Raw genomic sequence first — 57479 nt, forward strand, 5'->3', positions numbered from 1 at the left:
TTGATCGCGGCCTCCAGTTTCATCCTGCTCGTGGCCTGCGCAGAAAAGCCCACCGCAGCCGATGCCCTGCCGCTGGCGGCCCCCCCCCCCCCCCCCCCGGGGGGCCCCCCCCCCCCCCCCCCCCCCCCCCCCCCCCCGGGGGGGGGGGGGGGGGCCCGCGAAGGGCTGCAAAGCAGCCCCAGTCGTTTTTCAGCGAACGACGATCCCGCGCGAAGCCATGTAGGCCTTGGCCTCCGGCACCGTGTACTCGCCAAAGTGGAAGATACTGGCCGCCAGCACCGCACTGGCATGCCCTTCCAGAATGCCGTCAGCCAGGTGCTGCAGGTTACCCACACCCCCCGAGGCGATCACCGGAATACCCAGCGCATCACTGATCGCGCGGGTGACACCCAGGTCGAAGCCATTCTTCATGCCGTCCTGGTCCATGCTGGTCAGCAGAATCTCGCCAGCCCCCAGGCCTTCCATCTTCTTCGCCCATTCAACGGCATCCAGCCCGGTCGGCTTGCGCCCGCCGTGGGTGAAAATCTCCCAGCGCGGCGGCTCACCCGGCGCGGATACCTTCTTGGCATCGATGGCGACCACGATGCACTGCGAACCGAAACGGTCCGCCGCCTCGCCGACGAACTCCGGGTTGAACACCGCGGCGGTGTTGATCGAGACCTTGTCGGCACCGGCATTGAGCAGGTTGCGGATGTCCTGCACGGTGCGCACGCCACCGCCCACGGTCAGCGGGATGAACACCTGGCTGGCCATGCGCTCGACCGTATGCAGGGTGGTGTCGCGGCCATCGACGCTGGCGGTGATGTCGAGGAAGGTGATTTCGTCGGCGCCCTGCTCGTCGTAGCGACGGGCGATTTCCACCGGGTCGCCGGCATCACGGATGTTCTCGAACTTGACGCCCTTGACCACCCGGCCGTTGTCCACGTCCAGGCAAGGGATGATGCGCTTGGCCAGTGCCATGGTTCAGTCCTCAGCCTTGGTAGTTGTCGCAGAAGGCCTGGGCCTCGGCGACATCGAGGGTGCCTTCGTAGATGGCACGGCCGGTGATGGCGCCGATGATGCCCGGGGCCTTGGCGTCCAGCAGGGCCTTGATGTCACCCAGGTTGTGGATGCCGCCCGAGGCGATTACCGGGATCGACGTGGCTTCTGCCAGCGCCTTGGTGAACGGCACGTTGCAGCCTTGCATCATGCCGTCCTTGGCGATGTCGGTGTAGACGATCGCCGAGACGCCATCGGCCTCGAAACGCCTGGCCAGGTCGATGACCTGCACCGAGCTCACTTCCGCCCAACCGTCGGTGGCGACGAAGCCGTCTTTCGCGTCCAGGCCAACGATGACCTTGCCCGGGAACGCCTTGCACGCTTCGGCGACGAATTCGGGCTGCTTGACCGCCTTGGTGCCGATGATCACGTAGCTGACGCCGGCCTTGACGTAGTGCTCGATGGTTTCCAGCGAGCGGATGCCACCGCCGATCTGGATCGGCAGGGTCGGGTAGCGCCTGGCAATGGCGGTAACCACTTCACCGTTGACCGGCTGGCCTTCGAAGGCGCCGTTGAGGTCGACCAGGTGCAGGCGGCGGCAGCCACCCTCGACCCACTTGGCGGCCATGCTCACCGGGTCGTCGGAAAATACCGTGGAGTCTTCCATGCGGCCCTGGCGCAGGCGCACGCAGGCACCGTCCTTCAGATCGATAGCGGGGATAATCAGCATCTTGGGAACCTGTCTGTTCTTGGGTTTTCAGGGCTTCTCGAGCGCCCACAGATCGCTTTCGATGCTCTCGAACCGCTCCTTGAGGTGCAGCTGAACATCGGCGATCGCCCTGTTGTAGTAATGAGGTGCAATTTCTTTGCTGAACAGCTCAAGGACCTCGGCTACCTCGAATGAACCCAGCGCCAGCTCGAAACGGTCTTCGAGAAAACGCTTGAGTGTGTCGAGCGCCTCGCGCTCCTGCTCGGGGGCCAGGGTGATGACCGGGGCCTTGGTCTTCGACCTGCTCATTTACCAGCGCCCGTCCCAGGCGACGAAGTTCTGCAGCAGCTGCAGGCCATGGGTATGGCTCTTCTCCGGGTGGAACTGCACGGCAAAGCGCGAGCCGTCGGCCAGCGCAGCGGCAAAATCGACGCCGTAGTGGCCATGGCCGACCACCTGGGCCGGCTTGCCGGCATTGATGTAGTAGCTGTGCACGAAGTAGAACCGTGCTCGGTCGGGGATGTCGTGCCACAGCGGGTGATCGTTGGTCTGGCCAACTTCGTTCCAGCCCATGTGCGGCACCTTCAGGTGCTCGCCGTCTTCCTGCAGGTCTTTGCCGAAGAAGCGCACCTGGCCGGGGAACAGGCCGATGCAGTCGACCCCGTCGTTTTCTTCGCTGTGTTCGAGCAGTGCCTGCATGCCCACGCAGATACCGAGGAACGGCCGGTCCTGGCTGACCTCACGTACCAGGCTGTCGAAGCCCAGGCGGCGGATTTCGGCCATGCAGTCGCGAATCGCGCCCACGCCCGGGAACACCACCCGGTCGGCCTCGCGGATGACTGCGGCATCGCTGGTGACCAGCACCTTACCGGCACCTACGTGCTCGAGCGCCTTGGCCACCGAGTGCAGGTTGCCCATGCCATAGTCGATTACGGCTACCGTCTGCATTTACAGGCACCCTTTGGTGGAAGGCATCTGCCCGGCCATGCGCTCGTCGAGGGTGATGGCCATGCGCAGGGCGCGGCCGAACGCCTTGAACACGGTTTCGATCTGGTGGTGGGTGTTGTGGCCACGCAGGTTGTCGATGTGCAGGGTGACCAGGGCGTGGTTGACGAAGCCCTGGAAGAACTCCTGGAACAGGTCGACATCGAAGCCGCCGACACTGGCGCGGGTGTATGGCACGTGCATCTGCAGGCCCGGGCGGCCAGAGAAGTCGATGACCACGCGCGACAGCGCCTCGTCCAGCGGCACGTAGGCGTGGCCGTAGCGGAAGATGCCCTTCTTGTCACCGATGGCCTGGGCGAACGCCATGCCCAAAGTGATACCGACGTCTTCGACGGTATGGTGATCGTCGATATGCAGGTCACCCTTGCACTCGATATCCAGATCGATCAGCCCATGGCGGGCGATCTGGTCCAGCATGTGTTCAAGGAAAGGCACACCGATATCGAATCGGGCCTTGCCACTGCCATCGAGGTTGATCGAGCACTTGACCTGGGTTTCCAGGGTATTGCGCTCGACGGAAGCCTTACGTTCGACCATCACCAGCTCCGCAAAATCATTAGGCGAAAAGGGCATCATTATAGGCCTAGAACGCGCCGGCTTGAAACGCGGATGACATATGGCAAAGCGAGGAATTACGCAGGCCGGATACCGTTACAAGTCTATACAACCGGGTGGCCTGGGGCTGCTTTGCAGCCCATCGCGACACAAGGCCGCTCCCACAGAGGCATGCGGTCACCTGTGGGAGCGGCCTTGTGTCGCGAAAGGGGCACAAAGCGCCCCCCCAATCAATGGAACAGCACGGCCGTCTTCTGCAGGGTAATCCACACGCCCCAGGCCAGCGGCACGACCACCACAGCCCAGGCCAGCAGCACCAGTGGCAGGCTGGCCGGCGTCGCCTTCCATTCCAGCGACCGCGCGCCGTCGGCGCCTTTGTCGTGGCTCAAGGCCCGCTCGGCCGCCAGTTCGGCTTCGCTCATGAAGTGCTTGTCGGCCACCGGGCGTACCAGCATGTTGCAGACAAAGCCCAGCACCAGCAGGCCAGCCAGGATGTACAGGGTCATGTCATAAGCCGCTGCACGCTCCACCCCTGCCGCCAGCTGGTATTCGCGCAGGTAGGTGATCAGCACCGGCCCGAGCACCCCGGCCGCTGCCCAGGCAGTCAGCAGGCGGCCATGGATGGCGCCAACCATCTGCGTGCCGAACAGGTCGGCCAGGTAGGCCGGCACGGTAGAGAAGCCACCGCCGTACATCGACAGGATGATGCAGAACGCTGCCACGAACAGCGCCACGTTGCCCAGGTGCCCCATGTTCGGCACCAGGCTGTACAAGCCCACGCCCAGGGCGAAGAAGGCGAAGTAGGTGTTCTTGCGGCCGATGTAGTCAGAGAACGACGCCCAGAAGAACCGCCCGCCGATGTTGAACAGGCTCAGCAGGCCGGTGAAGCCGGCGGCGATCGCGGCAATTTGCGCCAGTTGGGTGCTGTTCAGCTCGCTGAAGCTCAGGTCGTTGCCCAGCAGCTTGCCGGCGAACACTTCCTGCAACAGCGGCGAAGCCATGCCGAGGATGCCGATACCGGCCGACACGTTCAGGCACAGCACCAGCCAGATCAAGGCGAACTGCGGGGTTTTCCAGGCCACGCTGACATGCACATGGCGGTCGGTGACCATGCCGTTGCCGGCCTTCTTCGCCGGGGCGCTCCAGCCTTCGGGTTTCCAGCCGGTCGGCGGCACGCGATACGCCAGCGCGCCAGCGGTCATGAACACGAAGTAGATCGCCGCCATGGCCACGAAGCTCTGCCACACACCCACTTCCTGCGCATTGCCGAAGTGGCCCATCAGCGCCGTGGCCAGCGGTGCGCCGACCATGGCCCCGCCGCCGAAGCCCATGATCGCCATGCCGGTGGCCATGCCGCGCTTGTCCGGGAACCACTTGATCAGGGTCGATACCGGCGAGATGTAGCCCAGGCCCAGGCCGATACCGCCGATGACCCCGGAACCCAGCCACATCAGCCACAGCTGGTGGGTTTTGACCCCGACGGCCGAGATCAGCATGCCGCCACACCAGCACACTGCTGACACCAGGCCGGCCTTGCGCGGGCCGGCGTGTTCCAGCCAGCCGCCCAGCACGGCCGCCGAGCAACCGAGGAAGACGAAGAACAGGGTGTAGATCCAGCTCAGCATGGAGATCGGCCAGTCGCATTCGGCGCTGAACAGACGGGCCATGAAGCCCATGTCTGCCGCACAGGCGACCGGGGCGGTGATGCCCAGGGCTTGCGACAACGGCAGCCAGAACACCGAGAAGCCATAGGCCATGCCGATGCACAGGTGAATGGCCAAAGCGGCTGGCGGGACCAGCCAGCGGTTGAAGCCCGGGCGGGCGATGATGCGCTCCTTGGACAGGAAGCCTGGCGCACTGGCCAGGCTACCCGCCGCGACGGTACTGCTCATGAATCTGATCCTTCTTATAGGTTGGGTGCAGGCAAAGCGGCGCAAGGTTAGCAGCAACAAGTGGCGTGAAGGCAATCTGATATTGCTTATTTCTGCTCGGCTGAAACGGTCATGTTGTCGGCACAGACCCGACATCTTTCTGTCGAAAGCCGTACCATCTGCATCAAGCGTAGGAAATACCCTGTATCGCCAGCCGAATAAGCAGGGACATCCACTGCGGCGCTATACTCTGCCGCTCGAATTTCAAATCGGACTACAAGGACTCGCCCATGAAAGCGTTCGGCAAAATCCTGGGACTTGGGCTTCTCGGGTTGCTGCTGATCATCGTGGCGCTGGGCTTCGCCCTGACCCACCTCTTCGATCCCAACGACTACAAAGACGAGATTCGCCAGCTGGCACGCGACAAGGCGCACGTCGAGCTGACGCTCAACGGCGACATCGGCTGGAGCCTGTTCCCGTGGCTGGGCCTGGAGCTGCACGAAGCGAGCATCGCCACCTTGAACAAACCCAAGGAACCGTTCGCCGACCTGCAAATGCTCGGCCTGTCGGTGCGCGTACTGCCGCTGCTGCGCCGCGAAGTGCAAATGAGCGATGTGCGCGTCGAGGGCCTGAACCTGGCCCTTGCCCGTGACGAGCAAGGCCACGGCAACTGGGAAGACATCGGCAAGCCACTGCCTGCGCAGAACGCCGCCGGCACCGATACCCAGGCCGGTAATGCGGCCCCGGCCTCTGCCGAACCGCCACCGGCGGCCAACGCCAGCAAGGACCGCGCGGTCAAGCTGGACATCGACAGCCTGACCGTGAACAACGCCCGCGTGCAGTACACCGACGCCAAGAGCGGCCAGAGCTACAGCGCCGAAAGCATCCAGCTGAGTACCGGCCCGGTCCACGAAGGGGCGAACATCCCGCTCAAAGCCAGCGCCTTCCTCAGCGCCAGCCAGCCGAACATCAAGGCCCGCACCGAGCTGGCCGGCGAGCTGCGCTTCGACCGCAAGCTGCAGCGCTACAACTTCGAAGACATGCGCCTGTCGGGCGAGACGTCCGGCGAGCCCACCGCCGGCAAGACCGTGACCTTCGCCGCGCAAGGCCAGCTGCTGGTCGACCTGGGCGCCAATGTCGCTTCGTGGAACGGCCTGAAAGTCTCGGCCAACCAGCTGCGCGCCCTGGGCGAGCTGAACCTGCGTGACCTGGACAAGGCGCCACAACTGAGCGGCGGCCTGTCCATCGCCCAGTTCGACCTGCGCACCTTCCTCGACAGCATCGGCCGCCCGCTGCCAGCTACCAATGACCCGGCGGCCTTCGCCAAGCTGGAGCTGGTCACCCGCCTGCAGGGCACGCCGAACAGCCTGGCCCTGGAAGACCTGGCCGTGAAGCTGGACGACAGCACCTTCACCGGCCGCATTGCCGTCGAAGACTTCGCCAGGCAGGCCCTGCGCCTGCAGCTCAAAGGCGATGCCTTCAATGCCGACCGCTACCTGCCGGCCAAGAGCGAAGAAGCCAAGGGCGCCACCGCCGCGCGCCAGGCCGAGGTCAAGCAGCAAGAGGCCAGCGCCGTGGCCGGGGCCGGCACCACGCCGCTGCCCAACGCCCCGACCCAGGTGGCCTGGAGCGACGACAAGCTGCTGCCGGTCGACCGCCTGCGCGCCCTCGACCTGCAGGCCGACCTGGCCTTCGGCTCGCTGACCCTGGACAAACTGCCGATCGAAGACGCCCAGCTCAAGGCCATCGGCCAGGGCGGCCTGCTGACCCTGCAAACCCTGCGCGGCGCGCTGTACGACGGCACCTTCGAGGCCAAAGGCACCGTCGATGTACGCCCTGCCGTGCCGCAACTGGGGGTCAACACGCGCATCCAGCGGGTGCCGGTAGAACACTTCATCAAGGCCGAAGGCAAGGAACAGACGCCACCGGTAAAAGGCCTGCTGACCCTGAGCAGCGACCTGACCGCCACCGGCAACAGCCAGAAGGCCCTGGTCGATACCCTCAACGGCAACGCCAGTTTCGTCATCAACGACGGCGTGCTGGTCGATGCCAACCTGGAACAGCAGCTGTGCCAGGCCATCGCCACGCTGAACCGCAAATCGCTCAACGGCGAGCCGCGCGGCAAGGACACCCCGTTCCAGGAACTGCGCGGCAGCCTGGTGCTGCGCAATGGCGTCGCCAGCAACCCGGACCTCAAGGCGCGCATCCCTGGCCTGACCGTCAACGGCCATGGCGATATCGACCTGCGTGTGCTGGGCATGGACTACAACGTCGGCGTGATCGTCGAAGGCGACCAGCGCGCCATGCCGGACCCGGCCTGCCAGGTCAACGAACGCTATACCGGGGTTGAAATCCCGCTGCGCTGCCGCGGCCCGCTGGAACTCGGCGCCAAGGCCTGCCGCCTGGACCAGGACGGCATGGGCAAAGTCGCCGCCAAGCTGGCCGGCAACCGCCTGCAAGACAAGATCGATGAAAAACTTGGAGACAAAGTGAGCCCGGAACTGAAAGACGCGCTCAAGGGGCTGTTCAAGCGATGAGCCCCGAGCAGTTCGCCAGCGCCGTGCTGGCCTGGTATGACCAACACGGTCGGCACGACCTGCCCTGGCAACAGGGCATCACCCCGTACCGGGTGTGGGTATCGGAAATCATGTTGCAGCAGACCCAGGTCAGCACCGTGCTCAACTACTTCGACCGCTTCATGCAGGCCCTGCCGACCGTGCAGGCCCTGGCCGAAGCGCCGGAGGACGAAGTGCTGCATCTATGGACTGGCCTGGGCTACTACACCCGGGCGCGCAACCTGCAAAAGGCCGCGAAGATCGTGGTCGAGCAGCATGGCGGCGAATTCCCGCGCAGTGTCGAGCAGCTCACCGAGCTGCCCGGCATCGGCCGCTCCACCGCCGGCGCCATCGCCAGTATCAGCATGGGCATCCGCGCGCCGATCCTCGACGGCAACGTCAAGCGCGTGCTGGCCCGCTACACCGCCCAGGCCGGCTACCCTGGCGAGCCGCGGGTGGCCAACCAGCTGTGGGCCACCGCCGAGCGCTTCACCCCGCAGCAACGCGCCAACCACTACACCCAGGCGATGATGGACATGGGCGCCACGCTGTGCACCCGCAGCAAGCCCAGCTGCCTGATCTGCCCGCTGCAGCGTGGCTGCGAAGCGCACCTGCACGGCGAAGAAACCCGCTACCCCGAGCCCAAACCGCGCAAGGCACTGCCGCAACGGCGCACGCTGATGCCGCTGCTGGCCAGCCAGGAAGGCGCCATTCTGCTTTACCGTCGCCCGTCCAGCGGCCTGTGGGGTGGCTTGTGGAGCCTGCCGGAGCTGGACGACATCGCCCAGCTCGATGACCTGGCCTATCAGCACGGCCTACGCCTGGCCGACAGCCGCGCCATGGATGGCCTGACCCACACCTTCAGCCACTTCCAGCTGGCGATCGAGCCCTGGCTGGTGCGCGTCGACCCGGTCGGCGAGCACGTGGCCGAGGCCGACTGGCTCTGGTATAACCTCGCCACCCCGCCGCGCCTGGGCCTTGCCGCCCCGGTAAAAAAACTGCTCAAACGCGCGGCCGACGAACTGAATGCAGGAGACGCCCGATGACCCGCACCGTGATGTGCCGCAAGTACAAAGAAGCATTGCCAGGCCTGGAGCGCCCGCCCTACCCCGGCGCCAAAGGCCAGGACATCTTCGAACACATCTCGCAGAAAGCCTGGGCCGACTGGCAGAAGCACCAGACCATGCTGATCAACGAAAAGCGCCTGAACATGATGAACGCCGAGGATCGCAAATTCCTCCAGGGCGAGATGGACAAGTTTTTCGCCGGCGAAGAGTACGCCCAGGCGGAAGGCTACGTTCCGCCCTCGGAATGACCCCATGGAACGTAAGCGACGGAATTAATTTAAAATTTTTTCAAAAAGTCGTTGACGAGCGGTCTGAAAGTCTATTTAATTCACCTCGTCGCCCAGATAGCTCAGTCGGTAGAGCAGAGGATTGAAAATCCTCGTGTCGGCGGTTCGACTCCGTCTCTGGGCACCACCTTCAAGCTTCTGGTGGTTGCAAAGTTACCCGAAGCGACAACAAGAAACCCGCCTAGTGCGGGTTTTTTGTTGTCTACGGTTTTTGCTGAAGGATTGGCAGCCTACCGGCCTTGCTACCCATCCCAAGCACGAACCTCATCCCGCTGCGCGCGGCAGCACCTCGGCATGAAGCCGTACCCCCAGCGCCGCCATCACTTTCATGATGGTCGCCAGACTCGGGTTACCTTCCGCAGACAACGCCTTGTACAGCCCTTCCCGTGTCAGGCCGGTGTCACGTGCCAACTGAGCCATACCTCGGGCACGGGCAATATCGCCCAAGGCAGCAGCAAGCAGTGCCGGGTCGTTGTCCTCCAAACACGCCTCAAGGTACAAGGCCATGTCTTCCTCTGTTTTCAAATGGTCCACAGCGTCCCATTTGCTCAGCTTGATATTTGTCATGGCGGCCTCCTAAAGGTCGCGTAGCAGCCATAGTGTGAACCGCAGTTAACACTACATCCAATTGCAGCTGTTTCAAACTGTTTATCGGCCCACTGTTGATCAGCATCAAAAGGCCATTAATCGCTGGGCCTAAAATGCCGGAGGCTACCCGACTCGACCCGCAAGGACCTCCATGAGCGAAGAATCCCCCCTGCTGCTCCCCGCCCCCAGCGAACCCACTGCCGCCCCAGTCCGCACCCGCCGGCCACGCCAGCGCAAGCCAGAGCCGACCATCACCCGCGTCAGCCAGCAACCCGCAGCGCTGGAAGTTGCCACCGCCCCCAAGGGCAGCAACGAAGACAGCACCTCGGCGCGCCTGCCAGCCAGCTACCCCTACCGCACCCGCCTGCGCCGCCAGGATTACGAGAAGGCCAAGCATGCGCTGCAGATCGAGCTGCTGAAGGTGCAGAGCTGGGTGAAGGAAACCGGCCAGCGCGTGGTGATCCTGTTCGAAGGGCGCGATGCTGCGGGCAAGGGCGGTACGATCAAGCGTTTCATGGAACACCTCAACCCGCGTGGCGCGCGCATCGTCGCCCTGGAGAAGCCTTCCGAGCAGGAAAAAGGCCAGTGGTACTTCCAGCGCTACATCCAGCACCTGCCCACGGCAGGCGAAATGGTGTTCTTCGACCGCTCCTGGTACAACCGCGCCGGGGTCGAAAAGGTGATGGATTTCTGCACGCCGCTGCAGTACCTGGAATTCATGCGCCAGGCGCCGGACCTTGAGCGCATGCTGTGCAACAGCGGCATCCTGCTGTTCAAGTACTGGTTCTCGGTGAACCGCGAAGAGCAGCTGCGCCGCTTCATCTCGCGCCGCGACGACCCACTCAAGCACTGGAAGCTGTCGCCCATCGACATCAAGTCGCTGGACAAATGGGAGGACTACACCGCGGCCAAGGAAGCGATGTTCTTCCATACCGACACGGCCGACGCACCATGGACGGTGATCAAGTCCGACGACAAGAAGCGCGCGCGGATCAACTGCATCCGGCATTTTCTGCATGCGCTGGACTACCCGGGCAAGGACCACAGCGTGGCCCATGCGCCGGACTTACAGCTGGTGGGGCGGGCATCGCGAGGGTTTGAGGAGGATGAGCCTACTCCGCTCGCCAGCTGAATCGCCGGGGCTGCTTTGCAGCCCATCGCCGGCAAGCCAGCTCCCACAGGGATCGCGCCAGCTTCAGAAATTGAGTAAGACAGTTGCTCCCACAGGATTTGCACCGACCTTGAGCTTGGCGCAGTAACTGTGGAAGCTGGCTTGCCGGCGATTGGGGCGCGCAGCGGCCCGCTTTGCGCAACACTTGGGTTTCCCGGGCAACTGCGCTTCAATACGCGCACTTTTCCGACACACCCCAAGGATTCCCATGGCCACCCCTACCAAACAACAGAAACGCGCCAAACGCGCCGCCAGCAAGGCCAAGCAGAACCGCATGGTGCGCAGTGGCCAGGCGGTCAAGGCCAGTGCCGGTGACAGCGCCAGCGTCGAGCAGGTGTACAACAAGGCCATGGAATCGGGCAGCTACGACGCCATGTTCAAGAAAATGAAGGAAGCCCAGGAAGGCGGCGGCCTGGTGCCGATGATTTCGGTGTTCCTGGTCGACCCGCTGCTGGCCTTGGTGCTCAAGGGGCACAAGGAAGAACACGCCACCGATTACATCGTGCTGGTGTTCAATGCCTACCGCAAATGGCTGGACGGGGCTGATGAAGAAGCCACCATGGCCTGGCTGGAGAGCGATGAGTTCCAGGCCGCCTATGTGGCGGCTTCGGAAGCGGTGGCCAAGCAGCAGCAACAGCAGAAGCAGTTTGGCTGATATGGCTGGGTAACCTGCACCGGCCTCTTCGCGGGCGCGCCCGCTCCCACAAGGGGCTCCACTGGTCTTGAGGCCTGTGGCGAACCTGTGGGAGCGGGTTTACCCGCGAAGAGGCAAGCATAGGCAACAAAAAAGGCCGCGCCCTACCCAGGACGCGGCCTTTTCATTACCGCCAGCGCAGATCAGTTATCCAGCGCGACCCGCCCGGCAGCTTCGCGCTTGCGGTGCACCAGCAAGCCAGCCGCCACCACACCAATGCTCAGCAGTGCGGTCGCGATGATCTCGGCGCGGTGGTCCTCCCGCAGCGCCATCACCACCAGAATCGCCACGATGAAGGCAATGGTCGCCCAGGTCAGGCCTGGGAACAGCCACATCTTGAAGGTGATCTTCTCGCCACGGGCCTCACGCTGGGCACGCATGCGCAGCTGCGACACGGCAATCACCAGGTACACCAGCAGGGCAATGGCACCGGAGCTTGCCAGCAGGAACTCGAACACCTGGGCCGGGGCCACGAAGTTGGCGAACACACAGAGGAACGCCGCCGCGGTGGACAGCAGAACCGCCACATGCGGGGTCGCCGCCTTGGTGGTGCGCTGGGCGATGGCCGGCGCGTCACCACGCTTGCTCAGCGAGAACAGCATGCGCGACGAGGTGTACAGCGCCGAGTTCAGGCAGCTGGTCACGGCGATCAGCACGACGATGTCGACGATCAGCTTGGCGTTCGGCACGCCGATACGGCTCAGCACGGTCTGGTAGGAACCGGTCTCGGCCAGGGCCGGGTCGTTCCAAGGTACCAGGGCCACGACCAGGAAGATCGACACCAGGTAGAACAGGCAGATACGCCAGATCACCGAGTTGGTCGCGCGGCTGATCTGCTTGCCCGGGTCCTTCGACTCGGCAGCGGCGATGGTGACGATTTCGGTACCCATGAACGAGAACATGGTGGTCAGCATGGCTGCCAGCACTGCGCCCAGGCCGTTAGGCATGAAGCCCTGGGTGTCGAACAGGTGGCTGGCACCGCTCACCTGGCTGCTCGGCACGAAACCGAACAAGGCCGCACAACCCACGGCGATGAAGCCGATGATCGCCAACACCTTGAGCAGGGCGAACCAGAACTCGAACTCGCCGTAGTTCTTCACGCTGCACAGGTTGGTCAGGGTCAGCGCCAGGGTGATGACCAGGGAGAACGCCCACAGGTCAACCGCAGGGAACCAGGCATGCAGAATGGCCGCGGCGGCGTTGGCTTCCAGCGGAATTACCAGCACCCAGAACCACCAGTACAGCCAGCCGATGGTGAAACCGGCCCAGCGCCCGATGGCGCGGTCGGCATAAGTAGAGAAAGAACCGGTGTCCGGCGAAGCGACGGCCATTTCACCCAGCATGCGCATCACCAGCACCACCAGCGTACCGGCGGCAGCGTAGGCCAGCAGCACGGCCGGGCCGGCAGCAGCGATGGCGTGGCCGGAGCCGACGAACAGGCCGGCACCGATGACGCCAGCGATGGACAGCATGGTCACATGCCGTTGTTTGAGCCCCTGAGCGAGGTCATTGGAATTGTTACCGCTCATTGAAACTACCTTTGTAAGGAGTGGACCACGCCGACTGCGGTTACGGAGCGCGCCTGGGGTTGACCTGGGCGTCGCTGCAATCGGCGGTTTCCTACTAGCAATAAGCGCGCCAGGTGCTGAATGCATTCGTCAGAAAAGCCGGCAGGCCTTTTGTCATGGGGTTTGGCGGGCTTTCAGCCAAGGCCTGACCGAAAGGCCGCCAAATCAGCAGATTACTGAAATACCCACTTACAAACGCACCAAAGGTGCTCCTCGGTAACACCTGTGCACCCGTGCAATGCGCAAAAGTGCAACCTGAAGGTACAACCCATAGGCCTGACCGCAGCCGTTCGCGGGCTTGCCCGCTCCCACAGGTGAGGTGCAACCATTGGGGCCTTTTATATAGGCTGTAACAGCCGGCGTGGCCGCGAATGGTCTAAAACCGCTTCCATGAGCCGGCCAAAGCTGGCACCATCGCGCCTTTTTTCATCAAGGCTCTGGTGCTGGGCGACACCTTCGCGGACATCCGCGCGACGTTGCGCTGCGACGATGCGACAAACTGCCCCACCAGCGCCCCGAGTTCCCTGCGACCCTGTTGGCCGTGCCAATGCCGCTATGCTAGCTTGGCGCACGCCAGGAAGGCCGCCAACAGCTGGGAACGCACCCGTACACATGAGGACCGCACATGGCTCAGGCCACGCCCGCGCTGGAAATCCGCAATCTGCACAAACGCTACGGCGAGCAGGAAATTCTCAAGGGCATTTCGCTGACCGCACGCGACGGTGACGTGATCTCCATCCTGGGGTCGTCCGGCTCCGGCAAGTCCACCCTGCTGCGCTGCATCAACCTGCTCGAAAACCCGCACCAGGGCGAAATCCTGGTCGCTGGTGAATCGCTCAAGCTCAAGGCCGCCAAGAACGGCGACCTGATCGCTGCCGACAACCGCCAGATCAACCGCCTGCGCAGCGAGATCGGCTTCGTCTTCCAGAACTTCAACCTGTGGCCGCACATGTCGATCCTCGACAACATCATCGAGGCGCCACGCCGGGTGCTCGGCCAGAGCAAGGCCGAGGCCATCGAAGCCGCCGAAGCGCTGCTGAACAAGGTTGGCATCTACGACAAGCGCCACAGTTACCCCGCCCAGCTTTCCGGTGGCCAGCAACAGCGCGCCGCCATTGCCCGTACCCTGGCCATGAAACCCAAGGTCATCCTGTTCGACGAGCCAACTTCGGCGCTCGACCCGGAAATGGTCCAGGAAGTGCTAAACGTTATCCGCGCATTGGCCGAAGAAGGCCGTACCATGCTGCTGGTGACGCACGAGATGAACTTTGCCCGCCATGTGTCCAGTGAAGTCGTCTTCCTGCACCAGGGCCTGGTAGAAGAGCAGGGATCGCCGCAGCAGGTCTTCGAGAACCCGACCTCGGCGCGTTGCAAGCAATTCATGTCCAGCCACCGCTAACGGAGCAATACATGCACACTTACAAGAAGTTCCTCCTGGCAGCTGCTGCCACGCTGGTGATGTCGGCCAACGCCCTGGCCGCAGAAAAACTGCGCATGGGTATCGAAGCTGCCTACCCACCGTTCAACAACAAGGATGCCAGCGGTAACGTGGTCGGCTTCGACAAGGACATCGGCGACGCCCTGTGCGCCAAGATGAAAGTCGAGTGCTCGGTGGTCACCTCCGACTGGGACGGCATCATCCCTGCGCTGAACGCCAAGAAGTTCGACTTCCTGGTGTCGTCGCTGTCGATCACCGACGAGCGCAAGCAGGCGGTGGACTTCACCGAGCCGTACTACTCCAACAAGCTGCAGTTCATCGCACCGAAGAACGTCGACTTCAAGACCGACAAGGCCTCGCTCAAAGGCAAGGTGATCGGCACCCAGCGCGCCACCCTGGCCGGCACCTGGCTGGAAGACAACTACGGTGACGACGTAGAGATCAAACTGTACGACACCCAGGAAAACGCCTACCTCGACCTGGTTTCCGGGCGCATCGACGGCATCCTGGCCGACAAGTACGTGCAGTACGAGTGGCTGAAGAGCAAAGACGGCTCGAGCTTCGAGTTCAAGGGCGAGCCGGTGATGGACAGCGACAAGATCGGCATTGCCGTGCGCAAGGGTGACACCAAGCTGCGCGACGACCTGAACAAGGCCCTGGCCGAAATCAAGGCCGACGGCACGTACAAGAAGATCAACGACAAGTACTTCCCGTTCAGCATCGAATGATCCGCCCCGACCGGCGCGCCCTTGCGGCGCGCCAGTCCCTAGAATGACCTGCCCATGAATATCGACCTGCACGGATTCGGTCCGGCCATGATGGCTGGCACCCTGATGACCGTAAAACTGGCGCTTTGCGCCTTGCTGCTGGGCCTGGTGCTGGGCCTGCTCGGCGCCCTGGCCAAGACTTCCACCATCAAGCCGCTGCAATGGCTGGGTGGCTTCTATTCCACCCTGGTTCGTGGCGTGCCCGAACTGCTCTGGGTGCTGCTTATCTATTTCGGCACCGTGGGCTTGATGAACGCCCTGGGTGAAGTCCTGAACCTGCCTGGCCTGGAACTCAGCGCCTTCGCTGCCGGTGTGATTGCCCTGGGCCTGTGCTTCGGCGCCTATGCCACCGAAGTGTTCCGTGGCGCCATCCTGGCGATCCCCAAGGGCCACCGTGAGGCCGGCCTGGCGCTGGGCCTGTCCAAGGGCCGCATCCTATCGCGGATCATCCTGCCGCAGATGTGGCGCATTGCCCTGCCCGGCCTTGGCAACCTGTTCATGATCCTCATGAAGGACACCGCGCTGGTGTCGGTGATCGGCCTGGAAGAAATCATGCGCCACGCACAAATCGGCGTGACCGTGACCAAGGAGCCGTTCACCTTCTATATGGTCGCGGCCTGCATCTACCTGAGCCTGACCATCATCGCCATGACCGGCATGTACTTCATGGAAAAACGCGCCGCTCGCGGCTTTGCGAGGGCCGAGCAATGAATTGGGAAGTCATCATCAAATGGCTGCCACGCCTGGCCCAGGGTGCGACCCTGACCCTGGAGCTGGTGGCCTTGGCGGTGGTTGCCGGGTTGATCCTGGCCATCCCGTTGGGCATCGCCCGCTCCTCGCGCCACTGGTACGTGCGCGCGGTGCCGTTCAGCTACATCTTCTTCTTCCGTGGCACGCCGCTGCTGGTGCAGCTGTTTCTGGTCTACTACGGCCTGGCGCAGTTCGATGCGGTGCGTTCGAGTTCGTTGTGGCCGTACCTGCGCGACCCGTTCTGGTGCACCGTACTGACCATGACCCTGCACACGGCCGCCTACATCGCCGAAATCCTGCGCGGCGCGCTGCAGTCGATCCCCAAGGGTGAGATCGAGGCGGCACGGGCGCTGGGCATGTCGCGGGGCAAGACGCTGTTCTACATCATGCTGCCACGCGCCGCGCGCATCGGCCTGCCGGCGTACAGCAACGAAGTGATCCTGATGCTCAAGGCCAGCGCCCTGGCCAGTACCGTGACCCTGCTGGAACTGACCGGCATGGCCCGTACCATCATTGCCCGCACCTACCTGCCAGTGGAAATCTTCTTCGCCGCCGGTATTTTCTACCTGGTGATCTCCTTCGTGCTGGTACAAGGCTTCAAGCTGCTGGAGCGCTGGCTGCGCGTAGACGCCTGCCAGGGCCGCTGAACCAACCGCCCCCACAGGTAAATCACCGCACTCGAGTGCTGTGATATACCCTGTGGGAGCGGGTTCACCCGCGAAGAGGCCCTAAAACCCACCACAAATCCCATGCCCAACCACCTCCACAGCCATCACCTGACCACCCGCTTCCAGGCCCTCGACCAGTTCCTGCTCGAGCACCAGCAGCTGTGGAAACCCCGCCCCTTCACCACCCTGCAATTGCCTTGGGAAACCACCCACCCCGAGCTGGCCGCGCACCTGCGCCAATGCCCGCTGGCAGACGCCGAAGCCGAAATCGCTACCGAGACCTTGCCCGCCCCGTTCCCACAACTGGCCCGGCAAGCCCAACAGCTAGCCACCGTCGGCAACCTCCCGGCAACCGACCTGCCCCCCGCCGCCCACCGCCTCGACGTCGCCGTCCCCGGTCGCAAGTGGCAGCAGATCGAAGCCTTCGCCAGCCACCTGGCCTTCCGCGAGCAGCCCCACCACTGGCTGGACTGGTGTTCCGGCAAAGGCCACCTCGGCCGCCGCCTGCTGCAACCCGGCCAGCAACTGACCTGCCTGGAATACGACGCCGAACTGGTCGCCGCCGGCCAGGCCCTGAGCGCCCACCACCACCTGCCGGTGCACCACGTGCATCAGGATGTGCTGGCCAACGACAGCGCCCGCCACCTGGCTGACTACAAAAGCGTGGTCGCCCTGCACGCCTGCGGCGACCTGCATGTACGCCTGCTGCAACTGGCCAGCCAGCAGGGTTGCCGGCAACTGGCCGTGGCGCCCTGCTGCTACAACCGCATCGCCGCGCCGCAGTACCAGGCGTTATCCACAGCCGCAAAAGCTTCCGGCCTGCAATTGTCATTGGACGACCTTGGCCTGCCCCTGAGCGAAACCGTCACCGCCGGCGCCCGCGTACGGCGCCAGCGCGACAGCTCGATGGCCCGCCGCCTGGGCTTCGACCTGCTGCAACGCCAGCAGCGCCAGACCGACGAGTACCTGCCGACGCCATCACTGCCCGTGGCCTGGCTGGAAAAGCCCTTTGAGGCCTACTGCCGCGACCTGGCCGAACTCAAGCAGTTGCAACTGACCGGGCACCCGGACTGGGCTGCGCTGGAAGCCGCCGGTTGGCAGCGCCTGGCCGAAGTACGCAACCTGGAGCGCGTGCGCAACCTGTTCCGCCGGCCGCTGGAGCTGTGGCTGGTACTCGATCGCGCATTGTTCCTCGAAGAACACGGCTACGAGGTGCGCCTGGGCCTGTTCTGCGATTACCCGCTCACCCCGCGCAACTTGCTGATCCTGGCTGAACGCGACCGTTAGCCGCAGCACAACCTGTGGATAACTCTGTGAACAAGCGTGTGATTACCTGTTGGATCCAAGCGCTATTTCAAGCGCCGGGCTTATTCCCGAGTACAGGGCAAGGCCAGTAAAAACAGGCGTTTGCGCAAAGACAGGCGGTGTAGCTGTGCGGCATGCCTTTCGCGCAAGGCGTTAATGCCACTTGTGCATAAACATTTCTTGTGGTTGCACAAGGGGCATCTGCGCGGTGTGCGCCGGAACTCAATGCGCCTTGTTCTTGGCGATCTCGATATCGTTCATCAGCGCCTTGGCCATGTCGCACAGGTAATCCGCGGCACCGAGGAATTTATGGTCGTCTTCCATATCCCCCTCGCGCAGCAGGTGCTTGATGTAACCCATCAGAATCGAGACATGTTCATAGGCAGCATCGACCGGGACGCCGGGCTCGACACGCAGGAGGTTGAGGGATGGGTTACCGGCTGCGAGGAAGGTTTCCACGCCGGCGGTGGTGATGGGCTTTGGGCTGTTGGGATCAGATTCGATCTTTTTCATGTTCAACTCCTAGTTCAAAAGGAGTCGCCGTGTTCATTCTTTCTCACGGAACGAAGGCGGCAACCGTACACGAGGTGAGAAACCGAGTGAACATAGGAAGCTCGGCCAGACCGAAGTCTGCCCGTGCACGGTCGCCATTAAGCAGCCGATACGTTCAAAATCGGGTTCTCACACCCGGTCGCCAGAGCGACCCGAAAACGGTATCCGTGAGCGATTTCCCCGACAACAGCGATACTTCGGCGGCGTGCGTAGGATAGTTCCGAAGCATCCAAACCCTGAAGCCATTAGCCCCCTAGTTCAGAATTTTCGTACGGCTGATGGCCCTTTCGCGGGTAAACCCGCTCCCACAGGTACTCACCAGGACGTAAGAACAGTGATATTCCCTGTGGGAGCGGGTTTACCCGCGAAGAGGCCAGAACAGGCAACAAAAAAGCTAAAGCCTCACCGCTGATCCCGCCCAGCGGTGTATTATCCGCCCCCCAAAACATTAAAAAGTGACGTCGCGCGCTGCCCGCCAGCCCCGCGACCTTCTGGCGTTGCGCCAGAACCGACATGGACCAACGGACCCGACCATCGTGACCCAAGCCAAGCCCCTCGCCCTGCTGACCCTCACTCTGGCCCTGACCGGCTGCGCCAGCGGCACCGCGCCCCATTCCCCCAGCAGCCTGGGCTGGAACCACCCCGCCATGCGCCTGGGCGGCGACAACGGCCTGCCCCTGCGCACCGAAAGCCCCTGCCGCAAGCGCGGTTGCGACAACGACAAGCTGTTCTTCAACCCGGGCAAAACCGAACCAAGCGTCACCACCATTCACCGCGGCTGGTAAGAAAATTCTTCTTTCAGGCCGGTGACTTAGCTCATTTGCGAACAATCGCAAGGAAGTGGTTTACAGGCGCCAACCGATCGTTATAATGACGCCCCATTGCCGGTATAGCTCAGATGGTAGAGCAACTGACTTGTAATCAGTAGGTCCCGGGTTCGATTCCTGGTGCCGGCACCATTCAAGGTTCCATAGAAAGCTTTCAAAATCTCTGGAACCCCCGAAAAACCCGCCTTCTGGCGGGTTTTTTCGTTTTGGCGTTCCGTCGGGTTCCGAGGGTAGCCAGCGCTAATAAGGGTACTTTTAAGGATACCTACCAATTCGACATTGGAAAGTACCCTTATGGCTCGCACAACGGCTCCCCTTACCGACAACGCCTGCCGCACTGCAAAGGCTCGCGAACGTGAGTACAAGCTTTTTGACGGCGATGGCCTTTACCTGCTCGTGAAGCCCAACGGTCGCAAAGGCTGGCGGCTCAGGTACGTGAAGCCCGATGGTCGCGAGGGCCTGACCTCACTCGGCAATTACCCGGTGGTCGGGCTGGCTGACGCTCGCCACAAGCGCTTCGAGCTCAAACAGCAGCTCGCCAACGGCATTGACCCCATCCAATCCAAGCAGCAGGCCAAGGTGCAAGCCGTAATCAATGGCCGTACCTTCGAAAGCGTCGCGCTCGATTGGTATGCCGGGATGGTGCCCAAGTGGGCGCCGGGCCACGCCAAGACTGTGCTCAGCCGGTTGAAGACTCACGTATTCCCTTTGCTCGGTGCCAGGGCAATCGTTGAGTTGGACACCCACGACCTCATGCAGCCACTGGAAGCCGTGACGAAGCGCGGCACCATCGACGTGGCGCTCAGGATCAAGAACTACCTGCAAAGCATCATGCGCGAAGCCAAACGGCTGCGTCTGATCACGACGAACCCAGCCCACGACCTCGATGGCTCAATCAGAGCACCACGGGTTACACATCGACCCGCACTACCCTTATCGCGGCTGCCAGAGCTACAGGCGCGCATCGACGGCTACAAAGGTCGTCCCCTCACGCGCCTCACCGTGATGCTGTCGCTGCACGTGTTCGTACGCTCCAGTGAACTGCGTTTTGCCCGCTGGGGCGAGTTCGACCTCCAGCGCGGCATCTGGGAGATCCCCGATACCCGCCCAGCGCTGGATGGTGTGCCCTTTTCCACAAGGGGTACAAAGATGGCCGGGGACATCCACGTTGTACCCTTATCGCCGCAGGCAGTGGCCTTGCTTGAGCAGATCCATGCGATCACCGGCAAATTCGACCTAGTCTTCGCGGGCGATGCCAAACCGTGGAAACCAATGTCCGAGAACACGGTGAATGCCGCGCTCAGGACGATGGGCTACGACACCAAGGTGGATATCTGCGGCCACGGATTCCGAGCCATGGCGTGCAGTGCGCTGGTCGAGTCGGGGCTGTGGTCAGAGATAGCGATCGAGCGCCAGATGAGCCACAAGGAACGCAATAACGTGCGGGCGGCTTATACCCACAAGGCCGAGTTTCTCGAAGAGCGCCGGATGATCATGACCTGGTGGAGCCGGTTTCTGGAGGCGAACCGCGATGACCATGTGACGCCGCATGAGTTTGCCAAGCAGACGGGCGAGAACGTCACGCGCCTTCGCAGTGCCAAGAGGACCGAGTAGCCCGCCGCACCACCACCTCAACTCGCTGTGAAGTTACCCACAGCACCGCATGAAGCTCTTCCGCGCGGGTCCTTTCAAACGGGGCTGCAAAGCCGCCCCGTTTGAAAGGACCATACCTAAGAAAAAAACTGCTGGCACAGCTTACGTCTGTGGAAAACCACTGATGTCCACCGGGGGATAGTTTTATCCACAGGCGCTAAATCCCTGATATCGCGCTGCTTGACGAATATTGTCCACAAGCGTAGACCGGGAGTCGCAAGAGCTGTCGATGACAGCACCCCAGGTGACCTGAACCTTTAAGGTCACGCCGCTCCCGCGGTGGTTCACCCGCAAGTACGATTCGCGTCCGGCAGCTCGTACGGTCACTACCCATGTGATGGATGCCAACTCAATATCGTTGCCCCTGCGGCAACCACCCTACCCATCTGCTCAGCAGCAACCTATCCGCTTGGCCATTTCGCGTGCGCCAACCTGCGCCCGTCTCTTTCTCCTGGAAAGAGACGGGCGCGTCTAACACTGCTGCAGCCCTCATCGCATTTGGCTTTGCGGCAACTTAACTCGTGACAATCGGCGTTACAAACGCCGATGTCACCAGCAACAGCGCTGTAGATGATGGTGCCGCAGACCAAGGAATGGACTGCACCTGACTGACAGTCAGGCATGCCCCGGTCATCGCACCGCTGCGTTCTCCCGGCTCAGGATCTCGCGGCACTGGTCTCGTCAGCCAATGCAGCCTCCACCCGCCCACCGGTAACGGTGTTCAGGAGGCCAGATCATGAGATGCCCTTGCTCCCGGACGTAAGGAGCCGCCAGTCCCGCGTAGAGGACATCCCCACAGGTCGCAGGGGCCTTGATCCCTGATAACACTCAACATTCTTGGCGGGATGACGTGGGGCGAGGATCGGAGAACGGCAGATGAGGTGATCGACATGGCATTGATAGGCAGACGCGATGGCCGCAATTTCGGTTACGGCAGACAATTGAGCTATGCAGGGTCGCAAGCGCTGAAAGACATGTTCGGTGGTGGTCACTACGGCACAGTCAAGGCGCACAGTGATCGATGGTTGGCATTCGTCAAATGGTGCCGCTCCGAACAGGGGCCCGGTATCAATGATGCGCGGCAGATTGATCGCAAAGTGTTGGCCGACTATGCGGCGTATCTGCGTGACGTGGTTAGAAGCGGTGACCTCGCTGTCAGCACCGCACAAAACCGGCTATCCAGCGTTAACAGAGCTATGGCAGCGCTTCGCGGTGATCAATACGTGAAGTTGCCAAGCCCAAGCAAGGCATTAGGTATGCAGCGCAGCGGGGTTCGTCAATTGGCCCCACAAGGCCAGGACCGCGAACAGGTTAAGCAAATCGTTGATACGCATTGCCGTCATGATCAGCAGCGGGCCGCCGCGATCGTTCTGTTGGCGCGAGCCGCCGGCATGCGCTTGCGTGAGGCCATCTTGGCTGACCTGCCACGGCTGAGCCGTGAGGCTAACGAATTTGGCAGGATCAACATTCAGGATGGCACCAAAGGCGGTCGCTCAGGAGCCTCGGCGCCGCGATGGATTACAGTGGACGATCATGTTCGCGAGGCGCTTGAGTTTGCACGGCAGGTATCGCCTATGGGTAGCCGCAATCTGATTGCGCGACACGAAAGCTACCTGACATTTCTGCAAGAAATCATCCACCCTGCGCGGGTCATCCTTCATGCACACAACCTCAAGGGCTTCCATGAGCTTCGTGCGGCGTACGCCTGTGAGCGCTATGAGCAAATCACCAAGCATCGGGCGCCTATCAACGGCGGCCATTGTTGCCTGGTAAATAGGAACCTAGATCGTGAGGCTCGCAGCCAGATCAGCTACGAGTTGGGGCACGGACGGATCGACGTGGTCTCGGCCTACATTGGTGTACCGACATGAGCAAGCCATTCGATATGGAGTTGTTCTTAGTGGGAGTGCTGACCGGTTCACAAGCGACCCGTCAGCGCCATTTACGGCAGGCGAAGGTCATCCACGCTGCCATCGCCGATCACTGGCAGCGAGAGTCGCCTTGGTCTTGGCAGAGAAAGCATGTGGCTTGGTTTCTGGAACACCGACTAACTAGGCGAAGCGAGGCGACTCGGTACTACTATTTTCTGACCGTACGGCTGCTAACTGGACGTTTGGAAAAATCATGGTGCTTCAAGTACCAAGTGAAGGTTTGATTTATGTAACCATCCCAAAGCTACTGTTACTGCCGCTCTTGGGAGCGGCAGCATTTTTTAGCTCAGAATTTTTGACGTCTTGCGCTTCGCATAACTTTCGTACTTTCATCGCTGAAGCTTTGCATGGCTTTAGATGTGAACATATCTTCATCTGGCATACCCAAAGAGTAAAGCTCTTTTTCTCTAAGCTCCTCGGATCTTATGTAATCCAGAAATTCTTTTACTCGCTCAAGTCTAACTTTTACTCGTTCGAGCCTGTTGCCCTTTATGAAATAATTATATTCTGTCTTTGCGGCTTCTATTAGGTAGTTACTTGTAGTTTCGTTAAATATCCCGCAGTCGGTACAGATTAGATCTAGGTATGTGAAGTAATATGCTAAGTCGTTAAGCATGTACAGGCCGTAGCTGGTTATTTTTATTCCATCTACGGATTCGGAATAGGAGTCGAGGCGATTATTTGACTCAATGAAGCCGTGTTTCAGTAACACATCTAAATTTTGTTCGAGGTCATCGGTCATGCTGAAGACTTCAGCAAAGTAAGCTCTAAGCTCTGCAACATTTGTGTACTGAGGTGCTGAAGGATCTACGCCCTTCGAGATTTTTCTCAAGATTCTAAGTGCGGTAAAATGTGAGCCGTGTCTTGAAGATCTTATTTGGTAGATGTTGGGGATGTCACTAACCGATTCGTCGTAGAAATATCGGTTGGGGATCATTACTGGTTTTATTACTTGGTGTATTTTAAATGTCCATGTTCCATTGGAGATCATTTCCTCTACGTTAGTATAGCCAGAGAGAAGAAAGCTCCTAAATAGGTCTAAGGACAAGCGTATGTCTCCATGAGCACAAGCGCTTAAGAATTGGTTTAATGGTGATTGATAGTTTGCGAATTCACGGCTCAATATTTTTAGATACCGTGAACTGTCTGTTGTAAAGCCTGTGTCGTAATCTCCGAGGCTCTCTTTAGAAATCTTGTTTTCGTCTAAGAGTATTGACACGGTGTAGTCTAGACGTTTCTTGAAAACTTCTGCAGGTTTGGGTGAGCTGATATGAAAACCGGAGTTCTGAAAGGCGTCTAGCACACCATGTATCTTTGAGTCATAGAACCTTTCTTCACGCATTGAAATGAGGGTGACACTTTTAAGGCGATCTGATATTTCTTGGGCAGAAGAAAAGCAGAAGTCTTGTACAGTTGTGGAGTACTGGTCGGTGTTATCAATTACAATAATAGCGCCTCGCTCCTGGGCGGCTAGTCTCTCTACAAGCCGCTCGGCGCAATACGCTAAGTCAATTTTCCAGCCAGCCACCAAAGAGTTGAGCTTTATGTTGTAGTTTTCAGATTCTGGCTGTAGGCCGGCTAGGTCCTGTCTTTTGGCGACCTCAAACCTATCTGCAAATAGTTCGGAGATTAAAGTTTCTCTTTGTGCGTTTAAAAGGTCATCTAGGTCGAGCTGTGCAACCAGATTGCTCCAAATGGTTTTGCGTATGATTTCAATGTCTTCTGGGACTTTAAGTAAGTCAATAATAGCAATCGCTGAATGGTCTCGAAGCCACTTTGGTGCGTGATGGTGCAGCAATCTTTTGATAAAGGTGGACTTGCCTGCTCCCTTGCCTCCAAATAAAACTAGCACTTCTCCCCTTCTATTTTCTTTTATGTTTTTTGTTAGACGACCTCCCAGTCGTCCACCTTTTCCCGTATCTTCAAGCTGCTGCACTCCGTAAGACTGAAAGTATGGGGATAAAGAATCTTGAATTAAAGATCGCATTCCATCAGAGGTGCCTTGGTATTCTCGCTGGGAGACGTAGCATCTTTCCATGAACTCAGTGTCTGAGTCTTTTATGACCCCGAAGTACCTATTGACGATCGGACGAAGTTTTGAGGCAAGCCTGTTTGCTGTGATGGTGTGGGAATAGGATGGAATTTTTTCTTTCGGAAAGAAAATTGTTCTATCTTTGGGTTGTGCGCTACTTAGTAATATGGGAAGTGATGAGTTGTCAACGATTGCTGTGTATGAGAGGGAATTGATTGCCTTGGTGTATTCGAGTTTAAAAAAGTCTAGAGAACGGACCACGAAGGCTTGAAGAGTCTCCCAACGCTTGCCTTTTTCAAAGGTTTTGAAGAATATCCATTCCATCCCATTGGTAATACAAGCGTACTCACATCCGGTATCGAAGCAGTATGTTCGTACTTGTTCCATCGCTGATTTTACGGTTGCATCGGAAATGAGCTTTCTAATCGATATGTAAGAGCATTTCTCTACAGGAGAACTTGCAATTGGTAATTCGAAGAAAATACCTGCTCGCTTAGCTTCGATGAATAGTAGATCGTCACCGTTGTTTTTCTTTAGAACGTAGTCAGCATATCCTGGAGCAATATACTCTTCGACTGAAACCCTGTTTTTTGGCCAGCTTAGGAAGTCGTGAATAATAAAATCTATGATTTTATGTCGTGTCTCAGCTTCGTTTATGTCGCGAGAGTTGTGGCACTTAATGACTTCATCAAGTGCGTCTAACTTGTCGTTTGCGATGGAGATTTTCTTTCCTTTAGACACGGCTGACTTCCTGCGTTCGTAAATTTCAAATTTTTCGTGCGTGGGGCCAAGTGCCATCATTCTAGCCTAGACTAGTTTCTTTATCAAATCTGCAAGGTTTTGTCTGGGGCTGATTGTTCTGTCGTTGCAAATGCCTTTGCTGCTTCAGCTTCGGGAAATCTTAATTTATTTGGTTGCGATTTCTGAAGTGCAGGCTATTTGATAGAGTTTCTCGTTTTTTCTATTTCCTTGGGCTCAATGTGTGTGGGTTTGTTTTCTCGCAGGTAACTCGTAATTAAGGAAATGGTGAAGGTGATAAATTTATCGTTTTCTACATCAACGTCACAAGGGGCGTGAGGGACAAGATATGCAAGTCCCTACTCTTATGAAAAATATGGTGAGGGGTTAATATGTCTACTTGAAAGATCCACCGAGCCTAGTGAGGAAAATCTCTAGGTCCGGTGGCTGTCTTTAACAGAAATCAGCTGTTGGCCGATATCTGTCTCCGGGCTCTGATAGCATTTCGTCGTGGATGGCAACCTTTCAACGAAGGCTAAGTCAGCATGCTGCCCAAACGGCGGAGCCAGCCTCGAACTTCGCCATCTGGATCTCGCTCATCCAGCATCGCAGCTGTCATACAAGGGAAGGCTTGTTGAGCGAGCTTTCTTTTCGCATTGGAGTCTTTAAGAGGTTTTCCACTGCCAGAATGCGCTACGAATGCTTCCCCGAATACTTTGGGGGTTGCTTTGCCTTCGAACGGGTGGTCGGTAATCTCGATTTGGAAACCGAATGCCATTGAGATAGCATCCTTATGAAGGTAGCTTTCGATCTCATGTTTGGTGGTGACAACTGCCCAAGAGCCATTTCCACGCTCGTTCACCTTTCGGGCAGACTCAGCATATTCAGGAACATCTCCGTCGTAGATGTGCACCTCTTGTTTGTTGAGGCCGCGTAAGTAGTGCTGGTTTACCCAATGTTCAAGTGTGCCGCCGCCTAGGACGACAAATGCTAGGCGATCATCAGATGCAAGGTTGGGTAATGTTGCGTCAGATTGGTATAAGGCATTGGACAGAGCCTTTAACGCTAAGACATCGGTCGGCCCCTCGACACACAACAATACTTGAACACGGCTGTCTGGTGTTACACCGAGCGCTTCAGCTACTTGGCCAAACGCGTCGACCCCTGATTGAATTTGGGGCTTCTTAGTCTCGGAATGGCGTGATACATAGCGGATGCTCTCTTGGGGCAGAGAGGAGGCGAAGCCGGGGCTGTGAGTCGTCAGAAGTACTTGGCAGCCCGAATCTTCTGACAATGCCTTGAATGAGTCGATAAGAATACGCTGATTATTCGGGTGCTGTGCTGTCTCCGGTTCTTCTACGGCATAGATCATGCTGCGCTTGGCACTGGTTTGGAGGCGGCGCTCTGCCTCAGCTTTGAAGAAACTCACCAATACCAGTCGTCGTACGCCGCTACCCCGTTTATTCAATGGGATGCCGTCATCGGTGCTCAAGCTAAGCGAAAACAGACCCTGCCATTTGGCGGCAGAAGGGGGGCTGAACTCGGGCGTCAGTTCACTGGCAAGGTTCGGATCAATCGTGGCCAGCGCGGCGTGCGTGTTTCGCGCTATCTCCTCCGCCTTCTCCCGCACCTTAGCTTGAATGCGCGCAATGTCCTCTTGAACCTCCGCGATTGCTGCTGCTACAGCCGCTTTCATGGGACTCTGGACCTCGTTGTCGGAATCCCGGCTGCTTCGATCGCTTTGGAACAGCGCAAACATGGGCAGGTGTGGCTCGATTTGATCCCAGATCCGCTTAACATCATCCTTGAGCTTGCCCACCGGAATAGCGATCTCCCGAAGCTGGAGGTCGCCGGATGCAGCCCAAATGGCGCGCCGCATCCCAGGATTTCCTTTCAGAGCGACTTCTAGTCCAAGGTCCTTAACTTTTTTCTGTAGCTCTTTCTCTTTCAACTCCAGGAGATTGCTGCAGGAAGAAGCAGTGGGATGGTTCGCGATTACTAAAACTTCTGCGGTTGGCTTTTTGTTTGTGCAATCGAAGGTCTTTCGGATTTTCAGACTCCCATCCTTGGTCAGCAGGTATTCGTCGGCTAATGTGGTCTCAGCTCCCGCATCCAGGGTCAGCGTTGGGGGTAGCTCCGAAAACTCGCAGGTAATTGAGACAGTTTTGTCGGCGTTGTGAACGTTGGCATCCGCTTGTTCCATGGATACAAGATCCCCGTTAAAGAAGATTTCCAAAGCCTCCAATATGGTCGATTTGCCGATATCGTTTCGGCCTACAAAAGTCGTCAAATCGTCAAATTCGATTCGAACCTCTTCCCTGTAGCAGCGGAAGTTGGTGATGGAGACTGCTTCCAATCGCATGTTGTGCTCCCCTGAGCGTCTTCCCCTGCAGCCACATCGGCTGCTTGTCGATGATGCAGTGGGGTGATCGTCGTAGCAACGTGATCTTCGCCTAGAGATACTTTAAGAGATAGAATTTGTTTTTGTAATTGATAGTTATCATATAAATCAATTGGTTACGCTATTATTCGACTCCTGGTGCCGCACCATTCGCAGTATCAAAAAGGCTCACCGAAAGGTGGGCCTTTTTTGTTTTCAAGGTCGCTAAAGCACATATCCTTGGCCCAGGCTGACATGGTCGGTGTGGGAACAACGGTCTTGTGTTGCCTGTACTGACCTCATCGCTGGCAAGCCAGGCTCCCACAGGTACAGCGTTAACCCAAAGCCATCGCAGTACCTGTGGGAGCGGGTTCACCCGCGAAGCAGGCGACGCGGTAGATGGCACCGGCTGCACTGGTTTTCGCGGCTAAAGCCTATAGGAATAGCTCAAGGCATGAGGTCAACGCGGTCGGCGTAGGAGCAACTATCTCTGAGGGTTTATTTTCAACGATCCTCGGCGGCCATCGCATACCGATCGCGTTCGAAAATTTGCAAGGTCCCATCGATACCATTCATCCCCTCCTTCAACAGGAAGGTCTGATTGGCCAAATTCACGCCACCCCATGCATGAAGAATTCAACCGGTACGTTAAAAAACTCAGCGAACCCCTTTATCTGCGCAACTGTCATTTTCCGCTTATTATTCAATATCTCCGAAACCGCGCTCTGGTTCGCTATCGCTACCAGATCTTTTTGCTTCACGCCCCTGTCCGTCATCAGAAATTGCAGTGCCTCTGACTGCGTAGCGAAAGGGACCAATACGGTTTCACGCTCATACTCATAAACCCGGTCCGATACCATCACGGCGAAGCGAGCGGCAGCATGTTCTTCGCTGTCAGCGTGGGAGTAAAGCTCGTCAATCAACATCATCCGAGCCTGCAGATCAGCATCATCCTGAATGGGATCGTGACAAGCAGCCAACAGCTGAGCCAGTGTCGTGGCCTGCGCGTTCAACCCATCCAGCAGGGGTGAAATATTAGCGATGAAGGAGTCCAGCCCAGTGGCCTTGATCTTGTCACGCTTCATTTTGTCACCTATCAATTTGTTAGTTGCAGTTGCAGCGTGGATCTACTTGACATCATGTTTGCACCATTTGTCGTAATCAGCGTGTGACAGTACGGCTTTTATATAAATGATGCCCGATGCACCGTTGACCCAGGAAATGATCCTGCATTCATTTTTCTTGATATCGAAGACATAGATATCAAGCGGTCCCTTTTTGCTTGCAGGCCTCAGTTTCGAGTGTGGAACCCGATCGACGTTCCACCCCGACACGGTTAGCCACGTCTGCCGGACCTGCTCAAAGGACTCGAAGCGCAAACCGACCCTGTCAAACGTCGTTAGCCACAAGCTCAAGGGGGCCTTCCATTGGGCATGGGTTTCAATGGCCTTGGTTACCGCCGCTCGTGTGATTACCCGCATTTTCTTGTTCCGGCGTCCCTACTTGGCACAAAAAATATTCCATATCCAGATATCTGTCAACCAGATATCTGGATATGGAATGTCGCCGTCAGGCCACCTCCCTCACCTCAAACCCCTCGAACAACTGCCCCAAATATCGCCAAACCCCCTCCACCTCAGCCGGCCTCCCCACCTCGCCCAACCTCGCATCCAGCATCCTCCCCGCCCGCGCCAGTTGCACCACGAACCTGCGCACCCCAGCCCCTGCCAAGCGCTCCCCCAACCGCTGCACCTGCTGGCAATCGAACAACCCCCAATGCACCGTGGTACGGCACTCATGGTCCACCCCACTGGCCAGCAACAATTCCAGGCTCGCCCAGTTCGCCCGGCCGCTGCCGCGCACGCCGGTGATCAGTTGGCAGTCTTCTTCCAGCGCCTTCACGTCCATCCCCACCCAGTCGCAATACGGCAACACCCGGTTCAGCGAGCCGGGGCGAATGCCGGCGGTGTGCAGCCCTACCTTGAAGCCGCGTTCGCGCACGGCGCGCATGGCAGCAGGCAGGGCGGGTTGCAGGGTGGCTTCGCCGCCGCTGAAAACCACGGCCTGCAGCAGGCCCTGGCGGCGGTCGAGCAGGTCGAGGACATCGCGCCAGGGCAGGCCGGGGTCGGGGGTGCGGGGGATCAGTTCGGGGTTGTGGCAGTAGCGGCATTGCCAGGCGCAGCCTTGGCAGAACACCACGCAGGCGAGGTGGTCGGGGTAGTCGAGAGTGGTCAGGGGTTGCAGGCCGCCGATGCGCAGGGCGCTGGCCTGGCAGTTGGGATTTGGGGTTGGCATGGTTGCTCCTGGGTAAGGAGAAGTCTTGGTTGCCTGGGCTGGCCTCATCGCCGGCAAGCCGGGCTCCCACAGGTATTGCATAGAACTCGAGGATGTAGCTGGTCTGTGGGAGCAGTCAGGCTTGATCCGTCAGCGTTGCTCGCGGAAGTGCCGGCGTTCGTGGTGTTCGGACTGTTTGCCGGGGTTGAAGGCGGCCACGGGGCGGTGGTAACCCATCACGCGGGTCCACACCTCGCAGCGCTGGCGTTTTTCTTCAGGCAGTGGCTGGTTTGCATTCATGCTCTCGCTCCTTTTCAGCGTTCAACAGCGCTTCATCACAACGCGGGCAGAACTCGTGTTCGCCCGCCAGGTAGCCGTGCACCGGGCAGATCGAAAAGGTGGGTGTCACGGTCAGGTAGGGCAGCCGGAAGCGGCTGAGGGCGGTGCGCACCAGTTGCTTGCAGGCCTGGGCAGAGGAGATGCGCTCGGCCATGTACAGGTGCAGCACTGTGCCGCCGGTGTATTTGCATTGCAGGGCATCCTGCAGCTCCAGCGCTTCGAACGGGTCGTCGGTAAGGCCGACCGGCAGCTGCGAGGAGTTGGTGTAGTACGGCGCCTCGGGCGTGCCAGCCTGGAGAATGCCCGCGAAGCGTTTGCGGTCTTCGCGGGCAAAGCGGTAGGTGGTGCCTTCGGCGGGCGTGGCTTCGAGGTTGTAGAGGTGGCCGCTGCGCTCCTGAAAGGCCACCAGGCGGGCGCGTACGTGGTCGAGCAGGGCCAGCGCGAAGGCGCGGCCGGCCTCGGTGTGCAGGCCGTCGCGGTCGCCGGTGTAGTTGCGCAGCATCTCGTGCAGGCCGTTCACGCCGATGGTGGAGAAGTGATTGCGCAGGGTGCCCAGGTAGCGCCGGGTGTAGGGGAACAGGCCGCTGTCCATGTAGCGCTGGATCACTTCGCGCTTGCGCTCCAGGCTTTCGAACGCCAGCTCCAGCAGGGTGTCCAGGCGGGCGTACAGGCTGGCCGAGTCGCCTGGGTACAGGTAGCCGAGGCGGGCGCAGTTCAGCGTTACCACGCCGAGCGAGCCGGTCTGCTCGGCGGAACCGAACAGGCCGTTGCCGCGCTTGAGCAGTTCGCGCACGTCCAGTTGCAGGCGGCAGCACATGGAGCGCACCTGGTTGGGCTGCATGTCGGAATTGAGGAAGTTCTGGAAATACGGCAGGCCGTAGCGGGCGGTCATTTCGAACAGGCGCCGGGCGTTGTCGCTGTCCCAGGGGAAGTCGTGGGTGATGTTGTAGGTCGGGATCGGGAAGGTGAACACCCGGCCCTTGGCGTCGCCTGCCATCATCACTTCGATGTAGGCTCGGTTCAGCAGGTCCATCTCGGCTTGCAGGTCGCCGTAGGCGAAGGGCATTTCCTCGCCGGCGATGACCGGGATCTGCTCGCGCAGGTCGGCGGGGCAGACCCAGTCGAAGGTAAGGTTGGTGAACGGGGTCTGGCTGCCCCAGCGCGAAGGCACGTTGAGGTTGTAGATGAACTCCTGCAGCGCCTGGCGCACCTGTGGATAAGCCAGCCGGTCGTTGCGCACGAAGGGCGCGAGGTAGGTGTCGAACGAGCTGAAGGCCTGGGCGCCAGCCCATTCGTTCTGCAGGGTGCCGAGGAAGTTGACCATCTGCCCGAGGGCGCTGGTCAGGTGCTTGGGCGGGCCGGCTTCGACCCGCCCGGGCACGCCGTTGAAACCTTCGTGCAACAAGCTGCGCAGCGACCAGCCGGCGCAGTAACCGGCAAGCATGTCGAGGTCGTGTAGGTGCAGGTCACCTTCGCGGTGCGCTGCGCCGATGTCGGCGCGGTAGATTTCGTCGAGCCAGTAGTTGGCGGTGACCTTGCCGGCTACGTTGAGCACCAGGCCGCCCAGCGAATAGCCCTGGTTGGCGTTGGCCTGCACGCGCCAGTCCTGGCGTGACAGGTACTCGTTCATGGCCGCCGCCACATCGACAGACCGCCGCCCGCGCGGCGCCTCTTGCTCGCTGTTCATCAAACCTCCAGAACACAGCATCTAGTCATCGAAAAGCACTAAAACACTATATGTTGTGTTCTGGTTTTAAAAATGACCTGCATCAAGTGTTTCAGCCGCCGCTGGCATTCATGAAGCGCAGCACCTGCACGTCGTCCCGGTCGAACACGTGGCGGGCCGGCTTGCGTTGCAGGGCCTGGTGGATGGCGTCGAGCACCGGGGCGTCGGCACCGGGGTGGCGCCGCAGCAGGCCGCGCAGGTCCAGCGAGTGCTCGTGGCCCAGGCACAGCAGCAAGCGCCCTTCGGCGGTCAGGCGCACGCGGTTGCAGGTGTCGCAAAAGTGCTGGCTGATCGGCGAGATGAAGCCGATGCGGGTGTCGGGGTGGCCGCTGACCCGCACGTAACGGGCCGGGCCGCCGCTTTGTTCGGCACTGTCGATCAAGGTGTGGCGTTCGGCAATGCGTTCGCGCACCCAGGCACTGGAGCAGTAGCTTTCCGGGCGCGAGCGGCCGACGTCGCCCAGCGGCATTTCTTCGATGAAGCTGATGTCCAGGCCGTGGGCGATGGCGAAGTCGACCAGGGCCGGGACTTCGTCGGCGTTGCGCCCGTGCAGGGCCACGGTGTTGAGCTTGATGGCGGCGAAACCGGCCTTGCGGGCGGCGTCGATACCGCGCAGCACGCGGCCGAGTTCACCGCTGCGGGTGATGCTGCGAAAACGCTGCGGGTCGAGGGTGTCGAGGCTGATGTTGAGGCGTTTTACGCCGGCGTCGGCCAGCGGCTGGGCGAGCTTGGGCAGTTGCGAGCCGTTGGTGGTCATGACCAGCTCGCGCAGGCCGGGCATGGCGGCGATGCGCTGGCACAGGCCGACGATACCGGGCCGTATCAGCGGTTCGCCACCGGTGAGGCGGACCTTGCGCACGCCCTGGCTGACGAACAGGCGCGCGGTGCGTTCGATTTCCTCCAGGGTCAGCACTTGCTGGCGGGGCAGGAACTGCATGGTTTCGGCCATGCAGTAGATGCAGCGGAAGTCGCAGCGGTCGGTGACCGAGATGCGCAGGTAGTCGATCTTGCGGCCGCAGCCGTCGAGCAGTTGGGTGGTCATGTGGGTACTCCTTTCGGGCCATTCGCGGGTAAACCCGCTCCCACAGGGATACCACAGCCCCTGAATTTGACGCCGTACCTGTGGGAGCGGGTTTACCCGCGAAGAGGCCCTTGAAGCGGTTACTGAACCAACGGGCCTGAGGCGCCATCGAGGAGGATCCCGCGGATGTCGGCCTGGCCTATCAGGTTCCCCAGATACTGCCCCACCGCCACCTGCCACACCCGCTGGTCCAGCTCGGCACGAATCGCTTCGTGCACCACCTCGAATGGCAGCGCGCGCCCTTCGATGCGCTGGTCTACCCACACCAGGTGCACCCCATACCGGCTCTCCAGTGGCTGCATGGCCAAGCCCAAAGGCAAGCGCAGCAACTGCCGCTCGAACTCCGGCACGGTCTGCCCCTGGCTGATCTGGCCCAGCGCCCCGCCCTGCTCCCTGGATGGGCAACCGGAGTGGGCCAGGGCCAGCTCGGCAAAGCGCGAACCATCCTCGGCCAGCTGGGCGAGCAGCGCCGCGCCCTGCTCCCTGGCCTGGCTGCGGCCCTCGGCATCCTCCGGCGCGCAGGCCAGCAGGATGTGCCGCACGGCCAGCAGCGGGGCGCTGGCATAGCGTTCACGGTTGCTGTCGAAGTAGTGCCGGCACACCGCGTCGTCGGCGCCTGGCAGCGGCAGCTCCCGTTCGATCAGCAGGCGTGTCAGGGCCTCTTCCTCGCTCTCGCCATCGGTGCACTCGGCCTGCAGACCCAGTTCGGCGATGCGCTGCAACAGCAGCTCGCGCACCACCAGCGCCTGGCTGGCGAGGTAGATCGCCTCTTGGCGATCTTCTGCCGGGTGATACTGCAACTCCCGGGCAATGGCGTCGCCGGCAATGGCCACGCCGTTCACGGTAATCCGCGGCCACTGTTGTTCGCTGCTGGCAATCAGTGCTGAAGCTTGCATGGTCATCGCCCCTCCTCAGCCTTTCTGCCGCACGATCTGGTAGCGCCGGCCCAGGTACCACACCGGGGCACTGACGAAGTGCACCAGGCGGGTGAACGGGAACAGCACGAACAGGGTCAGGCCCAGCGCCACATGCAGCTTGTACACCAGGCCCACCGGGGCGATTGCCTGTGCCGCCAGTTGCGGCTGCAGGGTCACGGTGTATTGCGCCCAGTCGGCCAGCATCACCATCACCGCGCCATCCAGGTGCTGGGTGGAGGCGACGATGGTCATCAAGCCGAGCGACAGCTGCGCCAGCAGCACTACCAGGATCATGATGTCGGAGAAGCTCGAACTGGCCCGCACCCGTGGGTTGAACACTCGGCGGTGCAGCAGCATGATCAGGCCGAAGAAGCACAGGATGCCGAAGAAGCCGCCCGAAACCATCGCCAGCAGCTGCTTGTCGGCGGTGCCGATGAAGCGGTGATACACCGCCTCTGGCGTCAGCAGGCCGACGAAGTGGCCGGCGAGGATGAACAGCACGCCGACATGGAACAGGTTGCTGGCCACGCGCATGTAGCGCTGGTCGGCCGGGGTCTGGCTGAACAGCTGGCTGGAGCCGGCCTTCCAGCTGTATTGCGACAGGTCGAAACGCGCCCAGCTGCCGATCAGGCAGACGGCCAGGGCAATGTAAGGGTAGACCCCGAACACCAGCAGATTGACGTTAGACATTGTGTACCTCCCGGGCCGCAGCGTTCGGCCCGCCTTGCTGGAAATCGACCCAGTGCAGCGGCACCGGTACCTCTTCACGCGCCTTGCCCGGCGCCCGTGGCTGGCTCGGGCAGCGCTCTTGCTGCTCGGCCTTGAGGAAGTCCACGGCCTCCTCTTCCCAGACCTTGTCCATGGCCTCCAGCGAATCGTCGCGCGGCTCTTCCGCCACCCGCTCGCGGGCAGCTTCCATCACCGCCTGCGGGTTCACCCCGGCAATCTGCAACAGCGCCCGCAGGCAGGCGGCGTAACGGCTGTCGCGTTCCTCCAGGCGTGCGGCCAGCAGCGCCAGCAGGTGGGCCACGTCAGCCAGGCCTTCGCGGGCGCTGAGGTCGTCGCGGGTGGCGAGGTATTCCAGGTACAGCGGGATGTAGTCGGGCAGTTCGCGGACACCGATGGCGAAGCCGGCTTCTTCGTATTGGGCCATCAGGTCGACCATGGCCTGGCCACGATCGCGCGACTCGCCGTGCACGTGCTCGAACAGCAGCAGCGACACGGCGCGGCCACGCTCGAACAAGCCGTCGTAGCGCGCCTGCACTTCCATGGTGTCGTCGCCGGCCAGTTCGTCGAGCAGGCAGCGCAGCGCGGCGCGCTGTGCCGGGCTGATCTCGCGGGCGGCATCGATGGCCGTTGCCAGTTCTTCGTAGCCCTGGACCAACGCCTCGTCGGGGTAGTCGAGCAGCAGGGAAATCACCTTGAGAATGCGCATGTTCATTTCTCCCACAGCTGGACGGTCTTGAGCACATCGCGGCGGTTGGCCTTCTTCGCCCCGAACATGTTGCTGTCGGAGCTGCCGCCACAACCGCTGCCGAAGCTGAAGCCACAGCCGGAACGTTCGGCGAAGGCGTCGCTCATGGCCTCTTCGCGGTGCGCCGACGGCACCACGTAGCGGTCTTCGTAGTTGGCGATGGCCAGGTAGCGGTACATGTCTTCGCACTGGGCCTGGCTCAGGCCCACCGACTCCAGCACTTGCAGGTCACGCACGCCGTCCACCTGCTCGGCGCGCTTGTAGGCCCGCATCGCCAGCAGGCGCTTGAGGGCCAGGCGCACCGGGGCTTCGTCACCGGCGGTCAGCAGGTTGGCCAGGTAGCGCACCGGAATGCGCAGGCTGTCGACGTCCGGCAGCACGCCGTCCATGCTCACGCTGCCGGCGGCGGCGGCGTTCTGGATCGGCGACAGCGGGGGCACGTACCAGACCATCGGCAAGGTGCGGTACTCGGGGTGCAGCGGCAGGGCCAGCTGCCAGTCCACGGCCAGCTTGTACACCGGCGACTGCTGCGCAGCCTCGATCACCGACATCGGCACGCCATCTTTCAACGCCTGCTCGATGACCTTGGGGTCGTTGGGGTCGAGGAAAATCTCCAGCTGCTTGCGGTACAGGTCCTGCTCGCCCGGGGTGCTGGCCACCTCATGGATGCGGTCGGCGTCATACAGCAGCACACCCAGGTAGCGGATACGGCCCACGCAGGTTTCCGAGCACACGGTCGGCATGCCGGCCTCGATGCGTGGGTAGCAGAAGATGCACTTCTCGGACTTGCCGCTCTTCCAGTTGAAGTAGATCTTCTTGTACGGGCAGCCGCTGATGCACATGCGCCAGCCGCGGCACTTTTCCTGGTCGATGAGGACGATGCCGTCCTCTTCGCGCTTGTAGATCGCGCCGCTCGGGCACGAGGCCGCGCACGCTGGGTTCAGGCAGTGCTCGCACAGGCGTGGCAGGTACATCATGAAGGTGTTTTCGTACTCACCGTAGATGTCGGCCTGCACCTGGTCGAAGTTCTTGTCCTTGCGCCGCTTGGCGAATTCGGTGCCGAGGATTTCTTCCCAGTTCGGGCCCCATTCGATCTTCTCCATGCGCTGCCCGGAAATCAGCGAGCGTGGCCGCGCCACCGGTTGGTGCGTTGCCTGCGGGGCGGTGTGCAGGTGCTGGTAGTCGAAGTCGAACGGCTCGTAGTAGTCGTCGATGGCCGGCAGGTCGGGGTTGGCGAAGATGTTTGCCAGCACGCGGAACTTGCCGCCGATGCGCGGGTTGATCGAGCCGTCGCGGTTGCGTACCCAGCCGCCTTTCCATTTGTCCTGGTTTTCCCATTCCTTGGGGTAGCCGATGCCGGGCTTGCTCTCGACGTTGTTGAACCAGGCGTATTCCATGCCTTCGCGGCTGGTCCAGACGTTCTTGCAGGTGATCGAGCAGGTGTGGCAGCCGATGCACTTGTCCAGGTTCAGGACCATGCCGACTTGCGAACGAATCTTCATGGCTAACTCCTCAAATATCCTTGGGCAGTGGCTGTGGCAGGGCATCGCCGCCCAGGCCGCCGACATCGGTGCCGTCCAGCCAGTCGACCTTGCTCATCTTGCGCACCACCACGAATTCGTCGCGGTTGCAGCCGACCGTGCCGTAGTAATTGAAGCCATACGCCTGCTGGGCGTAGCCGCCGATCATGTGGGTGGGCTTGAGCACTACACGGGTCACCGAGTTGTGGTGGCCACCGCGGGTCTTGGTGCTCTCGGCGCCGGGCACGTTCACGATGCGTTCCTGGGCGTGGTACATCATCACCATGCCTTCCTTGACCCGCTGGCTGACCACCGCGCGGGCGGTGAGTGCACCGTTGGCGTTGAAGCACTCGATCCAGTCGTTGTCTTCGATGCCAACCTTCTTCGCGTCGACTTCGGACATCCACACGATCGGCCCGCCACGGCTCAGGGTGAGCATGATCAGGTTGTCGCTGTAGGTGCTGTGGATGCCCCACTTCTGGTGCGGGGTAATCCAGTTCAAGGCAATCTCCGGGTTGCCGTTGGGCTTCTTGCCCTTCACGTAATCCACGGTGCGGGTGTTGATTGGCGGGCGGTAGCTCTGCAGCTGCTCGCCGAAGGCCTGCATCCACGGGTGGTCCTGGTAGAACTGCTGGCGGCCGGTGATGGTGCGCCACGGGATGTATTCGTGGACGTTGGTGTAGCCGGCGTTGTAGCTCACGTGCTCGTCTTCCAGGCCCGACCAGGTCGGGCTGGAGATGATCTTGCGCGGCTGCGCCTGGATGTCGCGGAAGCGAATCGCCTCGTGCTCCTTGGGCGTCGCCAGGTGGCTGTGGTCGCGGCCGGTGAATTCCGACAGCGCGGCCCAGGCCTTGACCGCCACGTGGCCGTTGGTTTCCGGGGCCAGGCTGAGGATCACCTCGGCTGCATCGATGGCCGATTCGATCTTCGGCCGGCCCTGGCTCACGCCTTCGTCGCGGACGGTGTGGTTCAGCTCGCCGAGAAACTCCACTTCGTGCTCGGTGTTCCAGTTGATGCCCTTGCCGCCGTTGCCCAGTTTGTCCAGCAGCGGGCCGAGCGAGGTGAATTTCTTGTAGGTGGCCGGGTAATCACGCTCGACCACGGTCATGTTCGGGCAGTTCAGGCCTGGTACCGGGGCCACGCCGGCGGTTTTCCAGTCGCTGCCGCCGAACGGCTGGGCCAGCTCGCCGGGGCTGTCGTGCAGCAGCGGTACGGTGACCAGGTCCTGTTCCACACCCAGCTGGCCTTCGCTCATGGCCGAGAAGGCCTTGGCGATGCCTTTGTAAATCTCCCAATCCGAACGCGCTTCCCAGGCCGGGTCGATGGCAGCCGACAGCGGGTGGATGAACGGGTGCATGTCCGAGGTGTTCATGTCGTCCTTTTCGTACCAGGTCGCGGTCGGCAGGACGATGTCGGAATACATGCAGGTCGACGACATGCGGAAATCGAGCGTGGTGACCAGGTCGAGCTTGCCGATGGCGCCCTCTTCCACCCACTCGGCCTCGCTCGGCTTGAAGCCGCCGCGCTTGCCGAGGTCTTCGTTCATCACGCCGTTGCGGGTGCCCAGCAGGTACTTGAGCATGTATTCGTGGCCCTTGCCCGAGCTGCCCAGCAGGTTGGAACGCCAGATGAACATGTTGCGCGGGAAGTTGGCCGGGTTGTCCGGCTGCTCGCAGGCAAAGCGCAGCGAGCCGTCCTGCAGCGACTTGAGCACGTAGTCCTTGGCCGGCATGCCGGCAGCGGCGGCGTCACGGGTGACCTGCAGCGGGTTGCGGTTGAGCTGTGGCGCGCTGGGCAGCCAGCCGGCGCGTTCGGCGCGGATGTTGTAGTCGAGCATGTGCTCGGGGAACTGTGCCTTGTCGGCCAGCGGCGAGAGCACTTCGTGAATGCTCATCTTCTCGTGGCGCCACTGCGAGCTGTGGTTGTAGAAGAAGCTGGTGCCGTTCATCTGCCGTGGCGGGCGGCTCCAGTCCAGGCCGAAGGCCAGCGGCAGCCAGCCGCACTGCGGGCGCAGTTTTTCCTGGCCGACATAGTGGGCCCAGCCACCGCCGGTCTGGCCGACGCAACCGCAGAGCATGAGCATGTTGATCAGCCCCCGGTAGTTCATGTCCATGTGGTACCAGTGGTTCATCGCCGCGCCGACGATGATCATGCTGCGGCCATGGGTCTTGTCGGCGTTGTCGGCGAACTCGCGGGCCACCTGGATCGCCCGTTCGCGCGAGACGCCGGTGATCTGCTCCTGCCAGGCCGGGGTGCCCGGCACGCTGGCGTCGTCGTAGTCACTGGCCACATTGCTGCCGCCCAGGCCACGGTCGATACCAAGGTTGGCGGCCATCAGGTCGAATACCGTGGCCACTTTGGCCTGGCGGCCGTCGGCCAGGGTCAGGCTGCGCACCGGCACGCGGCGCAGCTGAATGTCATCGCCTGGGGCGGCGGCAAAGTGCTCGTGGTATTGGCCGCCGAAGTAGGGGAAGGCCACCTCCACCGCTTCACCGTCGTCGAGCAGGCTCAGGCGCAGGTCGATCGCACGGCCTTCACCGCCTTCGCGGGCTTCGATGTTCCATTTGCCCTTCTCGCCCCAGCGGTAGCCGATGGCGCCCTGTGGCGACACCAGGCCGGCGCTGATGGCGTCGACGGCGATGGTCTTCCACTCGGGGTTGTTTTCCTGGCCGAGGTTGTCGGCCAGGTCCGAGGCGCGCAGGAAGCGGTCGGCGCTGTAGCCGTCGGCGCGTTCCTCGAGCAGCACCAGCATCGGCAGGTCGGTGTACTTCTTGGCGTAGTCGCGGAAGTAGTCGCTCCGCGTGTCGAGGTGGAATTCCTTGAAGATCACGTGGCTGAAGGCCTGGGCCAAGGCGGCGTCGGTGCCTTGCTTGGGGTTCAGCCACAGGTCGGTAAGCTTGGCCACCTCGGCGTAGTCCGGGGTGATGGCCACGGTCTTGGTGCCCTTGTAGCGCACCTCGGTGAAGAAGTGCGCATCGGGGGTGCGGGTTTGCGGGACGTTGGAACCCCAGGCGATGATGTAGTTGGAGTTGTACCAGTCGGCCGACTCCGGCACATCGGTCTGCTCGCCCCACACTTGTGGCGAGGCCGGCGGCAGGTCGCAATACCAGTCGTAGAACGACAGGCACACGCCACCGATCAGCGACAGGTAGCGGGCACCGGCGGCGTAGCTGACCATCGACATGGCCGGGATCGGCGAAAAGCCCACCACACGGTCCGGGCCGTGCTGCTTGACGGTGTGCACGTTGGCCGCAGCGATGATTTCGTTGACCTCGTCCCAGCTGGAACGCACGAAGCCGCCCATGCCGCGCTGGCTCTTGTACGACTCGGCCTTGACCGGGTCGCTGACGATGCTGGCCCAGGCCTCGACCGGTGCCAGGCTGCGCCGCGCCTCGCGCCACAGCTTGAGCAGCGGCTTGCGCACCTTGGGGTACTTCAGGCGGTTGGCGCTGTAGATGTACCAGCTGTAGCTGGCGCCGCGCGGGCAACCGCGTGGCTCGTGGTTGGGCAGGTCGTTGCGGGTGCGCGGGTAGTCGGTCTGCTGGGTTTCCCAGGTGATCAGGCCGTTCTTCACGTAGATCTTCCACGAGCACGACCCGGTGCAGTTCACCCCGTGGGTGGAGCGCACGATCTTGTCGTACTGCCAGCGCGAGCGGTAGACGTTCTCCCAGTCACGGGATTCCTTGCGGGTTTCACCGTGGCCGTTGGCAAACTCACCTTGTTTGCGCTTGAAGAAGCGCAACTGGTCGAGAAGGTGACTCATGTTCAATTCCTCTCAGGCTGAGCGCGGCTGCCCGCGCTCGTAATCAAGTCGTCGGGCCCGGTCAGCAGGGCGTCTGCGCGCCTTTGCGCGCGTACCACCACCAGGTCACCAGGATGCAACTGACGTAGTACGCGACGAACGCATACAGCGCTGCTTCCGGGCCACCGGTCAGGGCGATGGAGCTGCCGAAGCTCTTGGGGATGAAGAAACCGCCGAAGGCGCCCACGGCCGAGCTGAAGCCCAGCACCGCGGCCGACTCCTTGCCCGCCTCGCGCAGTGCCCGCTCGCGCTCGGCCGGCTGGGCCTTGGCGCTGGCGCGTTCGTGCAGGGTGCGGAAGATCACCGGGATCATGCGGAAGGTGGAGCCGTTGCCGACGCCGGTGGTAATGAACAGCACCATGAACATGCTGAGGAAGCCGAAGAAGTGCCCGGCCTCGCCGGCCCGTGGCAGGAAGGCGATGACACCGAACACGGCGGCAATCATCAGCACGAAGTTCCACAGGGTTACCCGGGCCCCGCCGAGCTTGTCCGAGACCCAGCCACCCAGCGGCCGCGCCAGGGCGCCGACCAGCGGGCCGAGGAAGGCGAACTGCAGCGCATTCACCTGCGGGAACGAGGTCTTGATCAGCAGCGGGAAGGCGGCGGCAAAACCGATGAACGAGCCGAACGTGGCCAGGTACAGCCAGCACATCAGCCAGTTGTGCTTGCGCTTGAAGATCACCGCCTGCTCGCTGAACGAAGCGCTGGCAGACTTGAGGTCGTTCATGCCGAACCAGGCCGCCAGGGTGACCAGGGCAACCAGCGGCACCCACACAAGGCCGGCGTTCTGCAGCCACATCGCGCTGCCGTCGGCCAGCTCACGGGGCTCACCACCGGCGGCGCCGAACAGGCTGACACCGATCACCATCGGCACCAGGAACTGCATGCCCGATACCCCCAGGTTGCCCAGGCCGGCATTCAGGCCCAACGCCGTGCCCTGCTGGGCCTTGGGGAAGAAGAAGCTGATGTTGGACATCGACGAGGCGAAGTTGCCACCGCCAAAACCGCACAACAACGCAATGATCACGAACACGCTGTAGGGGGTGCTTGGGTCTTGCAGCGCCACGCCCATCCACAACGCCGGGATCAGCAGCGAGGCGGTGCTCAGCGCAGTCCAGCGACGGCCGCCGAACACCGGCACGATGAACGAGTAGAACACCCGCAAGGCGGCGCCGGACAAGCCCGGCAGCGCCGCCAGCCAGAACAGCTGGTCAGTGCTGAAGGCAAAGCCTGCGGCGTTCATGCGCACGATCACCGTGCTCCACACCATCCACAGGGCAAAGGCCAGGAACAGCGCGGCGATGGAGATCCACAGGTTGCGGTTGGCGATGGTCCGGCCGGTCGCATTCCAGAACTGCGGGTCTTCCGGGCGCCAGTCCTCGATCACGGGCCCGGGGCGGGCCTGGCGGCCTACGGCGGGGTTGTTGGATGCCGACATGGTCAGTCTCCTCAAAGGGTTCAGGAATCGGAATGCTTGGCGCCCAGCACCGGTGTCTTGCGCACCTCGCTGAGGTACATCCAGATCAGCGAGACCCAGACGACGCCGTACAGCAGCATGAAGTTGGAGCTGCGCACGCCGGTCAGGTCGACCAGCGCGCCGAACAGGATCGGCAGCACGAAGCCACCCAGGCCGCCGGCCAGGCCGACGATGCCGGACACCGCGCCCATGCGGTCGGGGAACTCGTCGGCGATGTACTTGAACACCGAGGCCTTGCCGAACGCCCAGGCCACGCCGACGACGAACATCAGCGCGGTGAACACCCAGACGTTGAGGCCGATGTGGAAACTGCGCGGGCCGTCGATGGTCTGCACGGTGACGTCGGTCTGCGGGTACGAGAGCAGGAACAGGCACACCCAGCTCACCCACATCACCCACCAGGTCACGCTTTGTGCCCCCCAGCGGTCGGACATCCAGCCACCCACGGCGCGCAGCACGCCACCGGGCAGAGAGAAGCAGGCGGCGAGCAAGGCGGCGCTCTGCAGGCTGAAACCGTATTCGCCGACGTAGTACTGGGTCATCCACAGGGCCAGGGCCACATAACCGCCGAAGACGATCGAGTAGTACTGGCAGTAGCGCCATACCCGCGGGTCTTTCAGGGTGGCCAGCTGTTCGCGCAGCGACACGCTGGAAGCCACCCGGTGCGCCTTGTCGTCATAGGTGAAGAACCAGAACATCACCGCGGTGACGAACAGGATCGCCGAGAACACCTTCGGCACCATCTGCCAGCTGGCGGCGGCGATGATCGCCGGGGCCAGGAACTTGGTCAGCGCCGAACCGGCATTGCCGGCACCGAAGATGCCCATGGCCAGGCCCTGGCGGGAAGCGTCGAACCATTTGGCGACGTAGGCGATACCCACCGAGAACGAGCCGCCGGCCAGGCCGACGAACAGGCCCAGCACCAGGAACTGCCAGTATTCGTGGGCATCGCCGATCAGGTAGATCGGCAGCACGCACACCAGCATCAGCAGGAAAAACACGATGCGCCCGCCAAAGCGGTCGCCGAGCATGCCCAACGGCAGGCGCACCAGCGAACCGCTGAGCACCGGGGTGGCGGCCAGCAGGCCGAACTGGGTTTCGTTGAGGTCGAGCAGATCCTTGATAGGCACACCCAGCACCGCGAACATCATCCACACCATGAAGCAGATGGTGAAAGCGGTCGTGCTCATCCCGAGCACCAGCCCCTGCTGTACGTTGCGCTGCATGTGAACGCTCTCCAGGGCGACATTTCACGCGCAGGCTAGGAGCATGGCGCCCGGCCGCGATTGACCTGCATCAAGGTGCAAGGGCTGCCGGCTGGCCTACCATGTAGGCCGCTACCACCAAAGTGGTAGAGGCTTTAAACGCCAATTAATCCTTTTTAATCAATGACTTAAATGGATTTGTCGGAAACGCCTGGCAGCGGATAAACGCGCCGGCACTCTTTGGAGGTAGCAGCATGCTGAGCTGGCTGAAAAGCTCGTTGCCGGCCCGTGCCGGGCTGGCCGTGGTGCTGCTGGCCGCCCTCAGCCTGGCCAGTACATTCAGCGCGGTGATGATCGCCCGGGTGAGCGAGAACGATGCCGCCGCCATGAACACCGCCGGCTCCTTGCGCATGGCCACCTACCGCCTGGACTGGCAGCTGGAAGCCAACGCCGCCCCGGCGCTGCTCGACCAGCTGCGCGACGACATGCAGCAACGCCTGCAAAGCCCGACCCTGGCGCACATGCTCGATGACGGCGACCACAGCCCGGTTGGCAAGGCCTTCGCCCAAGTACTCGGGCAATGGCAAACCCACCTGCTGCCGGCGTTGCAGGCCAATGACAAACAGCGCTTCCAGCAAGAGGCCGAGCGCTTCGTCGAGCACCTGGAAGACTTCGTCCTGCAGTTGCAGAAGCAGAGCGAGCGGCGCCAGGGCTGGCAACAGAATATCCAGGGCGCGGCGCTGTTGATCACCGTGGTGATTTTGCTGATCGGCCTGTATGAACTGAACAGCGGGGTGATCGCCCCGTTGCAGGAACTGGTGCGCACCACCGAACGCTTTCGCGCCGGCAAGCTCGATGCACGCATCCGCCATCGTTCCAGCGACGAACTGGGGCAGATGGCCGACAGCTTCAATGCCATGGCCGATGCCATCGAGCAGTCACACCGCACCCTGGCCTCGCGCGTGGCGGAAAAGACCCAGGAGCTGGAGCAGAGCAACGCCGCCCTCGACCTGCTGTGCCACGCCAGCCGCAGCATCGCCACCCAGCCGACCAGCGCCGAGCACCTGGACGAGCTGATCTCCAGCTTCCAGCAACGCTTGCCGGGGTTGCGCCTGTCCTTGTGCCTGCACGGCGAAAACGCCGCCGGCCATGCCCAGTTGATCGCCCTGCATGGCGACGACGGCACGCGCGATGTCTGCGCGCCCGGCGATTGCCACAGCTGCCAGCGCCAGTTCCTGGCCAACCGCTTCAGCCTGCCGGTCAGTTCGCAAGGTGTGCTGCTGGGCGACTTGCGTGCGTATTTTCTCGATGGGCACGCGGCGCATGCCTGGGAGCGTGAGCTGATACAGGCGCTGGCTGACCTGATCGGCACCAGTTTGTCGCTGGAGCGCCAGCGCGAACGGGAAAACCGCCTGTTGCTGCTCGACGAGCGCAACACCATCGCCCGCGAACTGCATGACTCGCTGGCCCAGGCGCTGTCGTACATGAAGCTGCAGGTCAGCCGTCTGCAAACCCTGATTCGCCGTGGTGAAAATACTGAAACCCTGTTGGCGGTCAGTGACGAATTGCGCACCGGGCTGAACAATGGCTACCGGCAACTGCGTGAGCTGCTGACCACCTTCCGCCTGCAGATTCAGGACGGCGGGCTGGAGCAGGCACTGGAAGACACCGCCCACGAGTTTGCCGAACGCGGCAACATGCGTGTGCGCCTGCAACAGCAACCGCTGGCATTCACTCTGGGTGCCAACGAGCAGATCCATGTGCTGCAGATTGCCCGTGAAGCGCTGTCCAATTGTGCCCGCCACGCCAAGGCCAGCGAGGCCTGGGTGTACCTGCGCCAGGATGGCGAGCTGATCGAACTGCTGGTGGAGGATGACGGCATCGGGCTTCAGCCCGATTACGACGGCCGCCAGCACCACGGCCTGAACATCATGCAGGAGCGCGCCCGCAGCCTGGGCGGCCAGCTCAGCCTGGCACCCCGCGCCCCTCAAGGTACGCAGGTAAGGCTGCGTTTCGCCCCGGGCTTCCTGCGCCAACCTGAAACCGAGACGCCGACATGAACGTTGCTGCCCCCTATACCCTGCTGCTGGCCGATGACCATCCGATGATGCGCCGTGCGTTGCGCCAGCTGATCGAGCTGGAAAGCGACCTGGTGGTGGTCGGCGAAGCGAACAATGGTGTCGAGGCCTGCGAACTGGTGCAACGGCTGCAGCCGGACCTGGTGGTGCTGGACAACAACATGCCCGAGCTCAACGGTGTGGAGGCGCTCAAGCGCCTGCGCGAACAGGGCTATGCGGGGCGCATTCTGCTGTTCACGGTATCGGATGCCGAGCAGGATGTGCGCGATGCCATGCGTTTCGGCGCCAACGGTTATCTGCTCAAGGACATGGAGCCAGAGCTGCTGATCGAGCGCATACGCGACCTGCTGGCCGGCAGCCTGGTGGTCAGCCCGGCGCTGAGCACCGTGCTGGCTCAGGCCCTTCGGGCCTCGCATGGCGCCAGCTCGCTTGACCTGACCGACCGCGAGCGGCAGGTGTTGAAGATGATCGCCGGGGGCTTGAGCAACAAGATGATCGGCAACAAGCTGGGGATTACCGAAGGGACGGTGAAGGTGCATGTGAAGAATCTGCTGCACAAGCTTGGTTTGCGCTCGCGCGTCGAAGCCGCCGTCTGGGCCCTGGAAAACCTGCGCTAGCCCGGGCGCTGCAATCTGTGCGTTGGTAACCTGTGGGAGCGGCCGTGGCCGCGAACACCGGCGCAGCCGGTGCCATCTACCGCGTCGCCTGCTTCGCGGGTGAACCCGCTCCCACAGTAGACGGCGCAAGCCCGGCTGACGCTGTGCCTGTGGGAGCGGCTTTAGCCGCGAACACCGGCGCAGCCGGTGCCATACACCGCGTCGCCTGCTTCGCGGGTGAACCCGCTCCCACAGTAGGCGGTGCAGGCCTCGGCTGACGCTGGACCTGTGGGAGCGGCCGTGGCCGCGAACACCGGCGCAGCCGGTGCCATCCACCGCGTCGCCTGCTTCGCGGGCTTGCCCGCTCCCACAGTAGTAGGCGGTGCAGGTCTCGGCTGACGCTGGACCTGTGGGAGCGGCTTTAGCCGCGAACACCGGCGCAGCCGGTGCCATACACCGCGCCGCCTGCTTCGCGGGTGAACCCGCTCCCACAGTAGTAGACGGCGCAGGCCCGGCTGACGCTGGACCTGTGGGAGCGGCTTTAGCCGCGAACACCGGCGCAGCCGGTGCCATCGCTCCCACAGGTGCTAGCCGACTGCGAGCTCACACCGTACCTGTGCGGCCTTGTGTGCTGGCAGCCTCGCCCAGGCCTTTGACCACCCGCCACACCCTCGGCGGCATCTGTTCCGGGTCCAGGGCATCCAGCAGGTTCTTCACCGCCAGCCCCAACTCGGTATCACCCTCGATCACCAGCCGCCGCCGGAAGAACAGGGTATCCGGGTCTTCCTGCCGGCTGGCCAGCAGCAGAAACTCGCGCCAGTTGCCACGAATGGTCACGTCCACATCCCGCCGCGCGGCAACCCGCAGGCGCCTGCCGTCGCAGGTGATGCACCAGGCCAGCCCCAGGTCGCTGACCTGCAGGCGCAGCCAGTGCCCGCGCAACACGGCAAACGTGCCCTGCGCCAACGGTTCGGCGAACAGCCGTGCCGCCAGCTTCTCGATCAGCATCCGCTGGCAGCCGAAGGGCACGTGCCGCCCCAGCTTGAGCAAGGGCTCGCCATACTCCAGCCACCACTTCATGCCAGTACCTCCCCTATTCGCAACATGCCCGGCCGATCATGCCAGTAGCCGTTGCAGCCAGCGGTCGCGATAGGCGGCGCAGCACCGTCACGGACGGCGTCATAGGCGGCGATGACCGCCTGCATACCTTCGCTGCGCGGGCTCAGGCGCAGAATGTCCACGCCACTGTCGACAATACCGGCATAGTCGCTTAGCAGGTTGCAGGCCTCGCCCGACATCGTCTGGATGCCGTTGAGCACAAACAGGGCCTCGCCTTCCTGGCTCGACATCGGCAGGCCGTCCGCGTACGCCTGGCAACACAACTGGCAGTCGTCCTTCGGCCGGTTCTGCGCGCGGGCGGTAAAACAACGCGCGGAATAGGCCAAAGGCAGGTGACCATAGGCGAACAGCTCCACCTCGGGCCGTGCGATACCCAGGGTGTCGAGCTGCAGCAGGCAATCCCGCAGCAGCCGCCCGGCACACTCCACTGGCGGCACCCAACGCTGCAGCCCGCACGCCATCAACTCCTGCAAGGCGTAGGGGTTGTACAGGTTCAGCGCCGGCCCGGCGACAAACGGCAGACGGCGCTCGGCCAGCATCTGCACCGCGCCCATGTCGTTGGCTTCTACCAGCAGTTCACCGTTCTCGCACAGGCGCTTGAGGCTCGACAGCTCCGAGGCGGCCTCTACCAGCGCCAGCCCCGACAGCACCAGTTCGGCGCCAGTGGCGGCGCGCAACTCGCGGGCCAGGCCAAGCCAGTCGTCCAGCGACAACGCCCGGCGCTTGGCGCACACGGTTTCGCCCAGGTAGATCACATCCAGTGGCTGACCGGCCATCGCTTCATAGAACGCCAGCAGTTTCGCCCGGCTCCAGTAAAAGAGCACCGGCCCAAGACTCAGCTTCATAGGCACCTCACTGCCAGGCACGATGATAGGCACCCAGCGTGGTCTGGCTGCCTTCGGACAAGTTGGCCAGCACCTTCTGCCAACGCGGTTGCAGGGTGAAGCCGTCGCCGTCACGGGCATGGGCGTCGAGCGCTTCTCGCCACACCCGGGTCACCTGCTCGACATAGACCGGGCTGCGTTGCCGGCCTTCGATCTTGACTGCCGCAATGCCCAGTTGCACCAGTTGCGGAATCAGCTCGAGGGTATTCAGGCTGGCAGGCTCTTCCAGCGCATGAAAGCGCTGGCCCTCCACCACGAAACGGCCTTTGCACAAGGTGGGGTAGCCGGCCGGCTCGTGCGGCGCATAGCGGTCGATCAATACCCCACCCAGGCGCGCACTCAGTCCTTCGGCATCCTCGCTCCAGCGGACCGCCTTGGCTGGCGAGCACACCCCGCACAGGTTCGGCGACTCGCCGGTGACATAGGAAGACAAATGACAGCGCCCCTCAGCCATGATGCACAGGCTGCCGAAGGCGAACACTTCCAGTGGCACCTCGCTGCGCTGCGCCACCTGGCGCACCTGGGCCAGCGACAGCACCCTGGGCAATACGGCACGGCGGATGCCGTAGCGCTGCTGATAGAACATCAGTGCCGCAGGGTTGGTGGCAGAGCCCTGCACCGAAAGGTGCAGGTTGAGCGCCGGATGACGTCGGCTGGCGTAGGCCAGCACACCCGGGTCGGCGGCGATCAGCGCATCTACGCCGAGGTCTGCGGCCTGGTCCACGGCGCGCTGCCAGCGTGACCAGCCCTGGGCCTGGCCGTAGGTGTTCACGGCCACGTAGAGTTGCCGGCCTTTCTCGCGGATCAGCGCCAGGCCAATTTCCAGTTGCCGCTCATCCAGGTTCAGGCCGGTGAAGTGGCGCGCGTTGGTGTCATCGCGGAAACCCACGTAGATCGCGTCGGCCCCCTGCTGCAGGGCAGCCTTGAGGGCGGGCAGGCTGCCCGCCGGACATACCAGGTGCATGATGCTCCCTCTCGTAGCGCGGCGGCTCAGGCCGCCAGGGTGTCGAAACTGATGAAGTCGACGGTCTCGCCGACGCGCAACGTGCGATGTGCCTCGATCACCGCCAGGCCTTCGGCGCTGCACATGCCGCTGAGCATTGCCGAGCCTTGCCAGGCATGCGGAATCACGCGCAAGCCAGCCGGTGTCGAAGTCAGCCAGGCGCGCAGGTATTGGCGGCGCAGACTGGAGCGGGGCCAATCGAACCCGGCCATGACCGGCATGGCGCGGGGCAGCACCTCGCGGCGGCCCTGGGCCCGCAACAGGAACGGCCTGGCCACCACCTGCAGGCACAACAGTGCGGCGACAGGGTTGCCCGGCAGGCCCAGCCACGGGGTGTTGCCGATGCGGCCGAAGGCAAACGGCTTGCCCGGCTGAATGGCCAGGCGCCACAGGCGCAGCTCACCCAGCGCCTGTACGGCATGCTTGAGGTGGTCTTCTTCGCCCACCGAGACGCCACCAGAGGTAATGATCACGTCCCAGTCAGTGGCGGCCTTGCCCAGCGCTTCGCGGCAGGCACGCGCATCGTCCGGCAGCCGCCCGAGGTCGCCGACCTCCAGCTGCCAGCCACGCAACGCCGCCGCCAGGCTATGGCTGTTGGCGTCATAGATCTGCCCGGGGCGCAGCGCATCACCTGGTGCGCACAGTTCATCACCGGTGCTCAGCAAGCCCACGCGCAATGGCCGGTACACCGCGACAGAGGCGATGCCCTGGCTGGCCAGCAGCCCCAGCTCGGCAGCACGCAGCCGTTGCCCGGCCTCGAGCAGGCGAGCGCCCTGACGGAATTCTTCGCCGCAACGGCGCACGTGGTCGCCTGGCCAGCAGGCCGGTAGCCACACGCCGTCATCCATCAGCCTGGCCTGCTCTTGCGGGACCACGCTATCGGCGCCGGCGGGCAGCGGCGCGCCGGTGAAAATACGCACCGCATGGCCCGCCGGCAGCGCTTCAAGCGCCGCATCGCCTGCAGCGATACGCCCGGCCAGTGGCAGCAGGCCGCCCTCGGCAGGCAGCTCGGCAGCGCGCAGGGCGTAGCCATCCATCGCGCTGTTGTCCCAGGCCGGGCCCGGGCGCGGGGCGCGAATATCGTCGGCGAGGATCATGCCCAGCGCCATGTCCAGCGCCACGCGCTCCACCGCCGGCGGCCGTGGGGCCTGCTCCAGCAGTTCGGCGATGGCCTGGTCGACCGGGCGCAGGTTGTCATGCCCACACGCGCAATCATTCATGAGCGGCTCCCGCAGGCGGTCCTGGGTTGTTCGGGTAACAGCTTCAGGTGCGGGACGAAGTTGCACGGCCTGGTTCGGCAGTCGAGCTGCTTGCGCAAAATCTCGTGCCAGCCGGTGCGGCAGGCACCCGGCGAGCCCGGCAGGCAACACACCAGTGTGCCGTTGCTCAGCCCGGCCAGAGCGCGAGACTGCAGGGTCGAGGTACCGATTTCCTCCAGCGAGATCTGCCGGAACAATTCGCCGAAACCTTCCACGGTCTTGTCGAGCAACGGCTCGACGGCCTGGGGGGTATTGTCGCGCGGGGTAAAACCGGTACCACCGGTCAGCAGCACCACCTGCACCATCGGATCGGCCACCCAGGCGCAAACCCGCGCGCGGATCTGCCAGATATCGTCGGGCACCAGGGCCCGGTCCTGCAGGACATGGCCAGCCTCCTGCAGGCCATCGACCAAGGTCTGCCCTGAGCCATCGGTGGCCAGGGTGCGGGTGTCACTGATGGTCAGCACGGCGATGCGCAGTGCCTGGAACGCGCTGAGTGCAAGGTGAGCCATGACGGCGCCCTCATCGGAATGTCAGCGCGCAGCCTGGGCCTGACACAGCGCCACGCCCATTCCTCGAAGGAGGTACCACCCGGGGTAGATGCAGCAATGCTTGATTTCGATCAACCTTGGGCCAGGCATGAGACGTACGCTCAGGGCAGGCACCCCCAGAGGGAAGCACACCATGGCGAAGAAATTTCCTGTAAACCCCAGCCACCCCGAACGCATCTGTTGGGGGTGCGACCTGTACTGCCCGGCGAAGGCGCTGGCCTGTGGCAATGGCGCGAGCCGGACCATGCACCCGGCGGAACTGTTTGGCGAGGATTGGGACAGTTTCGAGGACCGGCTGGAGAAGCCGCTCGACCAGGAGCAAGAGGCAGGGCCCAAGTGAAAGGGCCGGCCCCCACAGGTACCTGACCAGGCCTGAAGCCTGCCGGGTACCTGTGAGCGCCGCCTTGTGTCGCGATGGGCTGCAAAGCAGCCCCTTATGCGATCAGATCAGGATCAGAAGATGCTGATCGGGTATTCGACGAATACGCGGACTTCGTTGCCGTCGTCGTTGTAACCGTTCTGCTGCACGGCGTTGTTGGTACGCACGAACGAGCTACGCAGCTTGATCGACAGGTCCTTGGCCGGGCCGTCCTGCACCACGTAACGGATCTGGTTGAAGATTTCGCGCTCTTTACCTTCACCGAAGCCCTGCGGGTTGGCGACGTTGCGGGTGTTGATGTTGTCACCCACCACGTAGGCCAGCTTGTAGGTCAGGCCCGGAATGCCGTAGGCACCGAAGTCCAGGCCGTAGCCCAGCTGCCAGGAGCGCTCGTCTTCGGCGTTGAAGTCGGACCAGTACGAGTTGGCCAGGTAGATGGTCGAGCCACCGTCACCCACGCCACCGGCGTTCTGGTACCAGCCGTAGTTGTAGCCGGTGCTGCCAGTGCTGCGCTGGTGTGCGATGGTGAACGAGTGCGCACCGTAGGCGTAGGTAGCTGCCAGGCTCCAGATGGTGTTGGAGTCGCCGTTGAGTTCGGCGCTCTTGACGAACTTGTTGTCGATGTCCGACTTGTAGCCGTTGAAGTCCAGGGTCAGGGACTGGTCGCTGGCGATCGGGAAGACGTAGTTCAGGCCCAGGTAGTGCTTCTTCATCACATCTTCGTTGTCGGCGGTGTACAGCGAAGCGGTGAAGTTGTCGGTGAACTTGTAGCTACCACCGAAGACGTTGATCGACTTCAGGCCACCACCGTCACGGCGTTCGGCGCTCTTGCGCGCTTCCTGGGTGAAGCGGCCGGCGTTCAGCTCCAGGCCCTGGATTTCCTTGGAGGTGATCAGGGTACCGGTGAAGCTTTCTGGCAGCAGACGGGCGTCGTCGTACTGCAGCACTGGCAGAGCCGGCATCTGGTCACCGTACTTGAGCACGGTGTTGGAGATGCGGAATTTCACTGCAGCGCCACCACGGGCCAAGTTGTGCGGCGAGTTGGCGTTGCCGTTCTGGTCCTTGAAGTCCGAAGGCTTGAAGAAGTCGACACCGGCGCCACCGTTGTGGCCCTTGCCGCCGTCCAGACGCACGGCGTACAGGCCGAATGCGTCGACACCGACACCGACGGTGCCCTGGGTGAAACCGGAGGAGAAGTTGGCGATGACGCCCTGGCCCCATTCGATCTGGTCGTCGGTGCCGTGTTTCTTGTCGCGGTTGATGTAAGCGTTGCGCAGCAGGACGTTGGCGTGGCTGTCCTCGATGAAGCCTTTGCTGTCGGCCTGATCATTGGCCTGTGCCTGGGTCGCGGCGATCATCGCCAGGGCGACCAGGCTGATCCTGGTTTTCAACATTTTGTTTTCCTTATTTCTTAATCAAGAACGCTCTGCAATATGACGCCAGGAACCAACGCCCCTTCGTAGGTTCGACGCTATGCGGATCCAGACTGACGGGCCGGCCGGTAGTGACACGGCGGCCTCTGGCAGCAGCATGGCCATGAACATGGCCAGCAGGCGTTGGCCCGAATCCTAGCCGTGTGCGATTACAAATGTCAAAAAGTCGTGAAATGCAGGTTGATATAACCAAAATAGGCGACCGCCCCAGTGCATTTTCATAAGCGTTAGCGCTATCGGCAGGCAATTTAACTTGTGTAGGAAATTGCTTCCTGATCAAACGGATAATTTTCCGGTGAGCCGCGCAAGGCTACTTCCGGCGAGGGACGCGAGGCGTAAAATTTTTTACAAACAGATACATATGTAAGGACAAGCCTTTACAAATAGCCATGCAATAGCAAATAGCAAGCATTACCATCCGCACCTCTTTTTCACTTGCTCGCTCCGGATGTGCCCATGCTTGTACCCTGCCGTCTCTCACCCCTGACCCTCGGCCTGTCGCTGCTGTGCAGCGCCGGCCTAGCCAGTGCCGCCACCACCACCCTGCCGGAACTGTCGGTCACCGCCGACAGCGAGCGCGACCAGGACAACCCGCAGGTCAAGGAGGTCAGCACGGCGACCCGCACCTCCACGCCGGTGCGCTATGTGCCGCAGGCCATCGACACGGTGAAAACCGCCAACGTGCTGGATTACGGCAGCAATACCCTGGGCAAGGCGCTGGAAGGCATCCCCAACGTCAGCAGTGGCGCCGACACCCGCTTCGACAGCGTGCGTATCCGCGGCTTCGAGGCCAGCAACGATTTCTACCTCGACGGCATTCGCGACGACAGCCAGTACATCCGCGACCTGCACAACATCGAGCGGGTCGAAGTGCTCAAGGGGCCGGCCGCGGTGCTGTATGGCCGTGGCAGCCAGGGCGGTATCGTCAACCGGGTGAGCAAGGCGCCGGAGCCCGGCCGCCGCTCGACCCTCGAGGCACAAGCCGGCAGCGAAGACCTGCGCAGCCTGTATGCCGACCTCAGCGCCGACCCCAGCGACAGCGTCAGCCTGCGCCTGAACATGGGCAACCAGGACAACAACAGTTTCCGCGACGGCGTCCATGGCAGCCGCCAGCTGTTCGCCCCGTCGTTCAGCTGGCAGCTCAACCCCGACCTGAATTGGCTGGTGCAATACGAATACAGCCGCTACAACCGCACCCCGGACCGCGGCATCCCCGGGGCCAACGGCCGCCCGGCCGATGTCGGCCGCAGCACCACCTACGGGGCACCGCGCGACTACATCGACGATCACGCCCAGTCGCTGCGCTCGCGCCTGAACTACCAGCTGAACGAAACCTGGCAACTGCGCCATACCCTGGGCCTGTTCAAGCTCGACAGCGAGTTCGACAACACCTATGTCACCCAGTACAACGCCAGCACCGACACGCTCACCCGACAGCGCTGGCAGCAGGACCTGAACACCCGCAACCTGAGCAACAACCTGGAAGCCGAGGGCGACTTCGACACCCTGGGCCTGGAGCACAAGCTGTTGCTGGGCCTGGAGATAGCCAACCAGAAGCGTGACCCGGTGCTGTACAAGGCGGCTGATCAGCAACTCGACGGCAAGCTGGCGCTATGGAGTGACAACCACACCGTGGTCGATAGCCGCGGCCTTTACCTGCAGGACCAGATTCGCCTGAACGATCAGTGGCAGGTGCTTGCCGGCGTACGCTTCGACCAGTTCGATGTGCAGACCACCGACAAGGATGGCCGCCGCGAAGCAAAGGACAGCACCAGCACCAGCCCACGCCTGGGCGTGGTCTACACACCGTGGCGCGACCATTCGTTCTATGCCTCGTGGAGCAAGACCTTCTCGCCGGTTGGCGGCGGTTTGATCGGCATCACCCCGCAGGCGAAGGGCAATACCAACGACACCAAGCCAGAAGAAACCCGGCAGAAAGAAATCGGCGTGAAGAGCGACTGGCTCGACCAGCGCCTGACCACCACCCTGGCCATCTACGAGCTGGAGCTTTACAACCGCCGCACCCGCGACCCGCAGGTGCCGGACAACATCCTGCTCAGCGGCCTACAGCGTTCGCGCGGTATCGAGCTGACCGCCACCGGCAATATCACCGGCAACTGGTATGTGCGCGGCGGCATCGGCCTGCAGGATGCGATCATCGTCAAGGACACCAACGGCCAGGAAGGCAACCGCATCAATGACGTGGCCAAGCGTAACGCCAGCCTGTTCGTGACCTGGAAACCGCAACTGGGCTGGTACGCCGAGACCGGCCTGACGCTGGTGGGCGAGCGCTATGCCGATAACCAGAACACCACGGTGTTACCGGGCTATGGCCGTTGGGATGCGTTGGCGGGGTACCGCACGCATGACTGGGATGTACGCGCGGCGTTGAGCAACATTGCCGACAAGACTTACTACAGCGCGGCGACCAGTGCGGCGCAGATCCAGGTGGGTGACCCGCGCAGCCTGGTGGTGACGGGCAGTTACAGTTTCTGATCTCCAGCGCCTGTACCGGCCTCTTCGCGGCTAAAGCCGCTCCCACAGGTACTCCACCGGATTCAAGACATGTGGCGCCCCTGTGGGAGCGGCTTTAGCCGCGAAAGGGCCGGTACAGGTTCAAACAATCGATCAGTGCCAAACCGCCATCAGCGCCTGCATTTCTGCTTCGCTGATCAGCCCTTGGGGGTATCGTCCGGCAAGCAGACGTCGTGGGTCGGTCGTCCTGACCCTGATGCTTCCATGGTGTTTCAACCACTTCGCCACAAGCCTGAGCGATTGGTGATTCACTGCCGATGGGCGCAAAGCCGACTCACTTGCTGCGTTCATTTCTACACGTACTCCCTGGCCCGTGAGCGGCTCAATCTACGGAAATATTGTTACAGCTCCGAGAGCGCGGCATGGCCGGGCTATCTGTCTGAAAAACAATACAAAACGTATGCCAGCACTGGCCTGCGGACGGCCTCGCAGGCAAAAAAAAGCCCGTCATGAGACGGGCCTTTTCCTTCAGCGTGCGCTCAACGCCTGACCGGCGCCGGCTGCTGCTGGGTCAGGCAGTGGATGTTGCCACCGCCCAACAACAGCTCACGGCCAGGGATCATCACCACTTCGTGGTCGGGGAAGATCTTCGCCAGGATCGCTCTGGCCTCAGCATCTGCCGGGTCGTCGAAGCTTGGCGCGATGATGCCGCCGTTGACGATCAGGAAGTTGACGTACGAGCCGGCCAGGCGCACCGACGGGTCACGTTCCTGGCTGCCGGCCACTTGGTCGACACCGGCACACTCCTCGGCGGTGGCAAACAACGGGCCCGGGATCGGCATCTTGTGCACGATGAACTCACGGCCCTTGGCGTCGCGGGTGTTCTGCAACACCTCCATGGCGGCATGGCAGCGAGCATAGTTGGGGTCGTTGGAATCATCGGTCCAGGCCAGTAACACTTCGCCCGGGCGCACGTAACAGCAGAAGTTGTCGACGTGGCCGTCGGTCTCGTCGTTGTACAGGCCATCCGGCAGCCAGACCACGGTGTCCACCGCCAGGTGGTCGCGCAGCAGCGCTTCGATCTGCTCGCGGCTCAGGTGCGGGTTGCGGTTGCGGTTGAGCAGGCATTCCTCGGTGGTGATCACGGTGCCTTCGCCGTCCACGTGGATCGAGCCACCCTCGAGCACGAAACCTTCGGTGTGGTAGCGCTGGCAGCGCTCCATTTCCAGCACTTTGGTCGCCAGTTCCTCGTCGCGGTTCCAGGGTGCGTACAGGCCACCATCGAAGCCGCCCCAGGCGTTGAAGCCCCAGTCTACGCCGCGCACTTCACCCTGGTCGTTGATGACGAAGGTCGGCCCGGTGTCGCGTACCCAGGCGTCGTCGCTGCTGATCTCGACCACACGGATGTTCGGCTGGTCGAGTTGGCGACGGGCGTTTTCGTACTGGCCGGCGGAAACCGCCACGGTGACCGGCTCGAAACGGGCAATGGCCTTGGCCAGGGTCACATGGGCAGCCTGCGCCGGCTTGCCGCCCAGGCGCCAGTTGTCCGGGCGCTCGGGCCAGACCATCCACACCTGGGTTTGCGGGGCCCACTCGGCGGGCATGTGGAAACCATCGGCACGGGGAGTGGAATTGAGGGTTTTCATGGTTGACCTCTGTGATGGCCCTGAGCCGGACTGGGCTGGGGCGTTTGCCAATTTATAACCGATATATATCGATATTTGAAGCCCGACTATCCAGAACGCCGTCGAGACAAGGCACACTTAAACCGATAACAATCGGCAATCAACCGGCTTTC

General features: G+C 61.9%; 49 protein-coding genes, 2 tRNA genes and 1 pseudogene. 20 read left to right on the forward strand and 32 right to left on the reverse strand.

Features of this window, described 5'->3' with window-relative positions:
• Positions 1-189: 189 nt before the first annotated feature.
• From hisF to C6A77_RS09320, 6 genes are all read right to left on the reverse strand, one after another.
• Positions 190-960, reverse strand: a complete 771-nt coding sequence (gene hisF, locus C6A77_RS09295) for an imidazole glycerol phosphate synthase subunit HisF (protein WP_114169197.1) — start codon at positions 958-960, stop codon at positions 190-192.
• Between the two features lie 10 nt (positions 961-970).
• Complete coding sequence (hisA, locus tag C6A77_RS09300; protein ID WP_114169198.1) at positions 971-1708, reverse strand: 1-(5-phosphoribosyl)-5-[(5-phosphoribosylamino)methylideneamino]imidazole-4-carboxamide isomerase; 738 nt, start codon at positions 1706-1708, stop codon at positions 971-973.
• A gap of 27 nt (positions 1709-1735) precedes the next feature.
• On the reverse strand, positions 1736-1996 hold the full coding sequence (locus C6A77_RS09305; protein ID WP_114169199.1) for a DUF2164 domain-containing protein: 261 nt from the start codon (positions 1994-1996) through the stop codon (positions 1736-1738).
• Positions 1997-2635 (reverse strand): imidazole glycerol phosphate synthase subunit HisH, encoded by a 639-nt coding sequence (hisH, locus tag C6A77_RS09310; protein WP_114169200.1) that lies wholly within the window; start codon positions 2633-2635, stop codon positions 1997-1999.
• Positions 2636-3229, reverse strand: coding sequence for an imidazoleglycerol-phosphate dehydratase HisB (hisB, locus tag C6A77_RS09315; protein ID WP_028635305.1), 594 nt, complete (start codon positions 3227-3229; stop codon positions 2636-2638).
• A gap of 248 nt (positions 3230-3477) precedes the next feature.
• The gene (locus C6A77_RS09320) at positions 3478-5139 is read right to left on the reverse strand and encodes an OFA family MFS transporter (protein ID WP_114169201.1); all 1662 of its coding nucleotides are present in this window, start codon (positions 5137-5139) and stop codon (positions 3478-3480) included.
• A 269-nt stretch (positions 5140-5408) separates the two neighbouring features.
• Here C6A77_RS09320 and C6A77_RS09325 point away from each other — a divergent pair, with 269 nt between their 5' ends.
• The 4 genes from C6A77_RS09325 (at position 5409) to C6A77_RS09340 (ending at position 9154) form a co-directional block, all read left to right on the forward strand.
• Complete coding sequence (locus C6A77_RS09325; protein WP_114169202.1) at positions 5409-7655, forward strand: AsmA family protein; 2247 nt, start codon at positions 5409-5411, stop codon at positions 7653-7655.
• A complete protein-coding gene (gene mutY / locus C6A77_RS09330) occupies positions 7652-8719 on the forward strand; it encodes an A/G-specific adenine glycosylase (protein WP_114169203.1) in 1068 nt (355 codons plus the stop codon). The genes C6A77_RS09325 and mutY overlap by 4 nt, the downstream gene beginning before the upstream one ends.
• Positions 8716-8988, forward strand: a complete 273-nt coding sequence (locus C6A77_RS09335; protein ID WP_114169204.1) for an oxidative damage protection protein — start codon at positions 8716-8718, stop codon at positions 8986-8988. Before mutY ends, C6A77_RS09335 begins: the two co-directional genes overlap by 4 nt.
• Positions 8989-9078: 90 nt before the next feature.
• Positions 9079-9154: transfer RNA gene (locus tag C6A77_RS09340), tRNA-Phe, on the forward strand.
• A gap of 137 nt (positions 9155-9291) precedes the next feature.
• Here the strand turns inward: C6A77_RS09340 and C6A77_RS09345 are convergent.
• Complete coding sequence (locus C6A77_RS09345; RefSeq protein WP_114169205.1) at positions 9292-9594, reverse strand: addiction module antidote protein; 303 nt, start codon at positions 9592-9594, stop codon at positions 9292-9294.
• 172 nt (positions 9595-9766) lie between these two features.
• Here C6A77_RS09345 and ppk2 point away from each other — a divergent pair, with 172 nt between their 5' ends.
• Together ppk2 and C6A77_RS09355 are read left to right on the forward strand one after the other, a co-directional pair.
• Complete coding sequence (gene ppk2, locus C6A77_RS09350; protein WP_114169206.1) at positions 9767-10747, forward strand: polyphosphate kinase 2; 981 nt, start codon at positions 9767-9769, stop codon at positions 10745-10747.
• A 247-nt stretch (positions 10748-10994) separates the two neighbouring features.
• Complete coding sequence (locus tag C6A77_RS09355; protein WP_114169207.1) at positions 10995-11441, forward strand: hypothetical protein; 447 nt, start codon at positions 10995-10997, stop codon at positions 11439-11441.
• Positions 11442-11623: 182 nt separating this feature from the next.
• On the opposite strand, the gene gabP is transcribed toward C6A77_RS09355, so the two are convergent.
• Positions 11624-13009: a GABA permease gene (gabP, locus tag C6A77_RS09360; protein WP_114169208.1), complete on the reverse strand. Its 1386-nt coding sequence runs from the start codon at positions 13007-13009 to the stop codon at positions 11624-11626.
• 664 nt (positions 13010-13673) lie between these two features.
• On the opposite strand from gabP, the gene C6A77_RS09365 reads away from it, so the two are divergent.
• The 5 genes from C6A77_RS09365 (at position 13674) to C6A77_RS09385 (ending at position 17958) form a co-directional block, all read left to right on the forward strand.
• The gene (locus tag C6A77_RS09365; RefSeq protein ID WP_114169209.1) at positions 13674-14447 is read left to right on the forward strand and encodes an ABC transporter ATP-binding protein; all 774 of its coding nucleotides are present in this window, start codon (positions 13674-13676) and stop codon (positions 14445-14447) included.
• Positions 14448-14458: 11 nt separating this feature from the next.
• Positions 14459-15214: an ABC transporter substrate-binding protein gene (locus C6A77_RS09370; protein ID WP_114169210.1), complete on the forward strand. Its 756-nt coding sequence runs from the start codon at positions 14459-14461 to the stop codon at positions 15212-15214.
• Between the two features lie 54 nt (positions 15215-15268).
• The gene (locus tag C6A77_RS09375) at positions 15269-15964 is read left to right on the forward strand and encodes an ABC transporter permease (protein WP_114169211.1); all 696 of its coding nucleotides are present in this window, start codon (positions 15269-15271) and stop codon (positions 15962-15964) included.
• Complete coding sequence (locus C6A77_RS09380) at positions 15961-16650, forward strand: ABC transporter permease (RefSeq protein WP_114169212.1); 690 nt, start codon at positions 15961-15963, stop codon at positions 16648-16650. Before C6A77_RS09375 ends, C6A77_RS09380 begins: the two co-directional genes overlap by 4 nt.
• Before the next feature lie 102 nt (positions 16651-16752).
• Positions 16753-17958 (forward strand): methyltransferase, encoded by a 1206-nt coding sequence (locus C6A77_RS09385; protein WP_114169213.1) that lies wholly within the window; start codon positions 16753-16755, stop codon positions 17956-17958.
• Between the two features lie 240 nt (positions 17959-18198).
• On the opposite strand, the gene C6A77_RS09390 is transcribed toward C6A77_RS09385, so the two are convergent.
• Positions 18199-18489, reverse strand: a complete 291-nt coding sequence (locus tag C6A77_RS09390) for a DUF3077 domain-containing protein (protein WP_114169214.1) — start codon at positions 18487-18489, stop codon at positions 18199-18201.
• A 575-nt stretch (positions 18490-19064) separates the two neighbouring features.
• Here C6A77_RS09390 and C6A77_RS09395 point away from each other — a divergent pair.
• The 5 genes from C6A77_RS09395 (at position 19065) to C6A77_RS09420 (ending at position 23163) form a co-directional block, all read left to right on the forward strand.
• Positions 19065-19313: a hypothetical protein gene (locus C6A77_RS09395; RefSeq protein WP_114169215.1), complete on the forward strand. Its 249-nt coding sequence runs from the start codon at positions 19065-19067 to the stop codon at positions 19311-19313.
• Between the two features lie 98 nt (positions 19314-19411).
• Positions 19412-19487 (forward strand) — tRNA-Thr (locus C6A77_RS09400).
• A 162-nt stretch (positions 19488-19649) separates the two neighbouring features.
• Complete coding sequence (locus C6A77_RS09405; RefSeq protein ID WP_114169216.1) at positions 19650-20969, forward strand: integrase arm-type DNA-binding domain-containing protein; 1320 nt, start codon at positions 19650-19652, stop codon at positions 20967-20969.
• Between the two features lie 929 nt (positions 20970-21898).
• On the forward strand, positions 21899-22879 hold the full coding sequence (locus C6A77_RS09415; protein ID WP_114169261.1) for an integrase domain-containing protein: 981 nt from the start codon (positions 21899-21901) through the stop codon (positions 22877-22879).
• Complete coding sequence (locus C6A77_RS09420; protein WP_114169217.1) at positions 22876-23163, forward strand: hypothetical protein; 288 nt, start codon at positions 22876-22878, stop codon at positions 23161-23163. The genes C6A77_RS09415 and C6A77_RS09420 overlap by 4 nt, the downstream gene beginning before the upstream one ends.
• A gap of 62 nt (positions 23164-23225) precedes the next feature.
• On the opposite strand, the gene C6A77_RS25290 is transcribed toward C6A77_RS09420, so the two are convergent.
• The 15 genes and pseudogenes from C6A77_RS25290 to C6A77_RS09495 all read right to left on the reverse strand — a co-directional run bounded on the left by C6A77_RS25290 (position 23226) and on the right by C6A77_RS09495 (position 43925).
• A complete protein-coding gene (locus tag C6A77_RS25290; protein ID WP_133295871.1) occupies positions 23226-25712 on the reverse strand; it encodes a hypothetical protein in 2487 nt (828 codons plus the stop codon).
• 532 nt (positions 25713-26244) lie between these two features.
• Positions 26245-28071, reverse strand: coding sequence for an ATP-binding protein (locus tag C6A77_RS09425; protein ID WP_114169218.1), 1827 nt, complete (start codon positions 28069-28071; stop codon positions 26245-26247).
• Between the two features lie 629 nt (positions 28072-28700).
• The gene (locus C6A77_RS09435; RefSeq protein ID WP_114169219.1) at positions 28701-29174 is read right to left on the reverse strand and encodes a transcriptional regulator; all 474 of its coding nucleotides are present in this window, start codon (positions 29172-29174) and stop codon (positions 28701-28703) included.
• A 42-nt stretch (positions 29175-29216) separates the two neighbouring features.
• Positions 29217-29570: a type II toxin-antitoxin system HigB family toxin gene (locus C6A77_RS26105; protein WP_114169220.1), complete on the reverse strand. Its 354-nt coding sequence runs from the start codon at positions 29568-29570 to the stop codon at positions 29217-29219.
• A gap of 88 nt (positions 29571-29658) precedes the next feature.
• Positions 29659-30384 (reverse strand): anaerobic ribonucleoside-triphosphate reductase activating protein, encoded by a 726-nt coding sequence (locus tag C6A77_RS09445; RefSeq protein WP_114169221.1) that lies wholly within the window; start codon positions 30382-30384, stop codon positions 29659-29661.
• A 129-nt stretch (positions 30385-30513) separates the two neighbouring features.
• Positions 30514-30663, reverse strand: a complete 150-nt coding sequence (gene nrdD, locus C6A77_RS26110) for an anaerobic ribonucleoside-triphosphate reductase (protein WP_114169222.1) — start codon at positions 30661-30663, stop codon at positions 30514-30516.
• Positions 30638-32350: pseudogene (locus C6A77_RS09455) on the reverse strand (ribonucleoside triphosphate reductase); the annotation flags it as partial. The pseudogene C6A77_RS09455 and the gene nrdD, both read right to left, overlap by 26 nt.
• 130 nt (positions 32351-32480) lie before the next feature.
• Complete coding sequence (moaA, locus tag C6A77_RS09460) at positions 32481-33470, reverse strand: GTP 3',8-cyclase MoaA (RefSeq protein WP_114169223.1); 990 nt, start codon at positions 33468-33470, stop codon at positions 32481-32483.
• Between the two features lie 119 nt (positions 33471-33589).
• A complete protein-coding gene (locus tag C6A77_RS09465; RefSeq protein WP_241507404.1) occupies positions 33590-34405 on the reverse strand; it encodes a peptidylprolyl isomerase in 816 nt (271 codons plus the stop codon).
• A 15-nt stretch (positions 34406-34420) separates the two neighbouring features.
• Complete coding sequence (gene narI, locus C6A77_RS09470; RefSeq protein ID WP_114169225.1) at positions 34421-35116, reverse strand: respiratory nitrate reductase subunit gamma; 696 nt, start codon at positions 35114-35116, stop codon at positions 34421-34423.
• Positions 35109-35861 (reverse strand): nitrate reductase molybdenum cofactor assembly chaperone, encoded by a 753-nt coding sequence (narJ, locus tag C6A77_RS09475; protein ID WP_114169226.1) that lies wholly within the window; start codon positions 35859-35861, stop codon positions 35109-35111. Before narJ ends, narI begins: the two co-directional genes overlap by 8 nt.
• A gap of 2 nt (positions 35862-35863) precedes the next feature.
• Positions 35864-37402, reverse strand: a complete 1539-nt coding sequence (gene narH / locus C6A77_RS09480) for a nitrate reductase subunit beta (protein ID WP_114169227.1) — start codon at positions 37400-37402, stop codon at positions 35864-35866.
• Positions 37403-37412: 10 nt separating this feature from the next.
• Entirely contained in the window at positions 37413-41183 is a 3771-nt protein-coding gene (locus tag C6A77_RS09485; RefSeq protein WP_114169228.1) for a nitrate reductase subunit alpha, read from the reverse strand.
• 61 nt (positions 41184-41244) lie between these two features.
• The gene (locus C6A77_RS09490; RefSeq protein ID WP_114169229.1) at positions 41245-42660 is read right to left on the reverse strand and encodes a NarK family nitrate/nitrite MFS transporter; all 1416 of its coding nucleotides are present in this window, start codon (positions 42658-42660) and stop codon (positions 41245-41247) included.
• 20 nt (positions 42661-42680) lie between these two features.
• Complete coding sequence (locus tag C6A77_RS09495) at positions 42681-43925, reverse strand: nitrate/nitrite transporter (protein ID WP_114169230.1); 1245 nt, start codon at positions 43923-43925, stop codon at positions 42681-42683.
• A gap of 233 nt (positions 43926-44158) precedes the next feature.
• On the opposite strand from C6A77_RS09495, the gene C6A77_RS09500 reads away from it, so the two are divergent.
• Both C6A77_RS09500 and narL read left to right on the forward strand, forming a co-directional pair.
• Positions 44159-45964, forward strand: coding sequence for a histidine kinase (locus C6A77_RS09500; RefSeq protein WP_114169231.1), 1806 nt, complete (start codon positions 44159-44161; stop codon positions 45962-45964).
• Positions 45961-46599: a two-component system response regulator NarL gene (gene narL / locus C6A77_RS09505; RefSeq protein ID WP_114169232.1), complete on the forward strand. Its 639-nt coding sequence runs from the start codon at positions 45961-45963 to the stop codon at positions 46597-46599. Before C6A77_RS09500 ends, narL begins: the two co-directional genes overlap by 4 nt.
• Before the next feature lie 582 nt (positions 46600-47181).
• Here the strand turns inward: narL and C6A77_RS09520 are convergent.
• The 5 genes from C6A77_RS09520 to moaB are packed head-to-tail and all read right to left on the reverse strand — an operon-like array spanning position 47182 to position 51355.
• Positions 47182-47658, reverse strand: coding sequence for an SCP2 sterol-binding domain-containing protein (locus C6A77_RS09520; protein ID WP_114169234.1), 477 nt, complete (start codon positions 47656-47658; stop codon positions 47182-47184).
• Positions 47655-48542 (reverse strand): U32 family peptidase, encoded by an 888-nt coding sequence (locus C6A77_RS09525; protein WP_114169235.1) that lies wholly within the window; start codon positions 48540-48542, stop codon positions 47655-47657. Before C6A77_RS09525 ends, C6A77_RS09520 begins: the two co-directional genes overlap by 4 nt.
• A gap of 7 nt (positions 48543-48549) precedes the next feature.
• On the reverse strand, positions 48550-49545 hold the full coding sequence (locus C6A77_RS09530; protein ID WP_114169236.1) for a peptidase U32 family protein: 996 nt from the start codon (positions 49543-49545) through the stop codon (positions 48550-48552).
• Positions 49546-49571: 26 nt separating this feature from the next.
• Complete coding sequence (glp, locus tag C6A77_RS09535; protein ID WP_114169237.1) at positions 49572-50804, reverse strand: gephyrin-like molybdotransferase Glp; 1233 nt, start codon at positions 50802-50804, stop codon at positions 49572-49574.
• Positions 50801-51355 carry a molybdenum cofactor biosynthesis protein B gene (gene moaB, locus C6A77_RS09540; RefSeq protein ID WP_114169238.1) on the reverse strand — a complete coding sequence of 185 codons (555 nt, stop codon included), beginning with the start codon at positions 51353-51355 and terminating at the stop codon, positions 50801-50803. The genes glp and moaB overlap by 4 nt, the downstream gene beginning before the upstream one ends.
• Positions 51356-51527: 172 nt before the next feature.
• Here moaB and C6A77_RS09545 point away from each other — a divergent pair, with 172 nt between their 5' ends.
• Entirely contained in the window at positions 51528-51734 is a 207-nt protein-coding gene (locus C6A77_RS09545; RefSeq protein ID WP_114169262.1) for a DUF3079 domain-containing protein, read from the forward strand.
• A 113-nt stretch (positions 51735-51847) separates the two neighbouring features.
• Here the strand turns inward: C6A77_RS09545 and C6A77_RS09550 are convergent, their stop codons facing one another.
• Positions 51848-53167 carry an OprD family porin gene (locus C6A77_RS09550; RefSeq protein ID WP_114169239.1) on the reverse strand — a complete coding sequence of 440 codons (1320 nt, stop codon included), beginning with the start codon at positions 53165-53167 and terminating at the stop codon, positions 51848-51850.
• A 495-nt stretch (positions 53168-53662) separates the two neighbouring features.
• On the opposite strand from C6A77_RS09550, the gene C6A77_RS09555 reads away from it, so the two are divergent.
• Entirely contained in the window at positions 53663-55702 is a 2040-nt protein-coding gene (locus tag C6A77_RS09555; protein WP_114169240.1) for a TonB-dependent siderophore receptor, read from the forward strand.
• Between the two features lie 132 nt (positions 55703-55834).
• Here C6A77_RS09555 and C6A77_RS25960 read toward each other — a convergent pair whose 3' ends face one another.
• Positions 55835-56032, reverse strand: coding sequence for a hypothetical protein (locus tag C6A77_RS25960; RefSeq protein WP_080563721.1), 198 nt, complete (start codon positions 56030-56032; stop codon positions 55835-55837).
• Between the two features lie 188 nt (positions 56033-56220).
• Positions 56221-57327, reverse strand: a complete 1107-nt coding sequence (gene aguA, locus C6A77_RS09570; RefSeq protein WP_114169241.1) for an agmatine deiminase — start codon at positions 57325-57327, stop codon at positions 56221-56223.
• Positions 57328-57479: the final 152 nt, after the last annotated feature.

Source organism: Pseudomonas sp. AFG_SD02_1510_Pfu_092, assembly GCF_003331055.1.
GTDB lineage: Bacteria > Pseudomonadota > Gammaproteobacteria > Pseudomonadales > Pseudomonadaceae > Aquipseudomonas.

Coding starts and splice junctions, on each gene's coding strand:
- hisF (WP_114169197.1), bottom strand. CDS start 960: ATGGCACTGGCCAAGCGCATCATCCCTTGCCTGGACGTGGACAACGGC.
- hisA (WP_114169198.1), bottom strand. CDS start 1,708: ATGCTGATTATCCCCGCTATCGATCTGAAGGACGGTGCCTGCGTGCGC.
- C6A77_RS09305 (WP_114169199.1), bottom strand. CDS start 1,996: ATGAGCAGGTCGAAGACCAAGGCCCCGGTCATCACCCTGGCCCCCGAG.
- hisH (WP_114169200.1), bottom strand. CDS start 2,635: ATGCAGACGGTAGCCGTAATCGACTATGGCATGGGCAACCTGCACTCG.
- hisB (WP_028635305.1), bottom strand. CDS start 3,229: ATGGTCGAACGTAAGGCTTCCGTCGAGCGCAATACCCTGGAAACCCAG.
- C6A77_RS09320 (WP_114169201.1), bottom strand. CDS start 5,139: ATGAGCAGTACCGTCGCGGCGGGTAGCCTGGCCAGTGCGCCAGGCTTC.
- C6A77_RS09325 (WP_114169202.1), top strand. CDS start 5,409: ATGAAAGCGTTCGGCAAAATCCTGGGACTTGGGCTTCTCGGGTTGCTG.
- mutY (WP_114169203.1), top strand. CDS start 7,652: ATGAGCCCCGAGCAGTTCGCCAGCGCCGTGCTGGCCTGGTATGACCAA.
- C6A77_RS09335 (WP_114169204.1), top strand. CDS start 8,716: ATGACCCGCACCGTGATGTGCCGCAAGTACAAAGAAGCATTGCCAGGC.
- C6A77_RS09345 (WP_114169205.1), bottom strand. CDS start 9,594: ATGACAAATATCAAGCTGAGCAAATGGGACGCTGTGGACCATTTGAAA.
- ppk2 (WP_114169206.1), top strand. CDS start 9,767: ATGAGCGAAGAATCCCCCCTGCTGCTCCCCGCCCCCAGCGAACCCACT.
- C6A77_RS09355 (WP_114169207.1), top strand. CDS start 10,995: ATGGCCACCCCTACCAAACAACAGAAACGCGCCAAACGCGCCGCCAGC.
- gabP (WP_114169208.1), bottom strand. CDS start 13,009: ATGAGCGGTAACAATTCCAATGACCTCGCTCAGGGGCTCAAACAACGG.
- C6A77_RS09365 (WP_114169209.1), top strand. CDS start 13,674: ATGGCTCAGGCCACGCCCGCGCTGGAAATCCGCAATCTGCACAAACGC.
- C6A77_RS09370 (WP_114169210.1), top strand. CDS start 14,459: ATGCACACTTACAAGAAGTTCCTCCTGGCAGCTGCTGCCACGCTGGTG.
- C6A77_RS09375 (WP_114169211.1), top strand. CDS start 15,269: ATGAATATCGACCTGCACGGATTCGGTCCGGCCATGATGGCTGGCACC.
- C6A77_RS09380 (WP_114169212.1), top strand. CDS start 15,961: ATGAATTGGGAAGTCATCATCAAATGGCTGCCACGCCTGGCCCAGGGT.
- C6A77_RS09385 (WP_114169213.1), top strand. CDS start 16,753: ATGCCCAACCACCTCCACAGCCATCACCTGACCACCCGCTTCCAGGCC.
- C6A77_RS09390 (WP_114169214.1), bottom strand. CDS start 18,489: ATGAAAAAGATCGAATCTGATCCCAACAGCCCAAAGCCCATCACCACC.
- C6A77_RS09405 (WP_114169216.1), top strand. CDS start 19,650: ATGGCTCGCACAACGGCTCCCCTTACCGACAACGCCTGCCGCACTGCA.
- C6A77_RS09415 (WP_114169261.1), top strand. CDS start 21,899: ATGGCATTGATAGGCAGACGCGATGGCCGCAATTTCGGTTACGGCAGA.
- C6A77_RS09420 (WP_114169217.1), top strand. CDS start 22,876: ATGAGCAAGCCATTCGATATGGAGTTGTTCTTAGTGGGAGTGCTGACC.
- C6A77_RS09425 (WP_114169218.1), bottom strand. CDS start 28,071: ATGCGATTGGAAGCAGTCTCCATCACCAACTTCCGCTGCTACAGGGAA.
- C6A77_RS09435 (WP_114169219.1), bottom strand. CDS start 29,174: ATGAAGCGTGACAAGATCAAGGCCACTGGGCTGGACTCCTTCATCGCT.
- C6A77_RS26105 (WP_114169220.1), bottom strand. CDS start 29,570: ATGCGGGTAATCACACGAGCGGCGGTAACCAAGGCCATTGAAACCCAT.
- C6A77_RS09445 (WP_114169221.1), bottom strand. CDS start 30,384: ATGCCAACCCCAAATCCCAACTGCCAGGCCAGCGCCCTGCGCATCGGC.
- nrdD (WP_114169222.1), bottom strand. CDS start 30,663: ATGAATGCAAACCAGCCACTGCCTGAAGAAAAACGCCAGCGCTGCGAG.
- moaA (WP_114169223.1), bottom strand. CDS start 33,470: ATGACCACCCAACTGCTCGACGGCTGCGGCCGCAAGATCGACTACCTG.
- C6A77_RS09465 (WP_241507404.1), bottom strand. CDS start 34,405: ATGCAAGCTTCAGCACTGATTGCCAGCAGCGAACAACAGTGGCCGCGG.
- narI (WP_114169225.1), bottom strand. CDS start 35,116: ATGTCTAACGTCAATCTGCTGGTGTTCGGGGTCTACCCTTACATTGCC.
- narJ (WP_114169226.1), bottom strand. CDS start 35,861: ATGCGCATTCTCAAGGTGATTTCCCTGCTGCTCGACTACCCCGACGAG.
- narH (WP_114169227.1), bottom strand. CDS start 37,402: ATGAAGATTCGTTCGCAAGTCGGCATGGTCCTGAACCTGGACAAGTGC.
- C6A77_RS09485 (WP_114169228.1), bottom strand. CDS start 41,183: ATGAGTCACCTTCTCGACCAGTTGCGCTTCTTCAAGCGCAAACAAGGT.
- C6A77_RS09490 (WP_114169229.1), bottom strand. CDS start 42,660: ATGTCGGCATCCAACAACCCCGCCGTAGGCCGCCAGGCCCGCCCCGGG.
- C6A77_RS09495 (WP_114169230.1), bottom strand. CDS start 43,925: ATGCAGCGCAACGTACAGCAGGGGCTGGTGCTCGGGATGAGCACGACC.
- C6A77_RS09500 (WP_114169231.1), top strand. CDS start 44,159: ATGCTGAGCTGGCTGAAAAGCTCGTTGCCGGCCCGTGCCGGGCTGGCC.
- narL (WP_114169232.1), top strand. CDS start 45,961: ATGAACGTTGCTGCCCCCTATACCCTGCTGCTGGCCGATGACCATCCG.
- C6A77_RS09520 (WP_114169234.1), bottom strand. CDS start 47,658: ATGAAGTGGTGGCTGGAGTATGGCGAGCCCTTGCTCAAGCTGGGGCGG.
- C6A77_RS09525 (WP_114169235.1), bottom strand. CDS start 48,542: ATGAAGCTGAGTCTTGGGCCGGTGCTCTTTTACTGGAGCCGGGCGAAA.
- C6A77_RS09530 (WP_114169236.1), bottom strand. CDS start 49,545: ATGCACCTGGTATGTCCGGCGGGCAGCCTGCCCGCCCTCAAGGCTGCC.
- glp (WP_114169237.1), bottom strand. CDS start 50,804: ATGAATGATTGCGCGTGTGGGCATGACAACCTGCGCCCGGTCGACCAG.
- moaB (WP_114169238.1), bottom strand. CDS start 51,355: ATGGCTCACCTTGCACTCAGCGCGTTCCAGGCACTGCGCATCGCCGTG.
- C6A77_RS09545 (WP_114169262.1), top strand. CDS start 51,528: ATGGCGAAGAAATTTCCTGTAAACCCCAGCCACCCCGAACGCATCTGT.
- C6A77_RS09550 (WP_114169239.1), bottom strand. CDS start 53,167: ATGTTGAAAACCAGGATCAGCCTGGTCGCCCTGGCGATGATCGCCGCG.
- C6A77_RS09555 (WP_114169240.1), top strand. CDS start 53,663: ATGCTTGTACCCTGCCGTCTCTCACCCCTGACCCTCGGCCTGTCGCTG.
- C6A77_RS25960 (WP_080563721.1), bottom strand. CDS start 56,032: ATGAACGCAGCAAGTGAGTCGGCTTTGCGCCCATCGGCAGTGAATCAC.
- aguA (WP_114169241.1), bottom strand. CDS start 57,327: ATGAAAACCCTCAATTCCACTCCCCGTGCCGATGGTTTCCACATGCCC.